Consider the following 56,594-nt stretch of genomic DNA (forward strand, 5'->3'; position numbering starts at 1 on the left):
ACCTACCCGCCAGCCACGCCGCCTTCGTCACCTGGGCCATGATCCACGTCATGGTCACCCGCCTGGCCCGCAACACGAAACCGGCCCAGGCAACCAGCACCTGAACCGGCTTCTCAAACGCTCACTTAACGCCTGGCGTTAAGAAGGGGCCCTTCCTTCGGAGGGTCCGCCTCAGGGGGTGGGGGCGGGCTCGGGGGTGTCCGAGTGCTCGCGACGGGCGAGCCGGTTCTTGCGGTGCCCGTACCCGAAGTAGATGACCGCGCCGATCAGCATCCAGGCGAGGAACCGCAGCCAGGTCTCCACCGACAGGTTCAGGCTCAGGTAGAGGCACGCCACGGCGGTGACGATCGGCAGCACCGGCGAGAACGGCACCTTGAACGGCCGCTCCAGGTCGGGACGGCGCTTGCGCAGGATCGGCACCGCGATCGCGACCAGCGTGAACGCGCAGAGCGCGCCGATGCTGACCAGGTCGGCCAGCGCCGACAGCGGCAGGAAACCGGCGAGCAGCGCCACCGCGACCGTCATGATCCCGGCGATCCGGTACGGGGTGCCCCAGCGCGGGTGCACCTTCGCGATGGCGGGCGGGATGAGCCCGTCGCGGGCGATGGCGAAGCCGATCCGGCCCATCGCCACCAGGTCGACCAGGATCACGCTGGTGAGCCCGGCGACGGCGGCGATGGAGACGAGCACCGCGGCCCAGCCGGCGCCGACCGCCCGGAACGCGGACGCGATCGGCGCGCCCTCGTCGATCTCGGTGTACTTGACCATTCCGACCACGACCAGCGAGACGCCGATGTAGAGCACCGTGGAGATGAGCAGCGTGCCGAGCAGACCCAGCGGCAGGTCCCGCTTGGGCTTGCGGGTCTCCTCACCCAGGTTCGCCACGGCCTCGAACCCGGTGTACGCGAAGAACACCACTGCGGCGGCGGTGAGCACTCCGACGAAGCCGAAGACGGAGGGTTCCAGCCCGAAGATGGCCTGGGTGACGGGTTGCTTGACGCCGTCGTCCCCGGCCCCGGCCGGCTCGGCGGACGGGATGAACGGGCTGAGGTTGGCCGCCTTGACGAAGAACAGCCCGGCGATGATGACGAAGGCACAGATCGCCACCTTGACCAGCACCAGCAGGTTGGTGACCCGGGCCGACTCGCGGATGCCGACGATGGCGACCACGCCGAGCACCAGCACGATGCCGATCGCGCCCAGGTTGACGATGCTGCCCTCCTCGGCGAACCAGGCGCTGGGCAGGCCGAACAGGTCGGCGAGGTAGCCGGACCAGCCGCGGGCCACCACCGCCGCACCGAGCGCGAACTCCAGCAGCAGGTCCCAGCCGATGATCCAGGCGACGATCTCGCCCATCGTCGCGTACGCGTAGGTGTAGGCGCTGCCGGCGGTCGGCACGCTGCTGGCGAGTTCGGCGTAGCAGAGCGCGGCCAGCAGCGCGACCAGGCCGGCGATGCCGAACGAGATCACCACGCCCGGCCCGGCGCTGTTGCGCGCCTCGACACCGGTGAGCGTGAAGATGCCGGTGCCGATCACGATGCCGATGCCGAAGCCCATCAGGTCGACCGCGCCGAGCCGGCGCCGCAGCCCCGGCTTGCCGTCCTCGCCGTCGGCGTCGCCCTGGGCGAGCACGTCCCGGATCGGCTTCGTACGCAGGACCGACATCTGATCACCTCCCCCGCCGTGTGGCCGCCACGGTGGCGGTCCGTGACCGGGCAAGCTACCCAGCCGTTTTCCGCTCCAATCCCGCACCGCAGGTATCGGGATCGTCACGATCCGGCCGATCGGACGTAGCCGGACATCGATCGGCCGTCAGGGTCTTGCGCCGGACACGGATAGATGAAAGTTTTCTACCGGCGGTATGGGCAGCGCGGCGAATCTTGCCGTGACGCCTCGCCGCCGACCGTCCCCCCGGACCCGACGAAGGGACCGCACCGCATGAAGGCAACTCGGCTCGGAGCCGCCGCGCTGGCCGCGGCGCTGCTCGGCACGCTGGTCGCCGGCACGCCGGCGCAGGCCGCCCCCGGCGACACCGGCACGACCACTTCCCCCTCCACCGACTGCGTCACCGACCCGGCCACCCCCAAGCGCCAGTTCCGGGCCATGTGGATCGCCTCGGTGACGAACATCGACTGGCCCAGCAAGGACTCCTGGACCGCGCCGGACCAGGTGGCCAAGCAGAAGGCCGAATACCTGGCCTGGCTCGACCTGGCCCGGAAGCTCAACCACAACGCCGTCGTGGTCCAGGTCCGCCCGACCGCCGACGCGTTCTGGCCCTCGCCGTACGAGCCGTGGTCGGAGTACCTGACCGGCGTACGCGGCAAGAACCCCGGCTGGGATCCGCTGGCCTTCCTGGTCGCCGAGTCGCACAAGCGCAACCTGGAGTTCCACGCCTGGTTCAACCCGTACCGCGTCTCGATGCCCGCCCCCGGCGGCGCCGGCGCCGACCTGTCGCAACTGGCCCCGGACAGCCCGGCCCGCCAGCACCCCGGCTGGGTCTTCGCCTACCCGCCCGCAGGCGTCGCCGGCAGCCGGCTCTACTACAACCCCGGCATCCCCGAGGTCCGCGAGTTCGTCCAGACCGCGATGATGGACGCGGTCAAGCGGTACGACATCGACGGCGTGCACTTCGACGACTACTTCTACCCGTACCCGAGCGGCACCCACCAGGTGCCCGACGACGCCACGTTCGCGGCGTACAACAGGGGCTTCACGGACAAGGCCGACTGGCGGCGGGACAACATCAACCTGCTGATCCAGGAGATGAACGCCAAGATCAAGGCGGTCAAGCCGTATGTGAAGTTCGGCGTCAGCCCGTTCGGCATCTGGCGCAACGCGTCGGCCGACCCGAACGGCTCGGACACCACCGGCTCGCAGTCGTACGACATCATCTCCGCCGACTCCCGCAAGTGGGTCAAGGAGGAGTGGATCGACTACATCGTGCCGCAGCTCTACTGGTACATCGGCCAGTACCCGGCCGCCGACTACGCCCGGCTGGTGCCGTGGTGGGCCGAGCAGGTGCGCGGCACGCGCGTCCAGCTCTACATCGGCCAGGCCGACTACAAGAGCGGCGACCCGGCGTACGGGTCGTTCTGGATGAACCCGCAGGAGCTGTCGAACCACCTGACGCTCAACCGGTCGTATCCGGAGGTGCTCGGCAACGTGCACTTCTCCGCGGTGCAGGTGCGGGCGAACCGGCTCGGCGCCACCGACATCTACGCCGCCGAGCACTACTCCCGCCCGGCGCTGGTGCCCACCATGACGCACCTGCCGCGCAAGCCGCTGCTGTTCCCGGTGGTCACAAAGGCCCAGCGGGAGGCGGACGGGGTTCACCTGAGCTGGCGTCAGCCGGCCGACGGCAAGGGCCCGCTCGGCACCGCCGCGTCGTACGCGATCTACCGGTTCGACGGGTACGGCCTGGCCGGGCGCTGCGACTTCGCGGACGCCTCGCACCTGGTCGGCACCGTCCGGGCCACCGACGGCGCCGTGCAGTCCTGGGTGGACACGACGGCGGCAGACGGCGCCCGGTACACGTACTACGTGACCGCGCTGGACCGGCTCGCGAACGAGAGCCCGGCGAGCCCGCCGCGCTTCGTCCGCTGATTCACCCCGGATGCCCCCGGGCCGCCTCGCCGGCCCGGGGGCATTCGTCTGTTCAGGCGGATGTCAGCGAGCCTTTCCCCGAGGCATCGCCCCAGCTCACCCCTTTGATCGACACTTGTCAACATCCGGAGATCCCGGCCACCACCCCCGTTACCTTTTTGATCGTCCCCAGCCGGGGACCCTCGGTCGCCCGGCCCGGTATGACTTCCTGCCCCTGTCGTACGGATGATCCGGGGGGTGTTGTCGCCGGGTCGGGTGGCGTCGGTGGACCGCTGATAGGGACACGGCCACCCGTGTGGGGGTAGGTCTCTTCGTAACGTGGCTGCCGGCAGTCCGACGCCTGGACCAGCGGCCGAGGCCACGAAGCGATGCGTGGAGGCGGGTCTGGTGAACGACGAATACGGCGTCTACCTCGGCTTGGACGTCGGTAAAGGTGATCACCACGCAGTCGGGCTGGCTCCGGACGGCAAGCGGCTGCACGACGCGGCGCTGCCGAACACCGAGGCCCGGCTGCGGCAGCTGTTCGACAAACTCGCCCGTCATGGTCGGCTGTTGGTGGTGGTCGACCAGCCGGCGTCGATCGGCGCCCTGCCGGTCGCGGTGGCTCGGGCCTGCGGGCATCAGGTGGCCTACCTACCCGGCCTGGCCATGCGCCGCATCGCCGACCTGCACCCCGGCACAGCGAAGACCGACGCCCGCGACGCTTACGTCATCGCTGATGCCGCCCGCACCCTGCCGCACACGCTGCGGCGGGTCGACACCGGCGACGAGACCCTGGCCGAGCTGGAAGTCCTGGTCGGTTTCGACGACGACCTCGCCGGCGAAGCCAACCGCGTGTCCAACCGCATCCGAGGACTGCTCACCCAGATCCACCCCGCCCTGGAACGAGTCCTCGGCCCCAAGGTCCACCACAAGGCGGTCCTGGAACTGCTGTCCCGCTGCGGCGGACCCGTCGGTCTGCGCAAGGCCGGCCGCCGCAAACTCCTGTCCATCGCCGCCGTCCACGCACCCCGCATGGGTGACCGCCTCGTCGAGCAGATCATGGCCGCTCTCGACGAGCAGACCGTCACCGTCCCCGGCACGACAGCGGCGGAGACGATCCTGCCCCGCCTCGCCGACAGCCTCCGCGACGTCCTGAGACAACGCGACCAGGTCGCCACTCAGGTCGAGAGGATGCTTGATGCGCACCCTCTTGCCGGGGTCCTGACCTCGATGCCCGGCATCGGCGTCAGGACCGCAGCCCGGATCCTGCTCGAAGTCGGCGACGGCACCGCCTTCCCCACCCCCGGCCACCTCGCCGCCTACGCAGGCCTGGCCCCCGTCACCCGACGCTCCGGCAGCAGCATCCGCGGCGAACACCCACCCCGAGGCGGCAACAAGAACCTCAAACGCGCCTTCTTCCTCGCCGCCTTCGCGTCTCTGGCAGACCCGGTCAGCCGCGCCTACTACGAGCGCAAACGCGCCGAAGGCAAACGTCACAACGCCGCCCTCATCTGCCTCGCCCGACGCCGCTGCGACGTCCTGTTCGCCATGCTCCGCGACAAGATCCCCTACCAACCACGGCCGAGAGATCAGGCACCCGTCCCCGCTTGACGAAACCCATAGGGACACCCCCCTGTCGCCGTGCGGCACAGCGTAGGCGTCGCACGCCGTCCCCGGTGCCCCGCGCGAGGACGGTCGCCGGGATCCTCGGCCTGCGAACGCGCTTCCTAGTAGTGGTCCTCGATCGGCCGGCGTGCCTCGTCGAACAGCGCCGGCCCGTCGTACCGCACCGGACGCGGCGCGGGCGTCGCAGGCTTGACCTGCTCGAACTGCTCGGTGGACAACGCGTACACGACCCGGCCGAGGCCTGATGCGTTGATCGCGACGGTGCACATCGGGCAGGGCTGGCAACTGGTGTACATGGTGGTGGCGACCGCCGCCTCGGGGGCGAGCTCCCGGGCGGCCCAGCGGGCCAGCTTCAGCTCCGGGTGGGCGGTGACGTCCCGGTCGGAGACCACCGTGTTGTGGTCCTCGATCAGGACGGTGCCGTCGGCGCCGACGAGCAGCGACGCGAACGGCCGCTCGCCGGACGCGCCGGCCCGGTCGGCGAGTTCCACGGCGCGGCGCAGGAACGCCTCGTCGTCGGGTGTCATCGGCCCTCCACGTGTTCAGTCTGCGGCGATCTGCGCGACGGATCGGTCGGCCACGGCGAGCAGGGCCGGGTCGCCGCTGCGGGCGTACGCGTCGCTCAGGGTGTCGACGAATTTGATCGCGTGCGCGTCCCCGGTGTCCAGCGCCCGCGCCATGACCTCGTCGAGTTCCGGCCCGGCGGCCGTCGGGAGGGCACGGGCCCCGGCCGGGGCGTAGGCGGCGGTGACGGCGGCGGTCGCCGCCCAGGCGGCGGCCAGGCTCGGCTGCCAGAGCGCCGGCGGCAGGGCCGGCAGCGTACGCAGGACGGCGTTCGGCGCGGTGGCGGCGTGCACGAGCATCACCGGACTGGCGTACCCGTGCGTGCCGTGCCGGAGCACCGCGGCGTCGACGACAGCGGCGAGCCGGGCAGGCACGTCGGCGGCGGCGTCGCCGGGCACTGCGGCCGCGGCGGCCGGCCACCGGTCCAGGTCGGCGAGCTGCGCCAGGCGGGACCGGATGCCGAACCGCTGATCGGGTACGCGGGGCACGGCGTCGAGCGCGGACCGGGCGTCGGTTCCGGGGTACGGCCCGGTGCCGGGCGGGGCGAGCGGCTGCCAGCGGGCGGCCCAGTAGGCGAGCCCCTGGCCGAGCTCGGTCACACGCGGTGCGGTCTCGGCGTCGAGCAGCGCGCGCACGGCGTGACCGACCCGGATGACGCCGTGGGTGGCCCCGGCGGCGATGCCCGGCAGCAGGCGCGGCCACCAGCGGGCCAGCACGTCGCGCCACGGCTCGCCGGCCAGCTCGCGGTCGAACAGGTCGAGCCAGTCGCCGGTACGCACCGGGTCGCCGAGCGGGTCGCGCCACTCCTCGGGAGCGATGCGCCCGATGCCGCGCGGGCGTTCCTCCAGCCGGTCGGAGTACGCGTCGATCCAGCGGTGCACCGCCCGCGCGTGGCCGTGGCGCACCAGCGCCTCCGCCGCCATCGGCACGTGGTTGGACAGCCACCCGTCGCGCTCGGGACCGGTGTGGCGTACGCGCTCGTACGCCTCGTCGAGTACGGAGTTCAGCACACCGGGAAGCGTCCGACCTGAAGTGTGGTTCAGGTCAAGCGGCGGCGGATCCGCGCCATGTCCTCCTCGGGGAGCGCGTCGGCCACCAGCAGCCGGGGCAGCAGCTCCGTCTCCAGCGTCGTGGCCCGGAACACCAGCGCCACAGTCACGTCGTGGTCCGGCCGGTGCACGACCTCGACCGGGTCTCCGGCGCCGACGCTGCCCGGCGTGATCACCCGCAGGTACGCCCCGGGCCGTACCTCCTCGGTGAACCGCTTGATCCAGCCGCGTTCGCCCAGCCACCCCTGGAACGTGCCGCAGGGGATGCGCGGGCAGGAGACCTCCAGCACCAGGTCCGGCCCGATCCGCCACCGCTCGCCGATCAGCGCGCCGTTGACGTCCAGCCCGGTGGTGGTCAGGTTCTCCCCGAAGCTACCGTCGGCGAGCGGACGGCCCAGCTCGGCCTCCCAGTGGTCCAGATCCTCCCGGGCGTACGCGTAGACCGCCTGGTCGCTGCCGCCGTGGTGGGCCACGTCGTAGACCCGGTCACCGGCGAGCCCGACGTCGCCGTTGCCCTTGGGGCCGGGCGCGGTGACGGCGACCCGGCCGTCCACGGGCCGCTTGTCGATGCCGGTGGCGCCGATCCCCTTCCACGGGTTCGGTTGCGGTCGGCCCACGTTGACGGAGATCACCCTCATGACGGCGACGGTATGCGGCGCAGGGCCGGACGGGCCAGTCCATTCCCCCGGGCCGGGTGAACGGCGCGGCGGCGCGGCCTGCGTACGATGCGGGCCGGACATCCTCGTCGGGTGGTGGAGGTAGCCGCGGATGGCAGGCCAGCAGGACGGTTTCGCCCTCGGCGTGGACCTCGGCACCTCGAACACGGTGGCGGTGCTGCGCTGGCCGGACGGGCGGACCCGGCCGGTCCTCGTCGACGGCCACCCGATCCTGCCGTCCGGCGTGTACGCCGACGCGGACGGCCACCTGCACGTCGGGCGGGACGCGCAGCGCCTCGCCCAGGCCGACCCGGCCCGCTACGAGCCGAACCCGAAGCGCCGGGTCGACGAGGAGACGGTGGAGCTGGGCGGGCGGTACCGGCCGGCGGAGCTGCTGGCGGCGACGCTGCGCGCGGTCGCGGACGCGGCGGTGGCGGCGGTCGGGATGCTGCCCCCGGCGGTGGTCACCCACCCGGCGGCCTGGACGCCGGCCCGCCGTCAGGTGCTGCACGACGCGCTGGAACTCGCCGGCTGGCCGGCGGCGGCCGAGCACACCCTCGCCGGGCCGATCGCGCCCGGCACCCGCCTGCTGCGGGAGCCGGTGGCCGCGGCGCGCTACTTCACGCAGGTGCTGCGCCGGCCGGTGCCGGTGGGCGGCGCGGTGGCGGTGTTCGACTTCGGCGGCGGCACGCTCGACGTGGCGGTGCTGCGCAACGAGGGCGCCGACCCGTGGGGCGACTCCGGCTTCCAGCTCGTCGCCACCGGCGGGATCCCCGACCTCGGCGGCCTCGACCTGGACGCGGCCCTGCTCGGACGGCTCGGCGAACTGGTCGGCCCGGCCCATCCGCGCGAGTGGGCCCGGCTGACCGACCCGTCGACCACCGCCGAGCGGCGGGACCGCCAGCAGTTGTGGGACAACGTGCGCGGCGCGAAGGAGATGCTGTCCCGGGCGATGGTCGCGCCGGTGGCCGTACCGGGGGTGGAGGCGGCGGTGCCGCTGTCCCGGGAGGACTTCGAACGCCTGGCCGCACCGCTGCTGGCCCGGGCGGTGACGGAGACCCGCGAGGTGACCGCCGCCGCCGGGCTGCGCCCCGAGCAGCTCTCCGGCCTGTTCCTGGTCGGCGGGTCGACCCGGGTGCCGCTGGTGGCCCGGCTGCTGCACGCCGAGCTGGGCATCGCGCCGACGGTGCTGGAGCAGCCGGAGATGCCTGTCGCCGAGGGCGCGCTCACCGACCTGCCGTTGCCCCGGCGGTCCGGCCGTCCCGGCGCGCCGGTCCAGGCCGCGCCGGCACCACCCACGCCGACGCAACCCGAGTCGACACGGCCCGCGCCGGCCGCGGGCGGGACCGACGCCGCCACAGCGAACGCCGCCACGGTCCCGGCCGGTGCGACGAGGCCGAACCCGACCTCGCCGCTCGGCGGTCCGGACGCGGCGTCCGCCGGACCGCACGGCACGCTGGTCGCCGACGGCCCCGCCCCGCAGACAGCCGCCACGAGGTACGACGGCACGCCGGCCCCGGTTCCGCCACAGCCCACGAGGTACGACCACATGCCGGCCGCCCACGGGCCGGTTCCGCCCCACCCCACCGGCTACGGCGTACCCGGACCGTCCGCGCCCCCGCCCGGCGGCTGGCAGCCCGGCGTACCCGGGACGCCGTTCTCCCCCGCTCCGGGCGGTGTCCGGCCCGGCGGCGGCCGAGCCCGGCGCGGCCGGTGGATCGCGCTCGGCGCGGGTCTCGTGGTAGTCGCCGTGGCGGCGTCGGTGCTGCTCTGGGTGTTCCGGGACCGGCATCCGGCGCTGGACTTCCACACCGCGGAGCTGGTGAAGACGGTGGCCGCCGGTGACACGCGGCCGGACCAGATGTTCACCGCGACGCTCGGGGAACGCGCCTACCTGGTCCGTTCGCTGCCCGACGGCCATCTCGACGTGACGGCTGTCGAGGCGGCCACCGGGAAGACGGTCTGGGAGAAGCGGACCGACGCGGCCGCGCAGCGATGGGCCGGGATCCGGGCGCTGCCCGACGGGCTGCTCGTCCTCGGCGACGCCACCGGAAGCGACACCCCCCGCGTGCTCGCGGTGCTCGACGAGGACTCCGGCGATCAGCGCTGGCGGACCGACGTCGGCCGCGACGACACCCTGTACCTCGGGCCGGACACGATCGTCCGGCTGGACCGCACCGGCGAACGCCTGGTCGGGCTGCGGCTGAGCGACGGCCGGCGGCGGTGGGAACGGCCCAACCCGCGCACCGAGTACGGCGACGCGCGCACGAAGGTGGTCCCGGTCGGCACCGGCGCGGCACTGGACGGGCCCGGCGACGCCGAGGGCTCGCCGCTCGCCCCGTGGGCCGGGAAGGCGGACCGGCTCGTCCAGGTCGGCGCGGACCGGTCGGTCCGGGTCGTCGACATGCGCAGCGGGAGGATCCTCAAGGACCGGGGCAACGTCGCCGGGCTCGACGATCCGGTGGCCGCCCGCGACGACCGGCTGTACGTCGCGGAGAACGAGCGCGGTCTGCGGCTGCTCGCCTACGACCTGGGCGGTCTCGGCACGCCGAGCGTGCTGTACGAGGCGCCGGAACAGGGCGGCCGGGTGAAGGATCTGGTCACCTGCGGAGAGCGTCGCGTGTGCCTGCTGGAGACGCCGGGCAGCGGCGCCGACGACACCCGGGTGGTGTCGGCGACCGAGGGTGAGGGCACCCGGCAGTGGCCGGCGCCGCGCGCCGAGTCGCTGGTGCCGGTCGGTGAGCACGTGCTGGCCGGGCGGGACTCGCCGGACGCGGTGACGCTGTTCGCGCCGGACGGCACGCCGGTGCTGCGCGACCGGGACGGGACGGCGGTCCGGCTGGACGCCGGCAACCTGCTGATCTTCTCCGAGGCACCGAGCGCGTACGAGGACGACCGCGTCCTCGCCGGCACGGCGGTGGACGGCGAACCGGTCGAGATGGGGCAGCTCAAGCAGATCCGCAGCGAGTCCTGCTCCTGGAACACCGAGATGCTGGTGTGCGGCGCGGAGAAGGAGTTCCGGTTGTACCGGTTCTCCGGCTGACCGGAAGTGAGCTTGACAGTGATCGATGCCTCGGCTGGTGTGAACGGCAGAGAGATCGACGTTCGTCAGGAGGCCCCGTGTTCGTCCGACGACGGTGGACCGCACTCGCCACCACCAGCATCCTGATCGCCGCGGCGCTGGCCCATCCCGGGCCGGGCGCCGCCGCACCACGCTCCCCCGCGATCACGCTCGCCGCCACCGAGACCGCGCTGGTCCGCGTGCGGCTCGCCGACCGGGCGCAGCTCGACCGCCTCGTCGCCGGCGGCGCCGACCTGGCCAACCGCCCCCGCTCCCGCGACGGCGAGTGGACCGCCGACCTGGTCCTCACCGGACGGCAGCTCACCGACCTCACCCGGCAGGGCGCCACCGCCGTGCAGGTGGTGCAGCGCGCCGACGACGGAACCCGGCACCTGGCCGAGAGCCGCCGCGCCGCGCAGGAGCGCACCCGCGCCGGGCTACGGACGAGCGGCGCCGCCACCGCTGTCGACACGCTCCAGTTCCTCCAGGCGTACTGGTGGACCACCGGCGGCCGGACGTTCCTCCAGGCCCAGGTCGCCACCACCGCCACCGACGACCCGGACGTCGAGATCACCGTCACCTGGCGGACCGCCGACGGCACCACCGGCTCGTTCCCGCTGTACCGCTTCGAGGACTCGGGCGAGTACCAGTACCACTACGCGCTGCCGCAGCCGGTGCCGAGCCGGCCGGTGCAGCTCACCGCCACCTCCACGCTGGGCGGCACGAGCCGGCCGGTGACGCCGTCGCTCTGGCCGAACGCGACCCCGCCGCCGCAGCCGGCCGGCTACCAGAAGGACTTCATCGACGCGTACCTGACGCCGGTGGACATCAAGGCGCGCATCGCCCGGCTCGGCCGCCAGTACCGCGACCTGGTCGACGTGATCGACCTGCCGAACAAGACCCAGGGCTACCGGCGGAACGCCGCCGCCTACCTGGGCGACCCGGCGGCCGTCGCCGTGGTGGTGGAGTCGGTCCGCTTCGGCGACCAGGACATGAACGGCGTGCAGGTACGCACCGTCGACCCGGGCCGGCCGAACCGGCCGCTGAGCATGCGCTACCGGGACCGGGTGCTCACCGTCTCGCTGGCCACCGACCGCGCCGGCACTGTGACGAGCACCACCGACGACGTCGCCGCCCTGATCAACGCCCCGCGGGGCGCCCGCTTCCGGGCCACCGTGGAGGACGGCTCGGCCGGGCTGCCGATGCCGGTCACCGGGCCGGTACGCCTCGACGACGGGTTGCAGGGCACCGAGGTGCCGGCCCGGCCGTGGACCGTGCAGGCGCTGCGCATCGGCAAGCACCGCGACGGCTCCCGGATCGGTGTGCTGGCGTACTCGCAGGAGCACGCCCGCGAGTGGGCCACCCCGCTCGTCACGCTGGAGTTCGCCGAGCGGCTGCTGGCGAACGCGCGTACCGACGCGGCGACCCGCAGGCTGCTGGAGCAGGTGGACGTGTTCGTCATCCCGACGGTGAACCCGGACGGCGCGAACTACTCCTTCAACGACTACAACTTCCAGCGCAAGAACCTGGTCAACCACTGCACCGGCGCCTCCCGCGACCCGAAGTACCGCACCATGTGGGGCGTCGACGTCAACCGCAACTACACCGTCGGCTCCCTGTTCGACGGGTACGTGGGCGCCAGCGCGAACTGCCTGTCCGGCAACTACGCGGGCACGGCGGAGCTGTCCGAGCCGGAGAGCCGCAACGTGATCGACCTGGCCAAGGCCCACCCGAACATCAGGTTCGCGATGAACGTCCACTCGTACGGCGGATACTTCATGTGGCCGCCCGGGGCGTACAAGGCCGACGGGCGCGTGACGCTGCCGCGCCCCTCGATCGACGAGTCGACGCTGTTCCTGGGCAGCGCGCGGCGCATCGTCGGCGCGATCGCGGCCGAGCGCGGCACCGTCACCTGGCCGTCGCAGACCGGCCCGGTCGCCGACGTGCTCTACTCGGCGGCCGGCAACTCGGCCGACCAGCTCTACTACGAGCTGGGCATCTTCGCCTGGGACTTCGAGGTCGGAAACGACAGGTGGAACGAGGCCACCGGCCAGTGGGAGGGCGTCGGCTTCCAGCCGCCGTTCGACGAGGCGCACGCCGAGGCGCAGGAGTACGCCGGCGGCCTGGTGGAACTGGTCCGGGTCGCCCGCGACTACGCCGCCGCCAACCCGGTCCGGCGCTGACCGCACGCGGTCCCCGGCCGGTGGAGCCCGGCCGGGGACCGCGTCAGCTCTGCCCGGCTCAGTCCGCGGTGCCGAGGTCGCGGAAGACGGCGAGCGCGCCCGGGTCGTCGATGGTCGCCGGGACCGGCTCGTCGCGCCCCTCCACCAGGCCCCGCATGGTGCGCCGCAGGATCTTCCCGGAGCGGGTCTTCGGCAGCGCCGGCACCACAGTCACCCGGCGGAACGCGGCCACCGGGCCGATCCGCTGCCGGACCAGCGCGACCAGCTCCGCGGCGAGCGCGTCCGGGTCCACCTCGGCGCCGGCCTTGAGCACCACGTACCCGCTGGGCACCTGCCCCTTGAGCGCGTCGGCCACGCCGATCACCGCGCACTCGGCCACCGCCGGGTGCGTCGCCGGGACCTCCTCCATCGCGCCGGTGGACAGGCGGTGCCCGGCCACGTTGATGACGTCGTCGGTGCGGCCCATCACGTACAGGTAGCCGTCCTCGTCGAACCGGCCGCCGTCGCCGGTCAGGTAGTGGCCGGGGAACGTCGACAGGTAGGAGCGGACGAACCGCTCGTCGTCACCCCAGAGCGTGGGCAGGCAACCGGGCGGCAGCGGCAGCCGGATCACGATCGAGCCGTCCGTGCCGGGCGGCACGTCCCGGCCCGCGCCGTCAACCACGCGCACGTCGTAGCCGGGAACCGGCACCGACGGCGACCCCGGCTTGATCGGCAGCGGCTCCAGGCCGCGCGGGTTGGCCGCCACCGGCCAGCCGGTCTCCGTCTGCCACCAGTTGTCGACCACCGGTACGCCGAGCCGCTCCCCCGCCCAGGCCCACGTGTCCGGGTCCAGGCGCTCACCGGCGAGGAAGAGGGTACGCAGCGCACCCAGGTCGTACCGGTCGATGTGGCTGCCCTCGGGGTCCTGGCGGCGGATCGCCCGGATCGCGGTGGGCGCGGTGAACAGCGCGGCCACCCGGTGCTCGGCGGCGACCCGCCAGAACGCCCCGGCGTCCGGGGTGCCGACCGGCTTGCCCTCGTAGAGCACAGTCGTCGCGCCGGTGAGCAGCGGCGCGTACACGATGTAGGAGTGGCCGACCACCCAGCCCACGTCGGAGGCGGCCCAGAAGACCTCGCCCGGCTCGATGCCGTAGACGTTGCGCATCGACCAGCGCAACGCCACCGCGTGCCCGCCGTTGTCCCGCACCACGCCCTTGGGCCGGCCGGTGGTGCCGGAGGTGTAGAGGACGTAGAGCGGGTCGGTGGCGGCCACCGGCTCGCACGCCGCCGGTTCCGCGTCCGCCATCACCTCGGCCCAGGTCAGATCGCGACCCGGCACCAGCGGGGCCGGTTCCTGCGGGCGCTGCACCACCACGCAGCGCTCCGGCGCGTGCGCGGCCTCGTCCAGCGCGGCGGCCAGGATCGGGTGGTACGGCACCACCCGGTCGGCCTCGATGCCGCAGGAGGTCGCCACCACCACCTTCGGCCGCGCGTCGTCGATCCGGACGGCCAGCTCGTGCGCGGCGAAGCCGCCGAAGACCACCGAGTGCACCGCGCCGATCCGGGCGCAGGCCAGCATGGCGATCACCGCCTCCGGGACCATCGCCAGGTAGAGCAGCACCCGGTCGCCCCGGCCGACGCCGAGCCGGCGCAGCGCACCGGCGAACCGGGCCGTCTCGGCGAGCAGTCCGGCGTACGTGAGCGTGCGGACCGTGCCGGTGACCGGGCTGTCGTGGATCAACGCGGGCTGGTCGCCACGCCCGGCGGCGACGTGCCGGTCCAGCGCGTTGTGACAGGTGTTCAGCACCCCGTCGGGGAACCAGCGGTACAGCGGCGCCGCCTCCTCGTCGAGGATGCGCTCCGGCGGGATGACCCAGTCGATGTCGGCCGCCGCGTCCCGCCAGAAGCCGGCCGGGTCGGCGATGCTCCGCTCGTACGCTGATCGATACGCGCCCATACCGCCATGCTGCGCCCCGGCGCCGGGCCGGCACGACGGCCGGACGGGTCCGGTGCGCCGGAAGCACGCCCCGGCTCGCTGAACGGCCGCTCACGGCGCTGGGCGGTGACCGCTCAGCCCAACGGGCGACGGATGAAGGCCGTGAGGCGGGGTAAGGCAACACGGTCCTGGTGGAGAGACGACCGGTGTCGCGGCGTACCGCGGCCGGGCACGCGGGCGGGCGGCGCGAATGCCGCCCGCCCGCGCATCCCGGGGCCGACCCGGTCGAACCGAGTTTGATCGATCACGGCTGTCGACTAGCGTGCGCAGGCGTGAGAACCAATCGGATCTTGCCGATCCTCCTGACCTGCGCCGTGCTGGGGCTCGCCGCGTGCGGCGACGAGAAGCCCTCGGCCACGGCCGGGCCGGCGGCCACCTCGGCCTCCGCCGCCCCCTCCCCGGCTGCACCCTCGCCGTCGGCGGCCGCGATGAGCGACAAGGAACTCTGCACCGCAGCCGAGAAGATCAACAAGGACATGCGGGCGAAGCTCATGACCGCCGTGCAGGCGGGCGGCGACCTGACGAAGCAGACCGGCGCGATCCTGACCGAACTCGGTGACCGGGTGACCCGGCTCGCCCGGACCGCCGGCGACGGCAAGGCGGCCACCGCCCTGAAGGAGTTCGGCGCGGAGGCCGGCGAGGCGGGCTCGGCCGCCGACCCGGGCACCGCCGCCGACAACCCGGCCATGGAGAAGGCCGGCAAGGACATCAACGCGGCCTGCCAGACGGCCGGCGCGCCGACCACCTTCTGACGCCGACGCCCCGGATCGTCCGTCCGGCGCGTACCGGACGGACGACCTGTCGGCTCAGTTGCCTGTCACCCAGTTCCAGGCGGAGACCACCCACTCGGTCTGCTGGAGGTACGCCACACCGACGCCGGCCAGGAACAACGCGGTGATCAGGTGGGCGCCCCGGGCGCTGCGGCGCACCCGGCCGAGCTGCCGTTCCAGGACCAGCCGGCCGAGCAGCCGGGCCAGCGCGAACAGGCCGACCGCGGTGAGCAGGCTGAGCACGAACGTGAGCAGCGGGGCGACCAGGTTGCCGCGGCCGGAGATCGCCCAGATGCCCCAGCACACGAACGCGAACAGGGCACCGGCGGCGCTCAGCTCCCCACCCTTGCGCGCCTGGGCGAGATGCCAGCTCATCGGCCGGCGGGGCGCCGGCTCGGCCGCCCAGTCGCCGTGCTCGACGGTGGGGAACTGCTCGGTGCGGGGCGTACGCGAGGCGCGCGGCCGGCCGACCGCCGCCACCCCGCGCTGGAACGCGTCCCGCTGCGGGGGCACCACCCCCGGCTGGGGCGGCACCTCCACGGTGCGCTCGGCCCACGGCTGTGTCTGGTCCGCCATCTTCGTCCTCCCCCTCGACCGATTCCGGCCTCGGTTCCGAGGGTAGCCAGCCCGCAAATAGGGTGCCGACCCCCATCGCGGTGCGATACACACGTGCCGTGACTGACGTGCTGGTATCCCGGGCCGAGGACTTCGACGACATCGCGGCGCTGCTGGCGCTGGCCTTCCACGGCGATCTCGACCCCGACGTGCAGGCGCTCGAACGCCCGATCTTCGAGCCGGACCGGTCGTTACTGGTCCGCGACGGCGGGACGGCAGTCGCGCACGCCGCCGCGTTCAGCCGCCGTCTCGCGGTCCCCGGCGCGGACGTGCCGGCCGCGCACGTGACGATGGTCGCGGTGGCGCCGACGCACCGGCGACGCGGCCTGCTCACCACGCTGATGCACCGCCAGCTGCGGGAGGTCCGCGACGCCGGCCGGGAACCGATCGCGGTGCTCTGGGCCAGCGAGGGCCGCATCTACCCCCGGTTCGGCTACGGGTCGGCGGCCCCCCGGTACATGCTGTCCGTGGACACCACCGGGCTGCGCCTGCCCGCCCCGGCGCCCACCGAGGGCAGGCTGCGACTGGACCGTCCGGACGCGCACCGGGACGAGCTGGCCCGGCTGTACGAGCGGGTCCGCGCCGGGCGCCCCGGCTGGTCCCGGCGCGACGAGCGCTGGTGGTCGTACGTGCTGGCGGACCTCAAGGCGCACCGGGGCGGCGCAACCGAGCGCCGGGTGCTGCTGCACGAGGCCGCCGACGGCCTCGACGGGTACGCGCTGTACCGGACGAAGGACAACTCGACGGCCGTCGGGCCGCAGGCCGAGGTGCAGGTGGGCGAGGTGGTGGCGGCGACGCCGGAGGCGTACACGGCGCTGTGGCGGTTGCTGCTCTCGGTCGACCTGACCCGTCGGCTGTCGTTCGGAATCGCGGCCCTGGACGAGCCGCTGCTGCGGCTGGTGGACGAGCCCCGCCAGCTCTCCCCGCATCTCGCCGACGCGCTCTGGGTGCGGGTGGTGGACGTGCCGGCCGCGCTCGCCGCCCGGCGTTACGCCACTGACGTGGACGTGGTGATCGAGGTCACCGACGAGCTGCTGAAGGAGAACACCGGCCGCTGGCGGCTGGTCGGCGGCCCCGCCGGGGCGGAGTGCACGCCCACCACCGCACCGGCCGGGCTGGCGTGTGACGTACGCGCTCTCGGTGAGCTGTACCTCGGCGGCGCCAACCCGTACGCGCTGGCCGCCGCCGGCCGCGTCCGGGAGCTGATCCCGGGCACGCTGACCGCGCTGACGCCCGCCTTCACCTCGTACCGCGCCCCGTCCCCCATGGAGGTCTTCTGACCGCCCGCTCGCCCCGCACGGCCCAGCCCGCACACCCTTCGGGAGACCGGCTGTGATCGTCGGCGCGCGCCTCGTCGGCCTTGGAGTTGTGGCACCTCACATACCTCGCTCACGGGGCACTCCGGGCACCACAACTCCATGATCGGCCGAGGACCGGCTGCATCGGGTGTGCCGGTGAGCGTGTGTGGGGTGCGAGCGGCGCGCGAGTGGCCGTGGGGACGGTACGGTCGGGGGATGGGTGAGGCGGAGCGACGGCGACGGCGGCTGCGGCATCACGGCGAAGCCGCCACGCCGACGGCGACCGCCGGAACCGGTGCCGACGGCACGGGCACCGGCGGCACCACCGCCAGCACCGCCCCCGTACACGACGACGTGGTGCCCCGGTCCCCGCGCGGCGGCCGGCCGGGCGAGCCGGAGCCCCGCGGACGCCGCGCCGCCCCGCCCGCCGAGGAGGGCGAGCGCGGGCTTCGTGGACTGGTCGGCTCCGGCTCGTCGCAGGTGAGCGTGACGGCCGCGCTGCGGGCACGCGACGCCGCCCGCCCCACCGAGGACGACCTCGCCGAGGCCGAACAGCGGGTGGTGCTCATCCGCCGCAACTGGGTGCCACGCGAGGACCTGCCCCGCAACGGGCGCTGAGCCCGCCGGGGCCGGTCCGGCGGCGACGGCCCGGGCCCGCTGACCGGCTCGCCGAGAAGCGGTGTCCGCTCAGGCGGGCAGCTCGGGCAGGCGGCGGCTCTGCTCGTAGGCGGCCACCTGCTCGATGCGCCGGCTGTGCCGGGGGTTGCCGGAGAACGGCGTGGTGAGGAACGCCTCGACCAGCGCCGTCGCCTCGTCCAGCGTGTGCTGCCGGGCGCCGATCGCGACGACGTTCGCGTCGTTGTGCTCGCGGGCCAGCTGGGCGGTGTCCACGTTCCAGGCGAGCGCCGCCCGGACGCCCGCGACCTTGTTCGAGGCGATCTGCTCGCCGTTGCCGGAGCCGCCGATCACCACGCCGAGGCTGCCCGGGTCACCGACCACCCGGTCACCGGTGTGCAGGCAGAACGCCGGGTAGTCGTCGTCCGGGTCGAAGACGTGCGGTCCCACGTCCACCACCTCGTAGCCCTGCTTGGCCAGGTGGTTGGCGAGGTGCACCTTCAACTCGAAACCGGCGTGGTCGGATCCCAGGTAGACGCGCATACCGCGCAGTCTGACAGGCCCGCCCCCGGGCCGGCGCGCGGGCGGCGACCCGGAGGCGGATTCGTCACACGGTCAGTGCGGCAGCTCGGCCACGACCAGGCCGGCGCGCGCCTTCGGGGTGAACCAGGTGCTCTTGCGCGGCATCTTCTCCCGGGCCAGGTTCACCGCGACGAAGTCGTCGACAGTCACCGGCGCGACGAGCACCGCCAGCTCGGCCCGGCCGGCGTCGACCTCACCGACGAGCCAGCTCGCCGGGTAGTCGCCGCCCACGTACGTGATGCGCTTGTCGCCCGGGTCGAGGCCCAGCGCGTCGCGCAGCAGCAGACGCTCGACGAGCGCGTGGTCGAGGTTCTCCAGCCGGCCCGCGCCGACGTGCGGCAGCGTCACCGCGTACCCCCGGCCGTCGAGATAGAGGTGCACGACGCCGCCGGTCGCCGGCACGCCGACCGGCCCGTCCACCGGGGTGATCTCCGCGCCCGCCGCGCGCAGCCGGTCGAGCAGCTCGTCCGGGGTGGTGGTCAGCTCGCTGACCAGCCGGTTGTAGGGCTGGATGGCGACCGACGCGGGCGTGGTGACCACCGCGAGGAAACGCGGAAAACCGCCGGTCTGCGCGGCCAGGCTGCGGTGGTTGCCGTCCGCGACCACCAGATCCCCGCCGCCGGCGAGCGCGGTCAGCTCGTCCTGCGCCGGGCCCGGGCCGAGCAGCCAGATCGCGTGCGTGCGGCCGGACTGGTCGACGTCCGTCGCGGCGGGCGCGCCGGCCGCGTCGGTCGCCGCCGCGAGCGCGGCGTGCAGCTCGTCGCCCCTACCGGTCTGGAGCAGGAGTACGGGCGAGAGCAGGTGACCGAGCGCCTCGGCCAGGGCGACGCGCTCGCGCACCTTGGCGATGAACACGTCCTCGTTGCGGATAACCAGACCCGGCTCGTCGGCGCGGGTGGAGATCTGGTCGGTGTCGACCATGGCCCACAGCCCGTACGCGCTCTCCTCGCCCGGCGCGCTGATCCGGTAGAGCACCACCACCTGCTCGGCCGGGGTGTAGCTGCCGTCCGCCTTCGCCTCGGCCAGGCGCGCCACCGCGTCCGGCAACGCGTCGAGGAAGGACTTCCCGAGGCTGCCGGGCGCCCGGTGGGGCATCTCGATGCCCAGGGCGCTGTGCGGATTCGCCTCGACGATGGAGGTGATCTCCGCGTCGTCGGCGAACTCGTCGTAGTTCTGCGCGCCGGTGCCGCCAGTGGTGATCCAGGCCCGGGTGATCGGGTGCACGACCGTCATGTCCGCTGACGCTACCCGGGCCCCGATCACCCTCGCCGCCGGACTCACCCGCTTACCACCAGGTGAAAGGAAGGGCCCCCTATTAACGCCTCCGGTAGAGGAAGGGCCCCTTTTTAGTGAGCGTTTGAGAAGTGGTGGGGTTGGGCGGCGTGTCGTGTTGGAGGTGAGGGAAGGCCCTCGGTAGGTCCGGTGGTGTCGAGCCAACCGTTTCCGTGCCGAGGGCCTTCTGATGTCGTTGTACCCGATCGTCGATGCGCAGTCCGCTTCGCCCCGCCGTTATCCGCCGCAGCGGGTTCGGCGGGAGCGGGAACGGGCGGCGCGGCGGCGGTATCCCGGTGATCTGACCGATTTGACGTGCGCGCCGGTGACCATGGGCCTGCTACTGGCCGTCATGGTCACCGGCGCGCACGTCAATGACCGCAGCATCGCCCGGGACCTGCTCTGGCGCACCCGACTGTTCCACCCCGGCCTGCGCCTGATCTGGGCAGACGGCGGCTACATCGGCCCCCTGAGCACCTGGGCCCGACACGCCCTCGACCTCACCGTGCACCTGGTCCGCAAACTCCCCGGACAACACACCTTCGTCGTGCTGCCCCGCCGCTGGGTCGTCGAACGCACCTTCGCCTGGATCAGCAAGAAACGCCGCTGCGTCCGCGACTACGAACACCTACCCGCCAGCCACGCCGCCTTCGTCACCTGGGCCATGATCCACGTCATGGTCACCCGCCTGGCCCGCAACACGAAACCGGCCCAGGCAACCAGCACCTGAACCGGCTTCTCAAACGCTCACTTAACACCGGGAAGGGCAGATCAGGCGGTGGGGTTGCGGTGCCGGCCCGGGGCGGGGCGGCGCACCGGCGGGGCCGGGCGGGAGCCGGCGTTGAGGCGTACCGTCGTCGCACCCGCGGCGGCGCCGGACCGCGACGGCGCGCGGGCGGGCCGGACGGTCTCGGCCGGCGGTGTCATCCGCGAGGTGGCCACCACCCGGGCCACGCCGACCACGATCGGCGGGGCCAGCAGGTCGGCCACCTCGGCCGGGCCGGCCGGCCAGTCGCTCTCGGTCACCGACCAGTACGTCGCACCGGAGTCCTCGGTCGCCTGCTGCGGCGCGTCGTCGGACATGTGGCGGTGCTTGGCCATGGGAACGCCTCCATGAGCTGCCGTGGTGCGGCCCCGCGGGCCGTCGGCTGGGACACCCGGTGAAACGAGCCCCGCACCGGCCCGGTGACGGGCGGTGCGGGGCTCGGGGCGCGCTGCCGGTGTTAAGAAGGGGCCCTTTCTCTACCGGAGGCGTTAATAGGGGGCCCTTCCTTTCACCTCAGTCGAAGATGGGGCCCTGCTCGCGGGTGCGCTTCAGCTCGTAGAACCCGGGAGTGGCGGCGACCAGCAGGACGCCGTCCCAGAGCCGGCCGGCCGCCTCGCCCTTCGGCGCCGGCGTGATCACCGGGCCGAAGAAGGCGACCTGCTTGCCGTCCGGACCCGGCGCGTGGATCACCGGGGTGCCCACGTCGGTGCCGACCGGCCGCATGCCCGCCTCGTGGCTGGCCCGCAGCGCCTCGTCGTACTGGGTGGACTCGGCCGCGTCGGCGAGCGCCGGGTCCAGCCCGACGTCGGTGAGCGCGCCCGCGAGCATGTCGCGGCCCAGTTCCTCCTTCTTCAGGTGGATCCGGTTGCCCATCGCGGTGTAGAGCTTCGCCAGCGCCTCGGCGCCGTGCGCCTGCTCGACGGCGATGCACACCCGCACCGGGCCCCAGCCCTTGACCATCAGGTCCTGGTACTCCGCCGGCAGTTCCCGGCCCTCGTTGAGCACGGACAGGCTCATCACGTGGAACCGGATGTCCACGTCCCGGACCTGCTCGACCTCCAGCAGCCAACGGGAGGTGATCCACGCCCACGGGCACAGCGGGTCGAACCACATGTCCGCGGTGACACGTTCGGTCACGGTGTCTTCCCTTCACGACATCGTCGCGCCGGGGCTCCGGCGCGGTCACCTCCGATCCTCACCCCGTACCGCATCGACCGGTACCGGAATGAGAGCGTGACCTCGACCACCGAGAGCGGTCCGTGCATGGAAGACTCGGTTCTCGACGGGCCGTCACGAGCGGCCGGGCAGTACCGGCGCCGCGGGGCGCGGCGAGACGAGTGGGATGGAGACGAACAGTGCCGGGAGTGCGCAACCTGACCCAGGTCGAGGCTACCGAGCGGGCCCGCCTGCTCGAGGTGACCGGGTACGACATCAGCCTTGACCTGTCGACCGCGGTGCAGCCCACCGGTCGCACGTTCCGCTCGGTGACCGAGGTCCGGTTCCGCTGCGCCGAACCGGGGGCGACGACGTTCATCGAGACAGCCGCGGAATCGGTGCGGTCGGCCACGCTCAACGGCGAGCCGGTGGACCTGTCCGGCTGGTCCGCCGAGAAGGGACTCACGCTCAGCGGTCTGGCCGCCGAGAACGTGCTGGTGGTCGACGCCGACTTCGGCTACTCCAACAGCGGGCAGGGCCTGCACCGGACGGTCGACCCGGTGGACGGCGAGACCTACCTCTACAGCCAGTTCGAGACCGCTGACGCGCAGAAGGTCTACGCCTGCTTCGACCAGCCCGACCTGAAGAGCGTCTACACCTGGCACGCCACCGTCCCGGACCACTGGCGGGTCGTGTCGAACATGCCGGTGGCCCGTGAGGAGGCGGCCGGTGAGGGCCTGAAGACGGTGCACTTCACCGTCTCGGAGCGGATGAGCACCTACATCACCGCGCTCTGCGCGGGGCCGTACCACGAGGTGCGCCGCAGCCACGACGGCATCGACATGGGCTACTTCTGCCGGGCCAGCATGGCACCGCACATGGACGCCGACGACCTGCACCTGATCACCACGCAGGGCTTCGACTTCTTCCAGGAGAAGTTCGGTGTCCGCTACCCGCTGCCCAAGTACGACCAGCTCTGGGTGCCGGACTTCAACGCCGGTGCGATGGAGAACTTCGGCTGCGTCACGCACGCCGAGTCGCACTACATCTTCCGGTCGCAGGTCACCGACTTCGAGTACGAGCAGCGCGCCAACACGATCCTGCACGAGCTGGCGCACATGTGGTTCGGTGACCTGGTCACCATGCGCTGGTGGAACGACCTGTGGCTGAACGAGTCGTTCGCCGAGTGGGCCAGCCACTGGTGCAACACGCACGCCACCCGCTTCACCGACGCGTGGACCACGTTCCTGTCGATCCGCAAGAACTGGGGTTACCGGCAGGACCAGCTCTCCTCCACCCACCCGGTCTACTGCGAGATGCCGGACCTGGAGGCCGTCGAGGTCAACTTCGACGGCATCACGTACGCCAAGGGCGCGAGCGTGCTCAAGCAACTCGTCGCGTACGTGGGTGAGGAGCCGTTCCTGGCCGGCCTGCGCGCCTACTTCGGCAAGTACGCCTGGGGCAACGCCACGTTCGACGACCTGCTGTCCGAGCTGGAGGCGGCCTCCGGCCGGGAGCTGCGCAAGTTCGCCGCCCAGTGGCTGGAGACCGCGCAGGTCAACACGTTGCGCCCGGAGGTGACCATCGGCGCCGACGGCACGTACGAGCGGGTGGTGGTCCGGCAGGAGGCGCCGTCGGCCTACCCGACGCTGCGTACCCACCGCATCGGCATCGGCCTGTACGACCTGACCGACGGCCGGCTGGTGCGCCGGGAGCTGATCGAGACGGACGTGACCGGCGAGCTGACCGAGCTGTCCGAGCTGCACGGCAGGCGGGCCGCCGACGTGCTGCTGCTCAACGACGAGGACCTGACGTACGCCAAGCTGCGGCTGGACGAGCGGTCGATGGCCACTGTGGTGCAGCACATCGCCGGCTTCGACTCGTCGCTGGCGCGGGCGCTGTGCTGGACCGCCGCGTGGGACATGACCCGTGACGCCGAGCTGTCGGCCCGCGACTACGTGGCTCTGGTGCTGGCCGGGCTGACCGCCGAGACCGACATCAACCTGGTGACTGCGACGCTGCGGCAGGCGAACACGGCGCTCACCTACTACGCCGACCCGGCGTGGGCGCCGACCGGCTGGGCCGACCTGTCCCGTACCGCGCGGACCGCGCTCGCGGCGGCCGAGCCGGGCAGCGGCTTCCAGCTCGCCTGGGCCCGGGCGTACGCCTCGGCGGCCCGCTCCGGCGAGGACCTGGCGACGCTGCGCGGCTGGCTGGACGGCAACGGGGTGCCGGAGGGCCTGACCGTGGACACCGAGCTGCGCTGGACGGTGCTCCAGTCGCTGGTCGCCAACGGCGCGGCGGGTGCCGCCGACGTGGACGCGGAGCTGGCCGCCGACCGTACCGCCAGCGGGGAGCGGGAGGCCGCGTACGCGCACGCGCTGGTGCCGACCGCCGAGAACAAGGCGGCGGTGTGGGCGCTGCTCACCGGCCCGGACGCGCTGCCCAACTGGCGTAACCGGGCGCTGCTGCAGGGCTTCACCCACGCGGCGCAGGTCGAGCTGACCGCGCCCTACCGGGAGCGGTACTTCGCCACCGTGGACCAGGTGTGGGCGCAGCGTGACAGCGAGCCGGCGCAGGAGTTCGTGCAGCTCGCGTACCCGGCGCACCTGGTCGAGGAGGACACGGTCGCGGCGACCGACGCGTGGCTGGCCCAGGACGGGCGGCCGGCGTCGCTGCGGCGGCTGGTGGCCGAGGGCCGCGACGGCGTCGTCCGCGCGCTGAAGGCCCGGGAGCGGGACGCGCGCAACGCCTGAGTGAGGCACGTCGGCCGGGGCCCGGCGCGGGTGGCAGCCCGCGCCGGGCCCCGGCCGCTGTCGTGCGGCCTGCGACTCGGCGCACGAGAAAGCCCGGCCCACGCGTACGCGGGGCCGGGCTTCGTCGTGTGTACGGGCGGGAGGATCAGCCCTTGCCGGCGTGGCTGGCGAGCTGGTCGAGGCCCTGGATGATGCCGCCGGCCAGGTCGCCGCCGCCGAACGAGGCCACCATGGAGAGCGCGGCCAGCTTGGCGTAGGTGTCCGGGATGCGCTTGCGCGCGTACTTGCCGGTGACGATCTCCAGCTGCCGCTGGTTGGGCGACACCGCGATCAGCACCGAGCGGTCCGGGTCGGCGAGCTGGCGGTGCAGCCGCTCGGCGTGTTCCCGGATCGGCTCGTCGAGGCCGCCGACGTAGACCGAGAAGACCAGGCCGGTGCCCTGGTCGGCGAGGCGCAGCGCCTCGTCGATGCGGAGCAGCTGACGGGTCGAGAACGGTCCGTCCAGCACGTCGGGCGGGGTGCCCGTCCCCGTCGTGGGCCGCGCTTCACCAACGGTCACTTGCGCCTCCGGTTCCACCGGCCGGCGCCTCCCGGCCGGCCTGCTCCTGCTTGCGGCTGGTCAACGCCGGCGCCTGCGCCCCGGCGGCCAGCGCCGTGCCGGCCGAGTCGGCCAGCTGCTCCGGACGGCCCAGGAACCAGACCGGAGTGAAGTCGAAGGGCCGGCCCGGCCGGTAGCGCTTGGCGCCGCCACCGTTGCCGCGGCTGCCGACGGCCGCCAGGGCGGCGATCAGCAGCACCGCGGCGGCCGGGATGCCGACGAAGACCACCAACGTCTCGGTAACAGACAATCCCAACGCCCCCAGGCGGAAAGAGAGACCAGGAATGGTGCGGGTCGGCCGGTCAGGACCGGTCGCGTCCCACGTCACTTGTGATGTTCACGTTAGCGGAGTCGGCGGCCCGCCAGATTGCGGGGTGCTGATCCCATCCGTCACTCCGGTGCTCCAGTTGCGCGGCAGTGGCGAGCAGTGTCGCGTCGTCGCCGTACCGGCCGGTGAGGAGCACCCCGACCGGAAGCCCGTCGGTGGTCCGTCCGAGAGGTAACGAAACGGACGGATCGCCCGTGACGTTGAAGACCGCGCAGTACGGCGAGAAGCGCCGCTGCCGGTCGAAGTCCTCTGCCGGTTCGAGGGCGGCGAACGCGCCCACCGGCGCCTGCGGGGCCGCGAGCGTCGGGCAGAGCAGCAGGTCACACCCGGCGGTACGGCGTACGCCACGGCGTACCTGCGCTTGGAGTTCGCCGAGCGCGGCCATCAGCCGGGCCGCGCCGAGCGCCTCGCCGCGCTCACGCAGGTACCGGGTCAGTGGCAGCAGGTCGCCCTCCCGCCCGGCCGGGACGGGGGTGACCGCCAGCGCGTACCAGACGGTCTCGAACAGCGGCCACGCCTCGGGGCCGAGCGGCGCGGGGACGTCGACCACCTCGTGGCCGGCGTCGGTGAGCAGCGCGGTGGCCCGGTCGACGGCGGCCACGCAGTCCGGGTGGACCGGTTCGTCGGCGAGCATCGGCGTGGTGAAGCGGCCGACGCGCAGCCGGCCGGGGCCGGTGGCGTGGGCGGCGCGGGTGACGCCGAGGTAGCCGCCGGCGGGCGCGGCCGGCGGCAGGTACGGCTCGCCGGGCACCGGGCGGGCGAGCACGTCGAGCAGCGCGGCCACGTCGGCGACGGTACGGCCGATCGGCCCGTTCACCGGCAGCCCGAAGCCGCCGAAGCCGAGCGGCCCGCCGGAGACCATGCCCCGGCTGGGTTTGTAGCCGACCAGCCCGCAGAGCGCGGCCGGGATGCGCAGCGAGCCGCCACCGTCGGAGCCCTGCGCTACCGGCACCAGCCCGGCGGCGACCGCTGCGGCCGCGCCGCCGCTGGACCCGCCCGCGGTGTACGCGAGGTCCCACGGGTTGCGGGCCGGCGGCGCCACCAGTCCCTCCGAGTAGAGCGAGCAGCCCAGCTCCGAGGTGGTGGTCTTGCCGAGGCTGACCAGGCCGGCGTCGACCAGGAGGCGGACCACGTCGGCGTCGACCGGCGGGACGAAGTCGGCGAAGGCGGCGGAGCCGAAGGTGGTGCGGACCCCGGCGGTGAGCGTGAGGTCCTTGATCGCGGTCGGCACGCCGTGCAGCGGGCAGCGTTCCTCGGCCGCGACCGCGTCGGCGGCGCGGGCGGCGGCCCGGGCCTGTTCGGCGGTGACGGTGACGAACGCGCCGACGATGTCGCCGAGCGCCTCGACCCGGCGCAGGTGGTGCTCGACCAGTTCCAGGCTGGACAGCTCGCCCCGGCGGATCGCGGCGGCCTGTTCCAGCGCGGTCAGGTCGTGCGGCTCGGCCATGCCGTCCATCCTGCCGGTCCGGCGGCCGGGAGGCCGGGCGACACGTCCGGGCCGGCGGCAGCCGGTCCGTAACCGGGTGATCCGGCCGGCGGCAGCCGGTCCATGTCCGGGTGATCCGGCCGGCGGCAGCCGGTCCATATCCGGGTGACATGACCGGTTCGGGATGGTCCGCCGGGCGGGCGGTGCGCGCAGGATGTACAGATCGACGCAACTCGATGAATGCCGCCCCACTACCCCGAGGAGCACGCCGTGCACCACCCACCCGGCACACCGGCCCGTCCGTCCCGGCTTCCGCGCGCCCTGCGCCCCCTGCTCGCCCTCGCCCTGACCGCCGCCGGCCTCGCCGCCCTGCCGGTGGCACCGGCCGGGGCCGGCGACGGCGGTCCGGCGGCAGCACTGGCCGCGAACCCCTACGAGCGCGGTCCCGCGCCCACCACCGCCTCCATCGAGGCCACCCGAGGGCCGTTCGCAATCGCCCAGACCACCGTCTCCGCGTCGAGCGTCAGCGGCTTCCGCGGCGGCACGATCTACTACCCGACCAGCACCGCCGAGGGCACGTTCGGCGCGGTGGCGATCTCCCCCGGCTTCACCGCCGGCCAGTCCGCCGTCTCCTGGCTCGGGCCACGGCTGGCGTCGCAGGGCTTCGTGGTCATCACCATCGACACCCTCTCCGTCTACGACCAGCCGGCCAGCCGCGGCACCCAGCTCCTGGCCGCCCTGGACTACCTGACCACCACCAGCGCGGTGCGTACCCGGATCGACCGCAACCGGCTCGCGGTGATGGGGCACTCGATGGGCGGCGGCGGCAGCCTGTCGGTGGCGAACGCCCGGCCCGCGCTCCAGGCGGCGATCCCGCTGACCGGCTGGCACTCCACGAAGAACTGGTCGTCGGTACGCGTGCCGACGCTCGTCATCGGCGCGGAGAACGACTCGGTGGCCCCGGTCTCGTCGCACTCGGAGCCGTTCTACACCAGCCTGCCGGCCACCCTGGACAAGGCGTACCTGGAGTTGAACGCGGCCGGCCACTCCGCGCCGACCTCGTCGAACGTGACGGTCGCGAAGTACAGCATCTCGTGGCTCAAGCGGTTCGTCGACGACGACACCCGCTACGAGCAGTTCCTCTGCCCCGCGCCGCGGGGCACCGCGATCGAGGAGTACCGGGACACCTGCCCGCACTCCTGAGCAGCGCCGGGTGCGTCCGTCGGCACTAGGGAGACGACGGACGCACCCGCGCCGGCTTCAGCGGCCGAGGAACCGCAGCGCGTTGCCGCCGAGCAGCGCGTCCCGCTGTGCGCCGGTGAGGAAGTCCGCCCGGTGCACCACGTCGCCGACGGGCCGCTCCCCCAGCGGGTACGGGTAGTCGCTGCCGAGCAGCACCCGCTCGGTGCCCATGGTGTCCACGAGCAGCCGCAGCGCGGCCGGTTCGAAGACCACCGAGTCGACGTGGAACCTGTCGACGTACGAACTGGGCGGTGCGCTCGACGCGCCGCGTACCAGGTCGCCGCGGCGGTGCCAGGCGTTGTCGGCGCGGCCCAGCCAGAACGGGAAGCTGCCGCCGCCGTGCGCGAAGCAGATCCGCAGCGTGTCCGGCACCCGGTCGAACACGCCGCCGAGGATCAGCGCGAGCACCGACAGGTGCGTCTCGGCCGGCATCCCGGTCAGCCAGCGCGCCATCCACCGGTCCAGCCGGGGGCCGCCGGGCATGTCCCACGGGTGCACGAACACCGGCGCGCCGACCTCGGCGCAGTGGGTCAGGAACTGCACGATGCCCTCGTCGTCCAGATCCCGGTCACCGACGTGGTTGCCGATCTCCACCCCGGCGTGCCCGGCCGACAGGCAGCGGTCCAGCTCGGCGCAGGCCGCGTCCGGGTCCTGCAACGGCACCTGGCAGAACGGCACCATCCGGCCGCCACCGCCGGCGGTGACCTCCAGCGTGAGGTCGTTGAAGATCCGGGCCACCTTGACCGCCTGGTCGGCCGGGCGGTCGTAGCTGAAGAACACCGGGGTGGGCGACACGACCTGTACGTCCACGCCGTCGGCGTCCATGTCGGCCAGCCGGGTCGGCGCGTCCCAGCACTGCGCGCCGATCGGGCGGAACTCCGTCTCCCCCACCATGATCATGGCGGCGCGCTCGGAGTCCACCCGCAGCCAGGGCCAGCCGGACCCGCCGCACGCCGCGGCGAGGTCCGGCCACCCCTTCGGTACGACGTGCGTGTGCACGTCCACGACCGGCACGCGTCAGCCCTTGCCCGGGTGCAGCGCGCCGCAGTTGTCGCAGGTACGGGCCTTCTCGTCGGCGTAGAACGCGGCGAAGACCGGGGGCAGGTCGGCGGCGATGTCGCGGACCTGCAACTCCACCTCGTGCACCTTGTGGTGGCACTCGCCGCAGTACCACTGGAACTTCTCCAGCGTGCCCTCCTCGCGGACCCGCTCGATCACCATGCCGATCGAGCCGGCCTCGGGACGCTGCGGCGAGTGCGGGGTGTTGCGCGGCAGCATCCACATCTGCCCCTCGCGCACGTGCACCGTACGCGGGCCCTCGGGCAGCATCAGGTTGATGTGCATGTTGCCCTTGACCTGGTAGAAGAACTCCTCGTACGGGTCGACGTGGAAGTCCGTGCGCTGGTTCGGGCCGCCCACCACCATGACGATGAAGTCGTCGCTGCCGGGCAGCATCTCCTTGTTGCCCACCGGGGGCTTGAGCAGGTGCTGGTTCTCGCCGATCCAGCCGGAGAAGCTGAACGGCTCGGCGATCTCACTCATGGGAACCTCCCGGCGGAAGTAGGGCGACGGCCTGCATCTCGATCAGCAGATGCGGGTGCGGAAGCTGGTGCACGGCGACTGTGGTCCGGGTCGGCCCGGTGGCGTCGAAGAACTCCGCCCACACCTCGTTGTAGCCGCCGAAGTCGTTCATGTTGACCAGGTAGCTGGTGACCTGCACCAGGTCGCTCAGGTCGGCGCCGACCGAACGGAGCAGGTCGCGGATGTTCTCGACCACGGCCCGGGTCTGCTCCCGGATGTCCAGGTCGGTGGTGCCGAACTCGTCCACCGACACCCCGGCGAACGTGTTGTCCGGCCGGCGCGACGACGTACCGGAGACGTAGACGAACCCGCCGGCCACCTTGACGTGCGGGAACGCGCCCCGCGGCACGGCCTTCCCGGCCACCACCCGGGCTGTCATGGCAGTGCCTTCTTCCGTTCGCGACTGCGGGGCTCGCAAACCCGGCTCACTCCTCGCGCTCACAAGAGAGCCTTCATCGAGGCGGAACCCAGCTTCTCCACAGTGGCGCGGACGTGCGCGCCGGGGCGCAGCGGCACCGCGGCGGTGGCCGCGCCGGCCAGGAACACCCAGCCCTTGCGCAGCCGTACGCCGTGCCGGCCGGCCAGTCGCAGCCCCTCGTCCAGCGCGCGGCGCGGGTCGCCGAGGATGGCGGCGGTCGAGCCGACCTGCGCCACCCGCCCGTCGATCTCCAGCAGCACGCCGAGGTTGTCCAGCCCGTCCGGCACCGGCGACCACGGTCCGACCACGAACGCGGCGGCCGACGTGTTGTCGGCGATCACGTCCGGCAGCGAGAAGGTGAAGTTCGCGTACCGGGAGTCGATCAGCTCGATCGCCGGGGCGACAGCGCGTACGGCACGGGTGAACGAGCCGACCGGTTCGCCCGGGTCGGGCAGCCGGTCCAGCAGGAACGCCACCTCCGGCTCGACCCGGGGGTGGATGAAGTCGCCGACGTCGACGCCACCGCCGTCCGGCACCCGCATCACGTCGGTCAGCCGGCCCCAGATCACCTCGTCGACGCCGACCTGCGCCATCTTGGCCTTGCTGGTGAGCCCCATCTTGAGGCCGACCAACCGCTCACCCCGGTCGAGGCGACGCTTGACCAGCGCGGTCTGCACCGCGTACGCGGCGTCGACGTCGAGGCCGGTCTCGGCGGCCAGCTGCGGGATCGCGGTGGCGTCGTCGGCCGCCGCGCCCAGCTTCTCCGCGATGCCGGCGATGTCCGGCCCGATCATGAGTTACTCCCCTTAGCCGCCAGGTCCAGTGCCACGTCCACGATCATGTCCTCCTGGCCGCCGACCATCCGGCGACGGCCCAGCTCGACCAGGATCGAGCGGACGTCCACGCCGTACTTGGCCGAGGCCCGCTCGGCGTGGCGCAGGAAGCTGGAGTAGACGCCCGCGTACCCCAGGGAGAGCGTCTCCCGGTCCACCTGGACCGGCCGGTCCTGCAACGGGCGGACCAGGTCGTCGGCGGCGTCCATCAGCGCGAACACGTCGCAGCCGTGCTTCCAGCCGTGCAGCTCGGCGACCGCGACGAAGACCTCCAGCGGCGCGTTGCCCGCGCCCGCGCCCATGCCGGCCAGCGACGCGTCCACCCGGACGGTCCGCCCGGACGGCGAGCCGGGCGGGCCGTCGCCGAGGATCCGGCCGTGCTCGACCGCGAGCACGCTGTTCGCCACACCCAGCGACAGGTTGTGGTGCGCGTGGATGCCGATCTGCGTCTCGGGTTCCAGCACCTGCCGGTACGCGTCGACGCGCTGCGCCACGTCCGACATCAGCAGCCGGCCGCCCGAGTCGGTGACGTAGACGCAGTGCGCGCCGTACGACTCCATGAGCTTGGCCTGCGCGGCCAGCCCGGCCGGATCGTTGAGGTGCGACATCATGAGGAACCCGGAGACGTCCATGTCGTTCTCCCGGGCCCAGGCGATGTGCTGGGCGGAGATGTCCGCCTCGGTGCAGTGCGTGGCGATCCGGACGCTGGTCACGCCGAGCGCCTTCGCCGCCTTCAGGTCGGCGATGGTGCCGATGCCCGGCAGCAGCAGCGTGGTGAGCCGCGCGGTGGTCAGCACCTCGGCGGCAGCGGCGATCCAGTCCGCGTCGGCGGCGGCGCCGTGCCCGTAGTTGACGCTGGAACCGGCCAGGCCGTCGCCGTGCGCCACCTCGACCGCCGCCACACCTGCGGCGTCGAGCGCGCCGGCGATGGTACGCACCTGGTCGACCGTGTAGCGGTGCCCGATGGCGTGCATGCCGTCGCGCAGCGTCACGTCCTGGATGTAGAGGTCGGTCATCGGGATGCCCCCTCCGGGGAACGCAGCGCCACCAGCCGCTCCGCGGTACGCAGCGCGGCCGACGTCATGATGTCCAGGTTCCCGGCGTACGCGGGCAGGTAGTGCCCGGCGCCGGAGACCTCCAGGAACACCGACACCTGGAGGCCGGTGAAGTGCCGGCCGAGCACCGGCGCGTACGTGTCCACGGCGTCGAACTGCACGTCCTGCTTGAGCCGGTAGCCGGGCACGTACTCCTGCACGGCCTTCACCATGTCGGCCACCGAGGCGGCGATCGCGCCCCGGTCGGCGTCGGCGTCCGGGCACAGGCAGTAGACCGTGTCCCGCATGAGCAGCGGCGGGTCGGCCGGGTTCAGCACGATGATGGCCTTGCCGCGCTCGGCGCCGCCGACCACCTCGATGGCGCGGGCGGTCGTCTCGGTGAACTCGTCGATGTTGGCCCGGGTACCCGGACCGGCCGACTTCGAGGCGATCGAGGCGACGATCTCGCCGTACGCCACGGGCGTGACCCGGCCGACCGCGTGCACGATCGGCACCGTCGCCTGCCCGCCGCAGGTCACCATGTTGACGTTCGGCTCGCCCAGGTGCTCGTCGAGGTTCACCGGCGGCACCACGTACGGGCCGATCGCGGCCGGGGTCAGGTCGACGACGGTGCGGCCGTGCGCCCGCAGCACCTCGTCGTGCCGCTTGTGCGCACCGGCCGAGGTGGCGTCGAAGACGAGCTGGACGTCCGCGAACTCGGGCAGCGCCACGAGGCCGTCGACGCCCTCGGCGGTGGTGGTCACGCCGAGCCGGCGGGCCCGGGCCAGACCGTCCGAGGCCGGGTCGATGCCGGCCATCGCCACCATGCGCAGGCTCTCACTGAGCCGCAGCACCTTGATCATCAGGTCGGTGCCGATGTTGCCCGACCCGAGCACCGCCACTCCGACAGTCATGACGTTCCCTCCGAGGAGAAACAGGTACGCACCGAGCCGAGCCCGGAGATGCGCGCCTCGTACGCAGCGCCGGGCGTGACCGGCACCATCGGGCCGAGCGCGCCGGAGAGCACCACGTCACCGGCCTTGAGCGGGTCGCCCGCCCGGGCCATGGTCGCGGCCAGCCACTGCAGCGCGTGCAGCGGATTGCCGAGGCAGGCCGCGCCCGCGCCGACCGAGACGGGCTCACCGGCGTGCTCCAGCACCATGCCGCACAGCCGCAGGTCCACGTCGGCGAGCCGCCGGGGCGCGGTGCCGAGCACGAACAGTCCGCTGGAGGCGTTGTCCGCCACCGTGTCCACGATGGAGATGTCCCAGTCGGCGATCCGCGAGTCGACGATCTCGATGGCGGGCAGCACGTGGTCCACCGCCCGGATCAGGTCGACAGTGGTGACCCGCTCGTCCGGCAGGTCCGCGCCGAGCACGAAGGCGATCTCCGCCTCCACCCGCGGCTGGAGCAGCCGGTCGATCGGCACCTCGACGCCGTCGCCGACGGCCATGTCGTCGAAGAGCACCCCGAAGTCGGGCTGGAAGACGCCGAAGCTCTCCTGGACGGTCCGCGACGTCAGGCCGATCTTCGCGCCGACGCGACGGTGTCCCTTGCCCAGTCGCTGCCGGGTGTAGACCTGCTGCACCTGGTACGCGGCCTCGATGTCGCCCTCGGGCAGCAGCCGGCCGCGCAGCGGCGGGCAGGGCTTCCCGTCCTGCCGGGCCACTGCCAGTTCCCGGTTGGCGGCCTCGATGTCCACGGTCATGGCGGCTCCTCGCTTACGTCGCTGGGGATTCCGGCCATTCTGCCCACGCGCGCTCATGTGAGGTCCACGCAGACGTTTGTCAGCTCGGAGTAGAAGTCGAGCGAGTGCACACCGCCCTCGCGGCCCACACCCGACGCCTTCACCCCGCCGAACGGGGTGCGCAGGTCGCGCAGGAACCAGGTGTTCACCCAGACGATGCCGGCATCGAGCCGGGCGCCGGCCCGGTGCGCCCGGCCCACGTCCCGCGTCCACACCGTCGCCGCCAGGCCGTAGGCGGTGCCGTTGGCGAGCGCGAACGCCTCGTCCTCGTCGTCGAACGGCGCGACGTGCACCACCGGGCCGAAGATCTCCTCCTGGTTGGTGCGGGCGTCCGCGCCCAGGCCGGTGAGCACCGTCGGCTGCACGTACGCCCCACCGTCGCGGGCGTCGCCGAAGCGCGGCGTGCCGCCACCGGCGCGCACCTCGGCGCCCTCGGTACGGGCCAGCGCGTAATGGCCGAGCACCTTGTCCCGGTGGCCGTGCGAGATGAGCGGCATGTTCGCCGTCGCCTCGTCGTCCGGCCAGCCGTACGCCAGCTCGCCGGCGCGCTCGGCCAGCCGCGCGGTGAACTCCTCGAACACCGGCCGCTGCACGTAGATGCGTTCGGTGCACAGGCACACCTGGCCGCCGTTGGTGAAGCTGGACCGCACCGAACCGGCCACCGCCGCGTCCAGGTCGGCGTCGGCGAACACCAGGCCGGCGTTCTTGCCGCCCAGCTCGAAGCTGACCGCCTTCACGCCGTCGGCGGCGGCGCGCATGATCGCGCTTCCGGTCGCCGACTCGCCGGTGAACGTGATCGCGTCCACGCCCGGGTGCCGGGTCAGGTGCTCGCCGGCCGAGCCGGGGCCGAAGCCGTGCACCAGGTTGAACACGCCGTCCGGCACGCCCGCCGCGGCCATCACCTCGGCCAGCAGCGTGGCCGAGGCCGGGGTCTCCTCGCTGGGCTTGACCACCACGGCGTTGCCGCAGGCCAGGGCCGGGGCGACCTTCCAGGTGAGCAGCAGCAGCGGCAGGTTCCACGGCACGATCACCGCGACCACGCCGACCGGCTTGCGGACCGCGTAGTTCAGCGCCCGGCCCCCGGCCGGGGTGACAGTGGTGAACGACTCGGTGGGCGCGGTCGCCACGATCTCGGCGAACGCCCGGAAGTTCGCCGCGCCGCGCGGGATGTCGAGCGTCCGGGCCTGCGAGATGGCCTTGCCGGTGTCCGCGACCTCGGCGGCGACCAGGTCGTCGAAGCGCCGCTCCAGCTCGTCGGCGACCCGGCGCAGCACCTCGGCGCGTTCCCGCTCCCCCATCCGGCCCCACGGGCCGCGCAGCGCCGCCCGGGCCGCCGCTACCGCGTCGTCCACTGTCGACTGCGACGCCTCGATCACCTCGAACACCGGCTCGCCGGTGACCGGGCTGCGCTTGGTGAACCGGGAACCGGCGTCGACGAACTCGCCGCCGACGAAGTTGCGCAGCAGACCGGGGCCGTGCGGCGCGTGACCGGTCATCAGCCGGGGATCCCAGAGCGTCATCGCCGCCTCCCCAGCGCCGCGCGGACCCCACCGGCCAGCAGCGCGACCGCGCCGGCCGCTACCGCGCCGACCACCGCGTACTGCGCGCGCACCCGGCGGCGCACCTGCGCGTACGGGGTGGTGGAGAACGAGACCAGCTCGTACTGGGAGACGTAGCGGCCGGGCAGCGACCGTTCCAGCGCGTGCTCGACCTGCTTGCGGGTGCGGAACACCGGCGAGGCGACCTTGTCCCGCATCTCCACGAAGTTCGCCAGCGCCATCCGGGCGATCGCCTCGGCGTTGTCTTGGCGGCGGTGCTGAAACAGCGGCAGCGCGGCGGCCCACTCGTCGTCGCACTCGTCGAGGCAGCGGTCCAGCTCGACCACGTCCTCGAACGCGCAGTTCGCGCCCTGGCCGTAGAACGGCACGATGGCGTGCGCGGCGTCGCCGATCAGGCCGACCTTCCCTGCTACCTGCCACGGCGTGCAGCGCACCGTGCCGAGCACACCGACCGGGTTGTGCTGGTAGTCGTCGACCAGGTTCGGCGCGAGCGGGACCAGGTCCGGGTAGTGGGTGGCGAAGAACCGCTCGATCGCCGCCGGGCTGCTCAGCGACGCGAAGCTGCGGGTGCCGTGGGTGGGCCAGAACAGCGTGCAGGTGAAGGAGCGGTCCGGGTTCGGCAGCGCGATCATCATCGAGGTGCCGCGCGGCCAGATGTGCAGCGCGCCCGGGTCGAGCGCGAACTCCCCGCCCAGCGGCGGGATGGTCAGCTCCTTGTAGCCGTAGTCGAGGAAGTCCAGGCTCTCGGTCAGGCCCCCGTACGCGAGCAGTTGCCCGCGCACCGCGGAGCCGGCGCCGTCGGCGCCGAGGATGACCGAGGCGGTGGCGGTGACCTTGCCCTGCGGCGTCTCGAACGTCATCTCACCGCCGAGCGGGTCGAGCCCGACCAGCCGGTGGTCGAACGCGACGCGTACGTTCGGCAGCGCGGCGGCGGCGTCGAGCAGCGCGTTGTTCAACGCGCCCCGGCTGATCGAGTTGATCGCCCGGTCCCCGGAGCCGCTGTAGGACTGGAACTCCGGCTCGCCCTCGACCGGGTGGATCATGCGGCCGCGCATCGGCAGCGCGTCCGCCATGACCTCGTCCTCCAGGCCGATGCGACGCAGCGCGTCCAGGCCGCGCTCGGACAGCGCCAGGTTGATCGACCGGCCCCGCTCGACGGTGCCGGTCCGCGGATCGGGCCGCCGCTCGTAGAGGGCCACCGGGTAGCCGCGCCGGGCCAGGTAGCAGGCCAGCAGGCAGCCGGCCAGCCCGGCGCCGACCACCGCGATCTCGTCGCGCTCACTCCTCGCGCTCACGGCCCCTCCTTCCGTTCGCGACTGCGGGCTCGCAGAACCGGCTCACTCCTCGCGCTCACGAGCCCTCCTTCCGTTCGCGACTGCGGGGCTCGCAGAACCGGCTCACTCCTCGCGCTCACGAGCCCTCCTTCTCGAACGTCGCCGCCAGCGCCTCGGCGACCCGCCAGCAGTCGTGGTACGTGGAATACAGCGGCACCGGCGCGAACCGGACGATGTCCGGCTCCCGGGCGTCGGCGACAACGCCGTGCTCGTGCCGCAGCCGCTTGGTCAGCTCGTTGGCGCTACCGACCCCGATCCGCACGGAGAGCTGGCAGCCGCGGCGGGCCGGGTCGCGCGGGGTGACCACTGTCAGCGGGCGGCCCGGCGTCACCTCGTCGAGCAGCTGCTCCAGGAAGGCGGTGAGCCGCAGGCTGCGCTCGCGCAGCGCCGGCATGCCGACGGAGTCGAACAGCTCCAGCGACGTACGCACCGGGCCCATCGCGAAGATCGGCGGGTTGGAGATCTGCCACGCCTCGACGGTGGCCGGCGGCCGGGACACCGGGGTCATCTCGAACCGGGTGGCCGCCTCGGTGCTCCACCAGCCCTCGAACCGCGGGATCGACGGGTCGCCGAGGTGCCGCTCGTGGACGAAGACACCGCCCAGCGCGCCGGGGCCGGAGTTGAGGTACTTGTACGAGCACCAGGCGGCGAAGTCGACGTCCCAGTCGTGCAGCGCCAGCGGCACGTTGCCGGCGGCGTGCGCCAGGTCCCAGCCGACGACGGCGCCCGCGGCGCGGCCGGCGGCGGTGACGGCGGGGATGTCCATCAGCTCGCCGGTCAGGTAGTTCACGCCGCCGAGCATCAGCAGCGCCACCGTGTGGCCCTCGCGGGCCAGGAAGTCCAGCACGTCCTGCGTGCCGAGCGTGTCCGAGCCGGGGCGCGGCTTGAGGCGTACCACGGTGGTGTCCGGGTCCAGGCCGTGGAAGCGGGCCTGGCTGCGCACGGCGTAGCTGTCCGAGGGGAACGCGCTGTCCTCGATGACGATGCGGGTGCGCTCGCCGGCCGGCCGGTAGAAGCTGACCATCAGCAGGTGCAGGTTCACCGTGAGGGAGTTCATCACCACGGTCTCCGCGGGCAGCGCGCCGACCAGGCGGGCGGCCGGTGCGGTCAGCAGCTCGTGGTACGGCAGCCAGGGCCGCTCCGACTCCAGGTGCCCCTCGACGCCCAGGCGCCTCCAGGCGTCCAGATCGGCGAGGAGTTCGTCCCGGGTGGCCCGCGGCTGGAGGCCGAGCGAGTTGCCCGCCAGGTACGCCGTGTCGGGGTAGCGCCCGCCGTCGGCGGGCGGGATGTGGAACAGGTGCCGGTGGCCGGGGTCGGCGGCGTCGCGGCGGAGGGCTTCGTTCTCGGGGGTGTGCATGCTGTTCTCTCTCGTCACATCGCGGTGCGGGCCGACCACAGCTCCGGGAAGACCACCCGGGCCATGCTGCGCTGCAACCATGCCAGGCCGGCGGAACCGCCGCTGCCGACCTTGGCGCCCATCGTGCGCTGGACGGCCTTGACGTGGTTCCAGCGCCAGTCGCCGAACTCCTCGGCGATCTCGGTCAGCGCGTCGCCGAGCAGGCGCAGGTGGTTGTCCGGCCCGTTGTCGCCGTAGATCCGGACCCAGGCCGCCTCGATCGCCGGGTGTCCCTCGTGCTCTGCGTTCACGTCCCGCGACAGCAGCTCGGCCGGCACGTCGAAGCCCTTGCGGGCCAGCAGCGCCACCACCTCGTCCCAGAGGCTCGGCGTGGCGAGCGCTGCGGTCAGCTCGTCGTACACCTCGGTCTGCCGGCGGAACGGGCGGATCAGCGCCCGGTCGCGCAGGCCGAGCAGGAACTCCAGCTGCCGGTACATGGCGGACTGGAAGCCGGAGCCCTCGCCGAGCCGGTCGCGGAAGCGGTTGAAGTCGGCCGGGCTCATCCAGCGCAGGCCGTGCCAGGCGGCGTTGAGCCCTTCCAGGTGCAGGGCGGCGCGGCGCAGCGGGGGCAGGGCCTCCCAGATCCGGTCCTCGCGCAGCTCGCACTTGGCGTGCCGCAGCTCGTGGCAGGTCAGGCCGAAGTACAGCTCCATGATCTGGCTGACCATCAGGAAGGACATCTCGCCCGGGTCGTCGCTGAGCGGCTCCTGGAGCCGGTGCAGCGTGCTGGCCCGCACGTACGCGTCGTACGGCACGCGGTCGGCGAACTCCAGCGTCGGCTCGCCGCCGTTGCGCGCCGCCCGAGCCGCCCGTTCCTGGGGGGTTACCGGGCGCACCGCCGTCGTCTGTTCCACAGTCAATCTCCGTCCGTGCGCGGGGTAGACGTCATGATCCCGCTGGTGGGCGGCCGAATGGAATGCCTGTTCAACGGCGGTATGGTGGTCTCACTTCGCGAACCGAAACCATCTCGCGTCGCTGTCTTTACGGAAGGAAGGTCCGCGCGTGGACGACATGGACTGGGCGCTGCTGCGCGAGCTCCAGGCCGACGCCCGGCTGTCGTACAGCGAGTTGTCCCGCCGGGTCCACCTGTCGCCGCCCGCTGTGGCCGAGCGGGTACGGCGGCTGGAGGAAGCCGGTGTGATCACCGGCTACCACGCCCACGTCGACCTCACCCGGGCCGGGCGGACGGTGCTCGCGCTGATCCGGATGTCCTGCTACGGCGCGCGCTGCATCCTCAACGACCCCGACGTCGCGGGCTGGCCGGAGATCATGGAGATCCACCGGATCACCGGTGACGCGTGCAGCATGCTCAAGGTCGCCGCCACGAACATGGGCGAGTTCGAGGAGGTCATCGACCGCCTCGCGCCGTACGGGCAGCCGTCCAGCACGATGGTGCTCTCCACCCCGCTGGCCTGGCACCCAGTGGTCAAGGCGCCCCGTTAGCTTCCCCCGCCCTCCGGGAAAGCAGGCGCCGCTGCCCGTCAGTGGTCCGGCGCACCGTCGCGCCGGGAGGGGGGAACCATGCGAGGGCTCCTGTCACATCGTGCGTTGTCGTCCCTGTTGGGCCTGTTCGGCCTGGTGGCGGCGTTCGTCCTGACCACCGCGCCGCCGGCCCGGGCCGGGGAGAGCGTGTTCATCGAGGTGACGCCGAACAGCGTCCAGGCCGGTTCCCGGGTCAACCTGCGGGCCGGCTGCGACAACAGCAACAACCGCCAGGCGCAGGTCACCTCGGACGCCTTCGGGCGGGTGACGCTGCGGCCGGACAACGGCTTCCTCACCGGCTCGGTCACCGTGCCCGGCAACAAGGCGCCCGGCGACTACCCGGTGAACCTGGACTGCTCCAACGGCAACACCGCCTCGACCATGCTCACCGTGCTCAACATGGCGCAGCCGAGCAAGGGACCGGCGACCGGCGGCGGTGGCACCGCGGGTAGCCGGGGCACCGGTTCGCTGCTGCTCGTCGGCGGTCTGGTCGCGGTGGCGGTGGTGGCCGGTGTGAGTGCCCGCCGTAAGACCGGCGGCCGTGCCTGACGAGAGGTGCCGCAATGGCCCGCTCATCGCGCCGCCGGCGCCGTACCGGCCCGGCGGCGGACCGCACCCACCGCCGCACCGCCGCGCGCCGGTCGCCGGAGCGCGCGACACGGCTCCGGGCCGCGCTGCGGCTGACGTCCCGGGCCGCGCGCCGGTTCGCCCACGTCGCCGGGCACGCCTTCTCGGCCAGCGTCGCCACCGCCGACCCGCAGTCCCGGCCGGTCGAGGCCCGCGCCGCCGCGACCACCACCCGCCGGTACGCCCCGAGCCGCAGCCCCGGGGTTCCGGTGCTCGTGGTGGCGAGCGTGATGGCCCTGATCGTCGCCATGCTCGGCGTGGAACGGGTGACCGGGGTCAGCGTGCTGCCGGACCGGATCGTGGCCGGCCTGCGCCCGCCGCCGAAGAAGTTCCCGGTCCTGCCGGCCAGCCCGCCGACGGATCTGAGCATCGGCAAGCTGGACCTGCGCGCGCCGGTGCACCGGGTCGGCATCGCGCCCGACGGCAGCATCGCGGTGCCGGACGTGGAGCGCGCAGGCGAGGTCGGCTGGTACGACCAGGGCCCCACGCCCGGTCAGTACGGCCCGGCCGTGCTCGTCGGGCACGTCGACACCACCAGCGGACCGGCCGTGTTCCACGGGCTGAAGGACCTCGACGACGGCGACCGGATCGAGGTGACCCGCGAGGACCGCTCGGTGGCGGTGTTCGAGGTGACGTCGATCGAGCGGTACGGCAAGGAGAAGCTGCCGGTGGAGGACGTCTACGGCGACTTCAGCCGGCCCAACCTGCGGCTGATCACCTGCGGCGGGCGCTGGGTGGGCGGCGAGACCGGGTACGCGGACAACCTGGTCGTCTACGCCGCGCTGGTCAAGGCGCGCTGAGCGGGCGGGTCAGGCCGCCTCGGGCTCGGGCTCGCGCAGGTCGAGCCAGTCCGCCCAGCGCGGGTCGGGGGCGCGGTGCCCGAGCACCCGCCAGGCGGCTCCTTTGGGCGCGGCCGGCAGGTGGTGCAGCCGCCAGCCCAGCTCGGCGGGCGTCTTGTCGCCTTTGGTGTGGTTGCACCGCGCGCACGCGGCGACCACGTTCTCCCAGGCGTGCCGGCCGCCCCGGCTGCGCGGGAAGACGTGGTCGATGGTCTCGGCCGGCCCTCGGCAGTACGCGCACCGCCACCCGTCGCGGGCGAACACCGCCCGCCGGGACAACCCGACGTGGGTGCGGTACGGCACCCGGACGTAGCGGGTCAGGCGCACCACCGAGGGCACCGGTAACGCGTTGCGCGCGCTGTGCAGGATGCCCTCGCCGTCGGCGACGCAGACCGCCTTGGCGGAGAGGACGAGGATCGCGGCACGACGCACCGACACGACGCACAGGGGCTCGTAGGTGGCGTTGAGAACGAGTGCACCGGAGCCCGCCGTGGGTCGTATGTCAGGCATCGCGCTCACCCTCCCGGTCCAGTCGCTCCCGCCTCGTCTGCGCCGGAACCGCCCCGCGGACAGCGCGGAACGGCTCCGACGCCGGCCGGATCACCGACGTCCGTTGCGCCAATAGTCCCTGATCGCGCCCCGGATTGCACGTACTAATCCGGGCTACCCCCCGCCCGGCGGCCCTTCGCCGAGGTGGCGGTGTCCGTCGCCCGCCCGGCGTGCGGTACGAAAGCAGAGTGAACGTCTCCGACCTGATCTCCGCCGTGCTGGCCGCCGTCTCCGACCGGAAGCCGGACTGCCAGGGCAGCAGCTCCTGCGAGTGGGTGTACCGAGTGACGAACTCCGCCTGGTTCGCCGAGAGCAGCTACTGGATCCTGTTCAAGCCGCTGCGGGTGGCGCTGATCCTGCTGCTCGCGGTGGCTGCCCGGTGGGCGCTGCACCGGACCATCAACCGGCTGGTACGGACCACCACCGACGGCGCGGTGCCGACCATGCTGCGCCCGCTGCGCGAGCGGATCCCCAGCGCCGCGCTCGACCCGGACCAGTTCGTGCCGGAGCGGCGGCGGCAGCGGGCCGAGGCGATCGGGTCGGTGCTGCGCAGCATGGTCACCGCGTTCGTCTTCGGCATCGCGCTGCTGATGGTGCTCAAGGAGTTCAGCTTCGACCTGGCCCCGCTGCTGGCGAGCGCGGGCATCGCCGGCGTGGCGCTCGGCTTCGGCGCGCAGAGCCTGGTCAAGGACCTGATCGCCGGCCTGTTCATGCTGATCGAGGACCAGTACGGCGTCGGCGACACGGTCGACCTGGGCGAGGCGACAGGTGTGGTCGAGGCGGTCGGCCTGCGGGTCACCACGGTCCGGGACGGCCGGGGCGTGCTCTGGTACATCCGCAACGGCGAGATCGTCCGCGTCGGGAACAAGAGCCAGGGCTGGGCGCTGGTCGTGGTCGACCTGCCGATCGGGTTCGCCGGCACCGAGGAGGCCACCGCCGTGCTGCGGACCGCGGCGGCGTCGGTGGCGCTGGACCCGGAGCTGGCACCGAGCATCGTGGAGCAGCCGGAGGTTCTGGGCGTCGAGCAGATGACTGTCGACGGCGCGGTGATCCGTACCGTCGTCAAGACCACCGCGGACGGGCAGTTCGCGGTCGGGCGTGAGCTGCGCCGCCGCCTCGCGGAGGCGTTGGAGAACTCGGGGATCGTCGCGCAGATCGCGGCCGCCCGGCTGTTCCCCGGCCTGCCGGTCCAGCCGCCGGCCCCGCCCGCCGCCGAGGGTACCGGTACCGGCGGACCCACCTGAGCCGCCGGACGAGCCGGACGATTTCCGGGGTTCCGCACCGCGCGGCCCCTCGGGTATCGTCCGTTCGTTCAGTCGGAGATGCGACGATCAATCCGTTCGCCCTAGCCAGTTGTCAGACGATCGGGCAGAATCCGGTGCACACGCTCCACCGGGGGGCGTGCTCGTGTCCTCGCTGATCGATCGATCTGACGACGGTTCCCGGTCGGGCCATCACAAGTGGTCGACCAGGAACGATGGAGGCGACGGTGTCCGACGCGCGACCCGCCCGGGAGGCCCCGGCCACCTTCCGGGACGTCTTCGGTCAGTCGGAGTTCCGCGCCATCTTCGCCGCCAACACCCTCTCCTGGGTGGGCGACTACCTGGCCCGCGCCGCGGTCACCGTGCTCGTGCTGCGCGAGACCGATTCGGTCGCGCTCTCCGCCGCCGCGTTCGCCGCCAGCTACCTCCCCTGGCTGGTCGGCGGCCCGCTGCTCTCCGCGCTCGCCGAGCGGCACCACTACCGCCGGGTCATGGTCGTCTGCGACCTGCTGCGGATGGCGCTGATGGCGCTGGTCGCGATGCCCTGGATGCCGACCTGGTCGATATTCGCGCTGATCTTCCTGGCCACGCTCGCGAACCCGCCGAGCCAGGCGGCGCGGTCCGCGTTGATGCCGCACATCCTGACCGGGGACCGGCTGGTCGTGGGACTGTCGGCGTTCACCAGCGCCGGCCAGGCCGCCCAGATCGTCGGCTACCTGATCGGCGCCACGGTGGCGGCGCTCAACCCGAACACCGCGCTGCTCGTCAACGCCGTGACCTTCGCCGTGTCGGCCGCGATCGTCCGCTTCGGCGTACGCGAGCGGCCACCGGCGATGACCGAGGTGCACCGCAGCCACCTGCTGCGGGAGACCGTCCAGGGCTTCCGGATCGTCTTCGAGCGGCCGGTGCTGCGTGCCATCGCGGTGCTGGTGTTCAGCGCGATGCTCTTCTCGATCGTCCCCGAGGGGCTGGCCGCGGGCTGGGCCGCCGACCGGACCGACGGCCGGATGGACGCCGGCACCGCCCAAGGTCTGATCATGGCCGCCGTCCCGGTCGGATACATCCTCGGCGGGCTGACCATCAGCCGGCTCGTCGGCCCGGACCGGCGGCTGACGCTGATGCGACCGTTGATGATCATCGCTCCGGCGACGCTCGTACCCGCGCTGTTCAACCCGCCGCCGGCGGTGGTGGCGCTGCTGGCCGCCGGGTGCGGCTTCGCCGTCGCCGGGCTCGTCCCGGTCGCCAACGGCCTGTTCGTGCAGGCACTCCCGGACGGCTTCCGGGCCCGGGCGTTCGGCGTCATGGCCAGCGGCACACAGATCATCCAGGGTGCCGCGGTGCTGGCCACGGGCGCACTCGCCGAGCGCTTCTCGGTCCCGTCGGTGGTCGGCGTGTGGAGCGCAGCGGGGGTGCTGATCATGTCGGTGGCGGCGCTCGCCTGGCCCCGGCCGCAGGTGATCCACGAGGCCGTCGCGGCCGCCCGCGCGGAGTCGGCGGCCGGTGGCGGACCGGCGCACGCGCACGCGCCCGGCCCCGCATCCGGTGACCGGAACCGGGAGCACGGCCGACGCCGGCACGCGGTGACGTGATCCGCGCCGCCCGGCGGGCGGGCGCGGGTGCCGGGCCGCACCTGGCAGGATGGAGGCGTGACTTCCCCAGGCGAGTCGATGACCCTCTTCGAGGCGATCGGCGGTGAACCGGCCTTCCGCAAGCTGGTGGACGAGTTCTACGCCGGTGTGGCCGACGACCCGCTGCTGCGGCCGATGTATCCGGAGGAGGACCTGGGCCCGGCGGCGGACCGGCTGACCCTGTTCCTCATCCAGTACTGGGGTGGCCCGCACACCTACTCGGAGCAGCGCGGCCACCCGCGGCTGCGGATGCGGCACGCCCCGTTCCGGATCGGCGCGGCCGAGCGGGACGCCTGGCTGCACCACATGCGCCGGGCGGTGGACGCGCTGGACCTGCCGCCGCAGCTCGCCGCCGCGCTCTGGGACTACCTGGAACGGGCCGCCTACTTCATGGTGAACGTGATGGAGGACCCGGCTGCGGGCTGAGCCCGGCTCAGAGCAGGGCGCCCTCGTCGTGCAGCCAGTCGACGAACGTCACCGCGACGGCGGCGCCGCAGTCGAGCATCTCGACCAGCAGCGCGTCGTGGGCGCCGGCGCCGAGCGGAACCTGCAACTCGGCGTAGATCGGGAGCTGACCGCGCTCGGTCGGGTCACCGATGTACGCCTTGCAGAAGCGCCGGGTGTGGTTCCACTCGTTCACGACGCGGTAGGCCCGGTCGGCCCAGTCCGGCGGGACCGTCGCGTGCGGGCGGGCCCGCATCACGAGGATCTCGTCCTCCGGGCCCTCCAGCGCGACGAGCACGGCGTGCCGCTCCCACATGGCCAGCAGGTTGCCGTCGCCGTCGGCCAGATAGCGCACGTCGAGCAGGTCGAGCGCGTCGCAGACCCGGCTCAGCGTGACCGGCGCGACGGTGGCCGGCATGTCCGCGAGGACCGGCCGCTCGGGCGGCGCCACGTCGTCCCCCGGCTGGCGAGGGGTCGGTGGTCCGACCCGGATGGTGTCATCCACTGTGGTCCCGCTTCGAGTCTCCGGCTCCCCGCCAGCGGCGGGACCAGGGCGCCATGACCACCACGGCATCGCTCGCGCACCTCACTCCCCAGCGGATCCGGACGCCTACGGTGCGTTGGATCCGAGGATGGACGGTACCCGGACAGGCGGCCTGAGGCATCCCCCCAACGACCGCCCCAAACCGGAAGGCCGACGCGGGGTCATCCGTTCGGATGACCCCGCGTCGGCCTGAGTGCAAGATCGGCGACGGTCCGCGACCAGGCAGCCCCGAACGGTCCGACGAGTCCGACCCATCGACCAGCCGTCCGCACCTGAACGTCGTCCGCGCCGGTGCCGAGGAAACCCATCCGGACCAACGCCTGCACCAGTCGCTGCGACACCTCCACGGGCGTCCGCGGCGCCTCGTCCGGGGTCACCACCACGGCCACGTGGTCCAGCAGCGCGTCCCGCAGCACCCGCTGCCCGACCGCGCGGCCCGCCACGCCGTGCGTGGCCGCCTCGCGCAGCGTCCCGGCCGCCGCCTCCGCGATCCGGCGCAGCTCGGCGCCGGGCAGCGCCTCCACCGCCCGGCTCGCCGCCGGTGGGAGCTGCCACCGCCAGCCGTCGTCCCGGCGTACCGGGAGCGCCTCGCCCCCGGCGGAGAGTTCGGCCAGCAGCTCCCCCGCCGCCACCGTGACGTCACCGGGGGCGGTGCCAGGCACGGTACGGACCACGAGCACGCCCCACGGCAGCCTCGCCCAGAGGGCGGTACGGCCCGCGCCCGGCACCGGCCGCAGCCGGACCACAGTGGCCGGGTCGAACCGGACCAGCCGGGCCAGGAAGGCCCCGGCGTCGGCCGTCCCGGTCAACCCGTGCCCGGTCATCCGCTCAGCCCCGGCGCATAGCGGAGCAGGAACGCCCGCTCCTCCGGCGAGATCCGGCGCGGGCGCTGCGCCGTCAGGTCGAACGGCACCAGCAGCGACCGGGCGGTGCCGGCCAGCGTGTCGCCGTCGTACAGCTCGTACGCGACCGAGAAGGAGGCGGCCCTGATCTGGTCCACCCACAGCTCGATCCGTACCGTCGGGGCGGCCTCCGCGCTCGCCCGGCCGAGCGCGTAGTCGACCGGGCGCAGGTAGTCGACCTCGTGCCGGCGGATGACCACCCCGTCGGCGAACGAGCCCACTCCCCACGCCCGGCCGCCGGCGAACATCATCGCCACCCGGGCCTCCTCGTAGAGCGTGAGGAAGCGGGCGTTGTTGACGTGGCCGTACGCGTCCAGGTCGGACCAGCGCAGCGCGCAGTGGTAGACGAAGCGGTCAGTCACGGGTGAGCTTGCGGTAGGTCACCCGGTGCGGACGGGCCGCCTCGGCGCCGAGCCGGTCGACCTTGTTCTTCTCGTACGCCTCGAAGTTGCCCTCGAACCAGAACCACTTGGCCGGGTTCTGGTCGTCGCCCTCCCAGGCCAGGATGTGCGTGGCGACCCGGTCCAGGAACATCCGGTCGTGGGAGATGACCACGGCGCAGCCGGGGAACTCCAGCAGCGCGTTCTCCAGGCTGGACAGCGTCTCCACGTCCAGGTCGTTCGTCGGCTCGTCGAGCAGGATCACGTTGCCGCCGATCTTCAGCGTCAGCGCCAGGTTGAGCCGGTTGCGCTCGCCACCGGAGAGCACCTTCGTCGGCTTCTGCTGGTCCGGCCCCTTGAAGCCGAACGCGGCGATGTACGCCCGGGACGGCATCTCGACCTTGCCCACCATGAGGTGGTCCAGCCCGTCGGAGACGACCTCCCAGACGGTCTTGTCACCGTCGAGGCCCTGCCGGTTCTGGTCGACGTACGACAGCGAGACGGTCTCGCCGACGCGGACCGAGCCGCTAGTCGGCTGCTCCAGCCCGACGATGGTCTTGAACAGCGTGGTCTTGCCGACGCCGTTCGGGCCGATGATGCCGACGATGCCGTTGCGGGGCAGCGAGAACGACAGGTCGTCGATCAGCACCCGGTCACCGAACGCCTTGGTGAGGTTCTGCGCCTCGATGACCGTGTTGCCCAGGCGCGGGCCCGGCGGAATCTGGATCTCCTCGAAGTCCAGCTTCCGGGTCTTCTCCGCCTCGGCGGCCATCTCGTCGTAGCGGTCCAGGCGGGCCTTGGACTTGGTCTGCCGCGCCTTGGCGTTCGAGCGGACCCACTCCAGTTCCTCGGACAGCCGCTTCTTCATCTTGGCGTCGCGGCGTCCCTCGACGGAGAGCCGGGCGGCCTTCTTCTCCAGGTAGGTGGAGTAGTTGCCCTCGTAGGGGTAGGCCCGGCCGCGGTCCAGTTCCAGGATCCAGTTGGCCACGTTGTCCAGGAAGTACCGGTCGTGGGTGATCGCCAGGACGGTGCCGGCGTACTTGGCCAGGTGCTGCTCCAGCCACTGCACGCTCTCCGCGTCCAGGTGGTTGGTGGGCTCGTCGAGCAGCAGCAGGTCCGGCGCCTCCAGCAGCAGCTTGCACAGCGCCACCCGGCGGCGCTCACCACCGGAGAGCTTGGTGACGTCGGCGTCCGGCGGCGGGCAGCGCAGCGCGTCCATCGCGAGTTCGAGCTTGGAGTCGATGTCCCAGGCGTCGGAGGCGTCCAGCTCCTCCTGGAGCTTGCCCATCTCCTCCATCAGCTCGTCGGAGTAGTCCGTGGCCATCTGCTCGGCGATCTTGTTGAACCGCTCCAGCTTGGCCTTGGTCTCGGCGACCGCCTCCTCGACGTTGCCGAGGACCGTCTTGGCGTCGTTGAGCGGCGGCTCCTGCGCGAGCATGCCGACGGAGTAGCCGGGCATGAGCCGGGCCTCGCCGTTGCTCGGCCGGTCCAGCCCTGCCATGATCTTGAGGAGGCTGGACTTACCGGCGCCGTTCGGACCGACCACCCCGATCTTGACACCCGGCAGGAAGTTCAGCGTCACGTTGTCGAGCACGACCTTGTCGCCGTGCGCCTTGCGCGCCTTGTCCAGGACGTAGATGAACTGGGCCACGGTGCGGGCTACCTCCGTCGGTTGCGATCGCGGGCTTGTCGGGTGCGGGGCGCGGGCGTCGATCTCCGCCCGCCGCCGCCGGCCGGGAGCCGGCCGCACGCACGCCGTCGTCAATCCTGACAGGTACGGACCGCCACGCCCACATCACCCCACCCCAGGGGTACGGCGACGCGCCGCGTTGCCGACTCGGGTACTACTCGATACCGTCGACAGTATGACCAAGAAGATCGCCATCAGCGTCCCCGACGACGTGGCCGAACGACTGGCCCAGGAGCCGAACGTCTCCGCGTTCGTCACCGAGAGCGTGCGGCGGCGGATGGCGGGAGAGCGCACAAGGCACACGCTCCGGCAGGTCGGCTTCCGACTGTCCGACGGCGGGCTCGCCGACGCGGGCCACGCGCTCGACGAGGCCCAGGCGAAGATCACCCCGGAGCTGCGCGCCCGGGCCGCCGCACTGCTGAGCGATTCTTCACGTGGACGGCTGACGTGACTGACCCCGGGCTGGTGCTCGACACCGCCTGCCTGCTGGCCTACTCGGAAGGCACCGAGGCGGTCGGGGAGCAGATCGCGTCGGTCGCGGATCGGGGGCAGACGGTGATCGTGCCGGCGCTGTGTCTCGCCGAGGCGTACCGGCAGGTGGCCGTCGACGGCTGGCGCCTGCTGGACATCCTCGGCGATCTCGACCACGTGGTCGTCACGCCGGTGGCGCACGACATGTGCATGTTCCTCGGCGGCTGGTCGCGCACGCTCCTGAGCATGGACCTCGCCCAGGTGGCGCTGGAAGCCGCACGGGCCACCACACCGATCATGAGCGACCGGCGGGAACTGCTCGGTGAGGTGCTGCCCAAGGAGTGGCCGATCATCGACCTCTGAGCCACCGGTGTCGACAAGATCACGTGGTGGGTTCGGCGGTTCTGGGACGGGTAGGTAACTCCGGCACGGGGGATCAGACGCCGCAGCTACGCTCAGTACGCTCATCGCGGTGGACCCGTCAGTACCCGGAGGTGGCCGATCGTGACCGTCCGTAGCTCCTTTGTCGTAGTGGCCAACCGTCTGCCGGTCGACGAGGTGAGCACACCCGAGGGACGGCAGTGGCGGCGCAGCCCTGGCGGGCTGGTGACCGCGCTGCATCCGGTGCTGGCCGAGCACCAGGGCACCTGGGTGGGGTGGGCCGGCGGCACCGGCGCCGCGCCCGAACCGTTCGACCTGGAGGGCATCCGGCTGCACCCGGTGCCGTTGAGCGCCGAGGAGCTGGAGCGCTACTACGAGGGCCAGTCGAACGCGACGATCTGGCCGCTCTACCACGACGCGGTGGAGACGCCCGCCTACAAGCGGCGCTGGCGCGAGGCGTACCGATTGGTCAACGCCCGGTTCGCGGAGGCCGCGGCGGACGTCGCGGCCGAGGGCGCCACGGTCTGGGTCCAGGACTACCAGCTCCAGCTCGTGCCGGCGATGCTCCGCGAGCTGCGGCCGGACCTGCGGATCGGCTTCTTCCTGCACATCCCGTTCCCGCCGATCGAGCTGTTCATGCAGATGCCGTTCCGCACCGAGATCCTGCGTGGACTGCTCGGCGCGGACCTGGTCGGCTTCCAGCAGCGGCTGGCGGCGCAGAACTTCGTCCGCCTGGCCCGGCACCTGCTCGGCCTGCGGTACGAGGGCCAGATGATCCAGGTCGACGGCCGGCAGGTGAAGGCGGGCGCGTTCCCCATCTCGATCGACACCAAGGAGATGGAGCGGCTGGCCGAGGATCCGGCGATCCAGGCCCGGGCCAAGCAGATCCGCGAGGAGCTGGGCAACCCGAAGACGATCATCCTGGGCGTCGACCGGCTCGACTACACCAAGGGCATCGAACTCCGGCTGAAGGCCTTCCGCGAACTCCTCGCTGACGGAAAGTTGACAGTTCCGGACGCGGTTATGGTGCAGGTCGCCACGCCCAGCCGCGAGCGCGTGGAGCACTACCAGGCACTTCGGGTGAAGGTGGAACGCGAGGTTGGCCGGATCAATGGTGAATTCGGCCGGGTCGGCGTGCCTGCAGTGCATTATCTGCATCAGTCGTACAGTCGCTCCGAACTGGCCGCGATGTACGTCGCGGCCGACGTGATGATGGTGACCCCGCTGCGAGACGGAATGAATCTGGTGGCCAAGGAGTACGTCGCATCGCGCGCCGACCAGGGCGGCGCGCTCGTGCTCAGTGAGTTCGCCGGCGCCGCGACAGAGCTGCGCCAGGCGTTCCTGTGTAATCCGCACGACCCGGACGCGGTGAAGGACGCGTTGCTGCGGGCCGTGCATGTCGAAAAGCCCGAAGCCCGCCGCCGGATGCGCGTCATGCAGCGCCATCTGCGCAGCCACGACGTGGGCCACTGGGCCAAGTCGTTCCTCAGCGAGCTCGGCGTCCCCGATACGGAGGCTGCGTGACCTCGCCCGCCCCCGCCGCCGCCCACGGCGGCGTGCTGGATCCCGAACTGCGTGCCGCCATCGGCCGTATCGCCCGGGTTCCGCAACTCCTGGTCGCCTGCGACTACGACGGCACACTGGCGCCGATCGTCGAGGACCCCAGCAAGGCCGTGCCGCTGCCCGAGTCGGTGGCGGCCGTACGCGCGCTCGCCGCACTGCCGCAGACGAGCGTCGCCGTCGTCTCCGGCCGGGCGCTGCGCGACCTGGCCACACTCTCCCGGCTGCCGAGCGAGGTGCACCTGGTCGGCAGCCACGGCTCGGAGTTCGACATCGGTTTCGTCGAGCGGCTCACCCCCGAGCTGATCGCGGTCCGGCACCGGCTCCGCGAGGCGCTGCGCGAGATCGCCGCCGAGCACCCGGGCATCCGCCTGGAACGCAAGCCGGCCAGCGTCGCAGTGCACACCCGCGGCGTCGACCCGCACGTCGCCGCCCGGGCCGTCGAGGCGGTCCGCAACGGCCCCGCGACCTGGGAGGGCGTGACAGTCACCCAGGGCAAGGAGGTCATCGAGCTGTCGGTGGTGGTGACCAACAAGGGCACCGCCGTCGACCAGCTCCGTACCCAGCTCGCCGCGAGCGCGGTGCTGTTCATCGGCGACGACGTCACCGACGAGAACGCCTTCGGTAACCTGACCGGGCCGGACGTCGGCATCAAGATCGGCCCCGGGGAGACCCGCGCCGACTACCGGGTGGCCGAGCCGATCGAGGCGGCCCGCGCGCTGGGTCTGCTGCTGGAGACGCGGCGGCACTGGCTGTTCGGCGAACGGGCGGTGCCGATCGAGCGGCACTCGATGCTCGCGAACGGCCGTACCGTCGCGCTCGTCACGCCGGAAGCCAAGATCACCTGGCTGTGCCACCCGAAGCCGGACTCGGCGGCGATCTTCGCCGACCTGGTCGGCGGCAGCCCGGCCGGGCACTTCACGGTCGGGCCGGAGCGCGGCGGCATCCCGCTGGGCCAGCGCTACCGCAGCAACACGATGACCGTCGAGACCCGCTGGTCCGGCCTAACCGTCACCGACTGGCTCGACCTGCCGGTACGGGAGACCACGCCGGACGACCCGGCAGTGGTCAGCGGCGACTCGACACTGGTCCGGGTGCTCAGCGGCACCGGGCGGGCCCGGGTCGAGTTCGCGCCGCGCCCCGAGTTCGGTCAGGTGGCGGTGCAGCTCCAGCCGCTCGACGACGGGCTGCTGGTGCTCGGCTCCAACGAGCCGGTCGCGCTGCACTCCCCCGGCGTCGAGTGGGAGGTCACGAACGACGCCGGGTACGAGACCGCGAAGGCGGTGGTCGACCTGTCCGCAGCCGGCGGCCAGGTGGTGCTGGAGCTGCGCTTCGGCACGCAGAGCCTGGAGCCGCACCGGCTGCCGCTGCACGAGCGGCAGACCGCCGCCGAGCAGCCCTGGAAGGACTGGGTGGCCTCGCTGCGGCTGCCCGCCACCGCCCGGGACCTGGTCGCCCGCAGCGCGCTGACGCTGCGCGGCCTCTGCCACGAACCGACCGGCTCGATCCTCGCCGCGGCCACCACGTCGCTGCCCGAGGAACTGGGCGGTGTCCGCAACTGGGACTACCGCTACTGCTGGCTGCGGGACGCGGCGATGACCGCCCGCGCGCTTGTCGACCTCGGCTCGACCGAGGAGGCCGAAGGGCTGCTGCGCTGGATCGACGGCGTGGTCGAACGCACCGGCGGGCACCCGGAGCGGCTGCACCCGCTCTACACGGTGGACGGCTTCGAGCTGGGCGCCGAGGCGGTCATCGACACGCTGCCCGGCTACGCCGGCTCCCGGCCGGTACGCGTCGGCAACCTCGCCAACCACCAGCTCCAGCTCGACGTCTTCGGCCCGGTGGCGGACCTGATCGCGGCGGTCGCCGACGCCCGGGGCTCGATCCGCGACGACGAGTGGCGGGTGCTGGAGAACATGGTCGAGGCGGTACGCCGCCGCTGGCACGAACCCGACCACGGCATCTGGGAGGCCCGCCTCCCCCCGCGGCACCACGTCTTCTCCAAGGTCATGCTCTGGATGACTGTGGACCGGGCGCTGCACGTCGTCCGCCGGCACGGCGGCGAGGACCGGCCCGAGTGGGTCGAGCTGCGCGACCGGATCGCCTCGAACGTGCTGGAGCACGGCTGGCACCCGGAGGCCGAGGCGTACAGCGTCGCCTACGGGTACGAGGAGATGGACGCCTCGTCGCTGTGGATCGGCATCTCCGGGCTGCTCGCCGGCGACGACCCGCGCTTCCTCTCCACCGTGCTCAAGATCGAGGCGGAGCTGCGCAGCGGGCCGGTCGTCTACCGGTACCACTGGGACGACGGCCTGCCCGGTCGCGAGGGCGGCTTCCACATCTGCACGTCGTGGCTGATCGAGGCGTACCTGCGCACCGGTCGCCGCAGCGACGCCGAGGAGCTGTTCACCCAGATGGTCGACACGGCCGGGCCGACCGGGCTGCTACCGGAGCAGTACGACCCGCTGGCCGAGCGCGGGCTGGGCAACCACCCGCAGGCGTACAGCCACCTCGGCCTGATCCGCTGCGCCCTGCTGCTGGACAACATGCTCAAGCAGTGACCTGACCGAAGCACGTGGACGGCGGCGGGAACCCTACGGTCCCCGCCGCCGCCCCCGTCCCACCCGTCCTTGTCCCCGCCCTGCCCCAGACCAGCCCGGCCCGGCCCAGCCCAGCCCAGCCCGGCGATCTTGCACTTTCCGCCCCGACGAATGGGCCGTAAAGGGCACCTGGCGGGCGCCAAGTGCAAGATCGGCGTTTCCGGCGGGGCGACGTCGGGCGAGGGGGCGCTCCGGCGGGTCAGGCGGAGGCGTCGGGGGTCAGGGCGTGGACCACGTCGCCGAGCACCACGATCGCGGGCGGGCGCAGCGCGGCGGCCTCCACGTCGGCGGCGACCGCGCCCAGCGTGGAGCGCAGGATCCGCTGGGCGGCTGTGGTGCCCTCCTGGATCACCGCCGCGGGAGTCTCCGCCGGCTTGCCGTACGCGATCAGCGTGGCGCTGATCGCCGCGAGGTTCTTCAGGCCCATCAGGATCACGAGCGTGCCGCGCAGCCCGGCCAGGGCGTCCCAGCGCACCAGCGACGCGGGTGCGTCGGGCGCGAGGTGCCCGGACACCACTGTGAACTCGTGCGCCACGCCCCGGTGCGTCACCGGCACACCGGCCACCTCGGGCACCGCGATCGCGCTCGTCACGCCGGGCACCACAGTCACCGGCACGCCCGCCTCGGCGCAGGCCAGCAGCTCCTCGCCGCCACGCCCGAAGACGTACGGGTCGCCGCCCTTGAGCCGTACCACCACCTTGCCGGCCCGCGCCCGATCCACCAGGATCCGGTTGATCTCCTCCTGGGCACGCGACGGCCCGTACGGGATCTTCGAAGCGTCGACCAGCTCGACGTCCGGGCGCAGTTCGTCCAGGAGCAGGCCGGGCACGAGCCGGTCGGCGACGACCACCTCCGCCTCGGTGAGCAGCCGCCACCCCTTCACGGTGATCAGTTCCGGGTCGCCCGGCCCGGATCCGACGAGTGCGACGCGCCCGCCGGTGTTAAGAGGGGGCCCTTCCTCTACCGCAGGCGTTAAGAGGGGGCCCTTCCTTCCGAGCAGGGCGCGGATGGCGTCGCGGGTCGCCATCGCTCGGCGCGGGTCGCCACCGCCGAGGACCGCCACGGTGACCGGGCCGTGCCGGGTCACCGCCGGGGTCCACGCGCTCGCCGCCGTCCGGTCGTCGGCGCGTACGCAGAAGATCCGCCGCTCGGCCGCTGCGGCGCTGACCGCGGCGGCGGCGGCCCGGTCGTCCACAGCCACCTGGACCAGCCACGCGCCGTCCAGGTCGCCGGGGACGAACCGGCGCGGCTCCCAGTGCAGCCGCCCGGCGTCGACGTGCGCGCGCAGCGCCGGGGTCAGCTCGGGCGACACCAGCAGCACGTCCGCGTCGGCGTCGAGCAGCGCGGGAACCCGCCGGGTGGCGACCGCTCCCCCGCCCACGACCACCACGCGCCGCCCGTCCAGCCGCAACCCCAGAGGGTACGGGCTGGGCGGCGTCGGCCCGGCCGGCTCGGTCACTTCTCCGCCACGCCGGCGGAGTCGAACGTGGCGACCTCGTGCAGTACCCGGACCGCGCCGGTGACCACCGGCAGGGCGAGCAGCGCCCCGGTGCCCTCGCCGAGCCGCAGGCCCAGGTCGATCAGCGGTTCCAGGCCGAGGTGCCGCAGCGCCGCCGTGGCGCCCGGCTCGGCGCTGCGGTGCCCGGCGACCATGGCACCCACGGCGTCCGGCGCGAACGCGGCGGCGGCGACCGCGGCGCTCACCGCGATCACGCCGTCGAGCAGCACCGGCACCCGGCGCGCGGCGGCGCCGAGGATCAGGCCGGTCAGCGCGGCGTGCTCCAGCCCGCCGACGGTCGCCAGCACGCCCAGCGGGTCGGCCGGGTCGGGCTCGTGCCGGGCCAGCGCGGCCCGCACCACAGCCACCTTGCGGGCGTACGTCTCGTCGTCGACCCCGGTGCCCCGGCCGGTGGCGGCCTCGGCGTCCACGCCGGAGAACGCGGCGATGAGCGTGGCGGACGGGGTGGTGTTGCCGATGCCCATGTCGCCGGTGAGCAGGATGCCCGCCCCGGCGTCGATCAGCCCGCCGGCGACCCGGATGCCGGTCTCGACGGCCGTACGGGCCTCGTCCCGGGTCAGCGCCGCGGTGACAGTCATGTCGCGGGTGCCGGGGCGGACGTTCGCGGACACCAGACGCGGCCCGGCCGGGTCGGCGGATTCGGCGCCGGGGATCGGGGTGGCCACGCCGACGTCCACCACCGTGACCGAGGCGCCGGCCTGGCGGGCGAACGCGTTGACCACAGCGCCGCCGGCCAGGAAGTTGGCGATCATCTGGGCGGTGACCTCCTGCGGCCACGGGGTCACGCCCTGGGCGTGCACGCCGTGGTCACCGGCGAAGATCGCCACCGCGGCCGGCTCGGGCAGCGGCGGCGGGCAGGCGCCGGCCAGCCCGGCGAGGCGTACCGAGAGCGGCTCCAGGGCGCCGAGCGAGCCGGCCGGCTTGGTCAGCCGTCCCTGCATCTCGCGGGCCGCCGCCATGGCGGCCTCGTCCAGCGGCCGGATCGCCGCGACTGTGGACTCCAGCATCATGCCTCCAGGATCCGTGCCAGCGTCTCGATGAACGCGTCGGTGGTGCCCCGGTCGCGTACGGCGATCCGGAGCCAGTCCGGGCCGAGCCCGGGGAACGTGTCGCCCCGGCGTACCGCCCAGCCGTGCGCGCGCAGCCGCTCGCGTACGTCGGCGGCGCCGGCCACGTGGATCAGGACGAAGGCGGCGGCCGGGCGGCCCGCCACGCGTACCCCCGGCAGGCCGGCCAGGCGGGCCACCAGGTGGTCGCGGTCGGCGGCGAGTTCGGCGGCGATGGCGCGTTCGGCGGCGACGGCGGCCGGCGCGGCGCAGGCGGTGGCGGCGGCGAGCGCCGGGGTGGAGACCGCCCAGAGCGGCTGCGCGGCGGCGAACCGGGCCAGCAGCGCGGCGTCGCCGAGCAGGTAGCCGATCCGCAGTCCGGCCAGGCCCCAGGTCTTGGTGAGGCTGCGTACCACCACGAGGCCGGGGAGGTCACGGCGGGCGGCGAGCGACTCGGGCTCGCCGTCGACGCCGGGTGCGGCGGTGGTGTCGGCGAACGCCTCGTCGACCACGAGCACCCGGCCGGGGCGGGCCAGCGCGGCGATGGTGCCGGCCTGGTGCAGCACCGAGGTCGGGTTCGTGGGGTTGCCGATCATGACGAGGTCGGCGTCGCCGGGGACGCGGGCCGGGTCGAGGCGGAAGC

Annotated in this window: 52 protein-coding genes (1 of these 52 running past the window's edge); 20 read left to right on the forward strand and 32 right to left on the reverse strand. The window is 73.0% G+C overall.

Going from position 1 to position 56,594, the window contains the following annotated elements; genetic code table 11:
• Positions 1-171 precede the first annotated feature (171 nt).
• A complete protein-coding gene (locus NMK34_RS24395) occupies positions 172-1,665 on the reverse strand; it encodes an amino acid permease (RefSeq protein WP_318335367.1) in 1,494 nt (497 codons plus the stop codon).
• A 273-nt stretch (positions 1,666-1,938) separates the two neighbouring features.
• On the opposite strand from NMK34_RS24395, the gene NMK34_RS24400 reads away from it, so the two are divergent.
• Both NMK34_RS24400 and NMK34_RS24405 read left to right on the forward strand, forming a co-directional pair.
• Positions 1,939-3,603 (forward strand): glycoside hydrolase family 10 protein, encoded by a 1,665-nt coding sequence (locus NMK34_RS24400; protein ID WP_318335368.1) that lies wholly within the window; start codon positions 1,939-1,941, stop codon positions 3,601-3,603.
• A 387-nt stretch (positions 3,604-3,990) separates the two neighbouring features.
• Positions 3,991-5,196: an IS110 family transposase gene (locus NMK34_RS24405; protein WP_318335369.1), complete on the forward strand. Its 1,206-nt coding sequence runs from the start codon at positions 3,991-3,993 to the stop codon at positions 5,194-5,196.
• A 116-nt stretch (positions 5,197-5,312) separates the two neighbouring features.
• Here the strand turns inward: NMK34_RS24405 and NMK34_RS24410 are convergent, their stop codons facing one another.
• Genes NMK34_RS24410 through NMK34_RS24420 form a run of 3 tightly spaced genes read right to left on the reverse strand, consistent with a single transcriptional unit; the run spans position 5,313 to position 7,462 of the window.
• Entirely contained in the window at positions 5,313-5,738 is a 426-nt protein-coding gene (locus NMK34_RS24410) for a nucleoside deaminase (protein ID WP_318335370.1), read from the reverse strand.
• Between the two features lie 15 nt (positions 5,739-5,753).
• The gene (locus NMK34_RS24415; RefSeq protein ID WP_318335371.1) at positions 5,754-6,785 is read right to left on the reverse strand and encodes a questin oxidase family protein; all 1,032 of its coding nucleotides are present in this window, start codon (positions 6,783-6,785) and stop codon (positions 5,754-5,756) included.
• 29 nt (positions 6,786-6,814) lie between these two features.
• Positions 6,815-7,462, reverse strand: a complete 648-nt coding sequence (locus NMK34_RS24420; RefSeq protein ID WP_318335372.1) for an MOSC domain-containing protein — start codon at positions 7,460-7,462, stop codon at positions 6,815-6,817.
• Between the two features lie 130 nt (positions 7,463-7,592).
• Here NMK34_RS24420 and NMK34_RS24425 point away from each other — a divergent pair, with 130 nt between their 5' ends.
• Together NMK34_RS24425 and NMK34_RS24430 are read left to right on the forward strand one after the other, a co-directional pair.
• Complete coding sequence (locus NMK34_RS24425) at positions 7,593-10,523, forward strand: Hsp70 family protein (protein ID WP_318335373.1); 2,931 nt, start codon at positions 7,593-7,595, stop codon at positions 10,521-10,523.
• Positions 10,524-10,600: 77 nt separating this feature from the next.
• Complete coding sequence (locus NMK34_RS24430; RefSeq protein WP_318335374.1) at positions 10,601-12,724, forward strand: M14 family zinc carboxypeptidase; 2,124 nt, start codon at positions 10,601-10,603, stop codon at positions 12,722-12,724.
• Between the two features lie 58 nt (positions 12,725-12,782).
• Here NMK34_RS24430 and NMK34_RS24435 read toward each other — a convergent pair whose 3' ends face one another.
• Positions 12,783-14,663: a propionyl-CoA synthetase gene (locus tag NMK34_RS24435; protein WP_318335375.1), complete on the reverse strand. Its 1,881-nt coding sequence runs from the start codon at positions 14,661-14,663 to the stop codon at positions 12,783-12,785.
• A 311-nt stretch (positions 14,664-14,974) separates the two neighbouring features.
• Here NMK34_RS24435 and NMK34_RS24440 point away from each other — a divergent pair, with 311 nt between their 5' ends.
• Entirely contained in the window at positions 14,975-15,454 is a 480-nt protein-coding gene (locus tag NMK34_RS24440) for a hypothetical protein (RefSeq protein WP_318335376.1), read from the forward strand.
• Between the two features lie 54 nt (positions 15,455-15,508).
• Here NMK34_RS24440 and NMK34_RS24445 read toward each other — a convergent pair whose 3' ends face one another.
• Positions 15,509-16,048 (reverse strand): hypothetical protein, encoded by a 540-nt coding sequence (locus tag NMK34_RS24445; protein ID WP_318335377.1) that lies wholly within the window; start codon positions 16,046-16,048, stop codon positions 15,509-15,511.
• Between the two features lie 98 nt (positions 16,049-16,146).
• Here NMK34_RS24445 and NMK34_RS24450 point away from each other — a divergent pair, with 98 nt between their 5' ends.
• Positions 16,147-17,367 carry a GNAT family N-acetyltransferase gene (locus NMK34_RS24450; RefSeq protein ID WP_318335378.1) on the forward strand — a complete coding sequence of 407 codons (1,221 nt, stop codon included), beginning with the start codon at positions 16,147-16,149 and terminating at the stop codon, positions 17,365-17,367.
• A gap of 234 nt (positions 17,368-17,601) precedes the next feature.
• A complete protein-coding gene (locus NMK34_RS24455) occupies positions 17,602-18,003 on the forward strand; it encodes a hypothetical protein (RefSeq protein WP_318335379.1) in 402 nt (133 codons plus the stop codon).
• A gap of 69 nt (positions 18,004-18,072) precedes the next feature.
• On the opposite strand, the gene NMK34_RS24460 is transcribed toward NMK34_RS24455, so the two are convergent.
• Both NMK34_RS24460 and NMK34_RS24465 read right to left on the reverse strand, forming a co-directional pair.
• Positions 18,073-18,543 carry a ribose-5-phosphate isomerase gene (locus tag NMK34_RS24460; protein ID WP_013288048.1) on the reverse strand — a complete coding sequence of 157 codons (471 nt, stop codon included), beginning with the start codon at positions 18,541-18,543 and terminating at the stop codon, positions 18,073-18,075.
• A 72-nt stretch (positions 18,544-18,615) separates the two neighbouring features.
• Positions 18,616-19,815 carry a DUF1015 family protein gene (locus tag NMK34_RS24465; RefSeq protein WP_318335380.1) on the reverse strand — a complete coding sequence of 400 codons (1,200 nt, stop codon included), beginning with the start codon at positions 19,813-19,815 and terminating at the stop codon, positions 18,616-18,618.
• A 370-nt stretch (positions 19,816-20,185) separates the two neighbouring features.
• Between NMK34_RS24465 and NMK34_RS24470 the strand changes: the two genes are divergently transcribed.
• Positions 20,186-20,584 (forward strand): transposase, encoded by a 399-nt coding sequence (locus NMK34_RS24470; protein ID WP_318336413.1) that lies wholly within the window; start codon positions 20,186-20,188, stop codon positions 20,582-20,584.
• 41 nt (positions 20,585-20,625) lie between these two features.
• On the opposite strand, the gene NMK34_RS24475 is transcribed toward NMK34_RS24470, so the two are convergent.
• Together NMK34_RS24475 and NMK34_RS24480 are read right to left on the reverse strand one after the other, a co-directional pair.
• Positions 20,626-20,955, reverse strand: a complete 330-nt coding sequence (locus tag NMK34_RS24475) for a hypothetical protein (RefSeq protein WP_318335381.1) — start codon at positions 20,953-20,955, stop codon at positions 20,626-20,628.
• A gap of 178 nt (positions 20,956-21,133) precedes the next feature.
• Complete coding sequence (locus NMK34_RS24480; RefSeq protein WP_318335382.1) at positions 21,134-21,757, reverse strand: disulfide bond formation protein DsbA; 624 nt, start codon at positions 21,755-21,757, stop codon at positions 21,134-21,136.
• A 227-nt stretch (positions 21,758-21,984) separates the two neighbouring features.
• On the opposite strand from NMK34_RS24480, the gene pepN reads away from it, so the two are divergent.
• Positions 21,985-24,531, forward strand: coding sequence for an aminopeptidase N (gene pepN, locus NMK34_RS24485; RefSeq protein ID WP_318335383.1), 2,547 nt, complete (start codon positions 21,985-21,987; stop codon positions 24,529-24,531).
• Between the two features lie 145 nt (positions 24,532-24,676).
• Here the strand turns inward: pepN and NMK34_RS24490 are convergent, their stop codons facing one another.
• The 3 genes from NMK34_RS24490 to NMK34_RS24500 all read right to left on the reverse strand — a co-directional run bounded on the left by NMK34_RS24490 (position 24,677) and on the right by NMK34_RS24500 (position 26,904).
• Positions 24,677-25,090 (reverse strand): DUF5130 family protein, encoded by a 414-nt coding sequence (locus NMK34_RS24490; RefSeq protein WP_091423148.1) that lies wholly within the window; start codon positions 25,088-25,090, stop codon positions 24,677-24,679.
• Positions 25,077-25,361 carry a hypothetical protein gene (locus NMK34_RS24495; protein ID WP_026268244.1) on the reverse strand — a complete coding sequence of 95 codons (285 nt, stop codon included), beginning with the start codon at positions 25,359-25,361 and terminating at the stop codon, positions 25,077-25,079. Before NMK34_RS24495 ends, NMK34_RS24490 begins: the two co-directional genes overlap by 14 nt.
• Positions 25,362-25,431: 70 nt before the next feature.
• A complete protein-coding gene (locus NMK34_RS24500; protein ID WP_318335384.1) occupies positions 25,432-26,904 on the reverse strand; it encodes an amidase in 1,473 nt (490 codons plus the stop codon).
• Between the two features lie 249 nt (positions 26,905-27,153).
• On the opposite strand from NMK34_RS24500, the gene NMK34_RS24505 reads away from it, so the two are divergent.
• Positions 27,154-28,086, forward strand: coding sequence for an alpha/beta hydrolase (locus tag NMK34_RS24505; protein WP_318335385.1), 933 nt, complete (start codon positions 27,154-27,156; stop codon positions 28,084-28,086).
• A 57-nt stretch (positions 28,087-28,143) separates the two neighbouring features.
• On the opposite strand, the gene NMK34_RS24510 is transcribed toward NMK34_RS24505, so the two are convergent.
• From NMK34_RS24510 to NMK34_RS24560, 11 genes are all read right to left on the reverse strand, one after another.
• Positions 28,144-29,139 (reverse strand): amidohydrolase family protein, encoded by a 996-nt coding sequence (locus NMK34_RS24510; protein WP_318335386.1) that lies wholly within the window; start codon positions 29,137-29,139, stop codon positions 28,144-28,146.
• A gap of 3 nt (positions 29,140-29,142) precedes the next feature.
• Complete coding sequence (locus NMK34_RS24515; RefSeq protein ID WP_013288058.1) at positions 29,143-29,667, reverse strand: 3-hydroxyanthranilate 3,4-dioxygenase; 525 nt, start codon at positions 29,665-29,667, stop codon at positions 29,143-29,145.
• A complete protein-coding gene (locus NMK34_RS24520) occupies positions 29,660-30,085 on the reverse strand; it encodes a RidA family protein (protein WP_318335387.1) in 426 nt (141 codons plus the stop codon). Before NMK34_RS24520 ends, NMK34_RS24515 begins: the two co-directional genes overlap by 8 nt.
• A gap of 59 nt (positions 30,086-30,144) precedes the next feature.
• Positions 30,145-30,918 (reverse strand): 4-oxalocrotonate decarboxylase, encoded by a 774-nt coding sequence (locus NMK34_RS24525; protein ID WP_318335388.1) that lies wholly within the window; start codon positions 30,916-30,918, stop codon positions 30,145-30,147.
• The gene (gene dmpG, locus NMK34_RS24530; RefSeq protein ID WP_318335389.1) at positions 30,915-31,973 is read right to left on the reverse strand and encodes a 4-hydroxy-2-oxovalerate aldolase; all 1,059 of its coding nucleotides are present in this window, start codon (positions 31,971-31,973) and stop codon (positions 30,915-30,917) included. Before dmpG ends, NMK34_RS24525 begins: the two co-directional genes overlap by 4 nt.
• Positions 31,970-32,905 carry an acetaldehyde dehydrogenase (acetylating) gene (locus tag NMK34_RS24535; RefSeq protein ID WP_318335390.1) on the reverse strand — a complete coding sequence of 312 codons (936 nt, stop codon included), beginning with the start codon at positions 32,903-32,905 and terminating at the stop codon, positions 31,970-31,972. The genes dmpG and NMK34_RS24535 overlap by 4 nt, the downstream gene beginning before the upstream one ends.
• Positions 32,902-33,699 carry a 2-keto-4-pentenoate hydratase gene (locus NMK34_RS24540; RefSeq protein WP_318335391.1) on the reverse strand — a complete coding sequence of 266 codons (798 nt, stop codon included), beginning with the start codon at positions 33,697-33,699 and terminating at the stop codon, positions 32,902-32,904. Before NMK34_RS24540 ends, NMK34_RS24535 begins: the two co-directional genes overlap by 4 nt.
• A gap of 53 nt (positions 33,700-33,752) precedes the next feature.
• Positions 33,753-35,234 carry a 2-hydroxymuconic semialdehyde dehydrogenase gene (locus tag NMK34_RS24545; RefSeq protein WP_318336414.1) on the reverse strand — a complete coding sequence of 494 codons (1,482 nt, stop codon included), beginning with the start codon at positions 35,232-35,234 and terminating at the stop codon, positions 33,753-33,755.
• Positions 35,235-35,254: 20 nt separating this feature from the next.
• Positions 35,255-36,592 (reverse strand): NAD(P)/FAD-dependent oxidoreductase, encoded by a 1,338-nt coding sequence (locus NMK34_RS24550; RefSeq protein WP_318335392.1) that lies wholly within the window; start codon positions 36,590-36,592, stop codon positions 35,255-35,257.
• A gap of 115 nt (positions 36,593-36,707) precedes the next feature.
• Positions 36,708-37,988, reverse strand: a complete 1,281-nt coding sequence (gene kynU / locus NMK34_RS24555) for a kynureninase (protein WP_318335393.1) — start codon at positions 37,986-37,988, stop codon at positions 36,708-36,710.
• A 14-nt stretch (positions 37,989-38,002) separates the two neighbouring features.
• Positions 38,003-38,887: a tryptophan 2,3-dioxygenase gene (locus tag NMK34_RS24560; RefSeq protein ID WP_318335394.1), complete on the reverse strand. Its 885-nt coding sequence runs from the start codon at positions 38,885-38,887 to the stop codon at positions 38,003-38,005.
• Between the two features lie 142 nt (positions 38,888-39,029).
• Between NMK34_RS24560 and NMK34_RS24565 the strand changes: the two genes are divergently transcribed.
• The 3 genes from NMK34_RS24565 (at position 39,030) to NMK34_RS24575 (ending at position 40,936) form a co-directional block, all read left to right on the forward strand.
• The gene (locus NMK34_RS24565; RefSeq protein WP_013288068.1) at positions 39,030-39,470 is read left to right on the forward strand and encodes an Lrp/AsnC family transcriptional regulator; all 441 of its coding nucleotides are present in this window, start codon (positions 39,030-39,032) and stop codon (positions 39,468-39,470) included.
• Between the two features lie 78 nt (positions 39,471-39,548).
• A complete protein-coding gene (locus NMK34_RS24570) occupies positions 39,549-40,058 on the forward strand; it encodes a hypothetical protein (RefSeq protein ID WP_135241659.1) in 510 nt (169 codons plus the stop codon).
• Positions 40,059-40,072: 14 nt separating this feature from the next.
• Complete coding sequence (locus tag NMK34_RS24575; protein WP_318335395.1) at positions 40,073-40,936, forward strand: class F sortase; 864 nt, start codon at positions 40,073-40,075, stop codon at positions 40,934-40,936.
• Between the two features lie 9 nt (positions 40,937-40,945).
• Here the strand turns inward: NMK34_RS24575 and NMK34_RS24580 are convergent, their stop codons facing one another.
• Positions 40,946-41,485, reverse strand: a complete 540-nt coding sequence (locus NMK34_RS24580; RefSeq protein WP_013288071.1) for an HNH endonuclease — start codon at positions 41,483-41,485, stop codon at positions 40,946-40,948.
• Between the two features lie 227 nt (positions 41,486-41,712).
• Between NMK34_RS24580 and NMK34_RS24585 the strand changes: the two genes are divergently transcribed.
• From NMK34_RS24585 to NMK34_RS24595, 3 genes are all read left to right on the forward strand, one after another.
• Positions 41,713-42,768 carry a mechanosensitive ion channel family protein gene (locus NMK34_RS24585; protein WP_370585037.1) on the forward strand — a complete coding sequence of 352 codons (1,056 nt, stop codon included), beginning with the start codon at positions 41,713-41,715 and terminating at the stop codon, positions 42,766-42,768.
• Between the two features lie 233 nt (positions 42,769-43,001).
• Positions 43,002-44,375 carry an MFS transporter gene (locus tag NMK34_RS24590; protein WP_318335396.1) on the forward strand — a complete coding sequence of 458 codons (1,374 nt, stop codon included), beginning with the start codon at positions 43,002-43,004 and terminating at the stop codon, positions 44,373-44,375.
• A 78-nt stretch (positions 44,376-44,453) separates the two neighbouring features.
• On the forward strand, positions 44,454-44,840 hold the full coding sequence (locus NMK34_RS24595) for a globin (protein WP_209310467.1): 387 nt from the start codon (positions 44,454-44,456) through the stop codon (positions 44,838-44,840).
• 7 nt (positions 44,841-44,847) lie between these two features.
• On the opposite strand, the gene NMK34_RS24600 is transcribed toward NMK34_RS24595, so the two are convergent.
• The 4 genes from NMK34_RS24600 to ettA all read right to left on the reverse strand — a co-directional run bounded on the left by NMK34_RS24600 (position 44,848) and on the right by ettA (position 48,335).
• The gene (locus tag NMK34_RS24600; RefSeq protein WP_120573571.1) at positions 44,848-45,432 is read right to left on the reverse strand and encodes a YbjN domain-containing protein; all 585 of its coding nucleotides are present in this window, start codon (positions 45,430-45,432) and stop codon (positions 44,848-44,850) included.
• Between the two features lie 131 nt (positions 45,433-45,563).
• The gene (locus NMK34_RS24605) at positions 45,564-46,226 is read right to left on the reverse strand and encodes a hypothetical protein (RefSeq protein WP_318335397.1); all 663 of its coding nucleotides are present in this window, start codon (positions 46,224-46,226) and stop codon (positions 45,564-45,566) included.
• Entirely contained in the window at positions 46,223-46,666 is a 444-nt protein-coding gene (locus NMK34_RS24610; protein WP_135241665.1) for an acyl-CoA thioesterase, read from the reverse strand. Before NMK34_RS24610 ends, NMK34_RS24605 begins: the two co-directional genes overlap by 4 nt.
• On the reverse strand, positions 46,659-48,335 hold the full coding sequence (gene ettA, locus NMK34_RS24615; RefSeq protein WP_262014130.1) for an energy-dependent translational throttle protein EttA: 1,677 nt from the start codon (positions 48,333-48,335) through the stop codon (positions 46,659-46,661). The genes NMK34_RS24610 and ettA overlap by 8 nt, the downstream gene beginning before the upstream one ends.
• Before the next feature lie 214 nt (positions 48,336-48,549).
• Here ettA and NMK34_RS24620 point away from each other — a divergent pair, with 214 nt between their 5' ends.
• The 4 genes from NMK34_RS24620 to otsB all read left to right on the forward strand — a co-directional run bounded on the left by NMK34_RS24620 (position 48,550) and on the right by otsB (position 53,347).
• Entirely contained in the window at positions 48,550-48,825 is a 276-nt protein-coding gene (locus NMK34_RS24620; protein ID WP_318335398.1) for a hypothetical protein, read from the forward strand.
• A complete protein-coding gene (locus tag NMK34_RS24625) occupies positions 48,822-49,208 on the forward strand; it encodes a hypothetical protein (RefSeq protein WP_318335399.1) in 387 nt (128 codons plus the stop codon). The genes NMK34_RS24620 and NMK34_RS24625 overlap by 4 nt, the downstream gene beginning before the upstream one ends.
• 141 nt (positions 49,209-49,349) lie before the next feature.
• Positions 49,350-50,750, forward strand: coding sequence for an alpha,alpha-trehalose-phosphate synthase (UDP-forming) (locus NMK34_RS24630; RefSeq protein WP_013288079.1), 1,401 nt, complete (start codon positions 49,350-49,352; stop codon positions 50,748-50,750).
• A complete protein-coding gene (gene otsB, locus NMK34_RS24635) occupies positions 50,747-53,347 on the forward strand; it encodes a trehalose-phosphatase (protein ID WP_318335400.1) in 2,601 nt (866 codons plus the stop codon). The genes NMK34_RS24630 and otsB overlap by 4 nt, the downstream gene beginning before the upstream one ends.
• Before the next feature lie 238 nt (positions 53,348-53,585).
• Here otsB and cobA read toward each other — a convergent pair whose 3' ends face one another.
• The 3 genes in view from cobA to cobC are tightly spaced (each overlapping or abutting the next) and all read right to left on the reverse strand, a layout consistent with a single transcriptional unit that may run on beyond the window.
• A complete protein-coding gene (gene cobA, locus NMK34_RS24640; protein WP_318335401.1) occupies positions 53,586-54,845 on the reverse strand; it encodes a uroporphyrinogen-III C-methyltransferase in 1,260 nt (419 codons plus the stop codon).
• Complete coding sequence (gene cobT / locus NMK34_RS24645) at positions 54,842-55,912, reverse strand: nicotinate-nucleotide--dimethylbenzimidazole phosphoribosyltransferase (protein WP_318336415.1); 1,071 nt, start codon at positions 55,910-55,912, stop codon at positions 54,842-54,844. Before cobT ends, cobA begins: the two co-directional genes overlap by 4 nt.
• Positions 55,912-56,594, reverse strand: the 3' portion of a protein-coding gene (gene cobC, locus NMK34_RS24650) for an Rv2231c family pyridoxal phosphate-dependent protein CobC (protein WP_318335402.1). Its footprint extends 400 nt past the window's final position; 683 of the gene's 1,083 nt are visible here — the last part of the coding sequence; its start codon lies off the right edge, out of view — the gene reads right to left on this strand; it ends in the stop codon at positions 55,912-55,914. Before cobC ends, cobT begins: the two co-directional genes overlap by 1 nt.

This window comes from Micromonospora sp. BRA006-A (genome assembly GCF_033433935.1).
GTDB classification, from domain to species: domain Bacteria; phylum Actinomycetota; class Actinomycetes; order Mycobacteriales; family Micromonosporaceae; genus Micromonospora; species Micromonospora aurantiaca.

Bases quoted from the DNA above. Each gene is read 5' to 3' on its own strand.
- NMK34_RS24395 (WP_318335367.1), bottom strand. From the start codon at position 1,665: ATGTCGGTCCTGCGTACGAAGCCGATCCGGGACGTGCTCGCCCAGGGC.
- NMK34_RS24400 (WP_318335368.1), top strand. From the start codon at position 1,939: ATGAAGGCAACTCGGCTCGGAGCCGCCGCGCTGGCCGCGGCGCTGCTC.
- NMK34_RS24410 (WP_318335370.1), bottom strand. From the start codon at position 5,738: ATGACACCCGACGACGAGGCGTTCCTGCGCCGCGCCGTGGAACTCGCC.
- NMK34_RS24420 (WP_318335372.1), bottom strand. From the start codon at position 7,462: ATGAGGGTGATCTCCGTCAACGTGGGCCGACCGCAACCGAACCCGTGG.
- NMK34_RS24425 (WP_318335373.1), top strand. From the start codon at position 7,593: ATGGCAGGCCAGCAGGACGGTTTCGCCCTCGGCGTGGACCTCGGCACC.
- NMK34_RS24435 (WP_318335375.1), bottom strand. From the start codon at position 14,663: ATGGGCGCGTATCGATCAGCGTACGAGCGGAGCATCGCCGACCCGGCC.
- NMK34_RS24445 (WP_318335377.1), bottom strand. From the start codon at position 16,048: ATGGCGGACCAGACACAGCCGTGGGCCGAGCGCACCGTGGAGGTGCCG.
- NMK34_RS24455 (WP_318335379.1), top strand. From the start codon at position 17,602: ATGGGTGAGGCGGAGCGACGGCGACGGCGGCTGCGGCATCACGGCGAA.
- NMK34_RS24460 (WP_013288048.1), bottom strand. From the start codon at position 18,543: ATGCGCGTCTACCTGGGATCCGACCACGCCGGTTTCGAGTTGAAGGTG.
- NMK34_RS24465 (WP_318335380.1), bottom strand. From the start codon at position 19,815: ATGACGGTCGTGCACCCGATCACCCGGGCCTGGATCACCACTGGCGGC.
- NMK34_RS24470 (WP_318336413.1), top strand. From the start codon at position 20,186: ATGGGCCTGCTACTGGCCGTCATGGTCACCGGCGCGCACGTCAATGAC.
- NMK34_RS24475 (WP_318335381.1), bottom strand. From the start codon at position 20,955: ATGGCCAAGCACCGCCACATGTCCGACGACGCGCCGCAGCAGGCGACC.
- NMK34_RS24500 (WP_318335384.1), bottom strand. From the start codon at position 26,904: ATGGCCGAGCCGCACGACCTGACCGCGCTGGAACAGGCCGCCGCGATC.
- NMK34_RS24515 (WP_013288058.1), bottom strand. From the start codon at position 29,667: ATGAGTGAGATCGCCGAGCCGTTCAGCTTCTCCGGCTGGATCGGCGAG.
- NMK34_RS24520 (WP_318335387.1), bottom strand. From the start codon at position 30,085: ATGACAGCCCGGGTGGTGGCCGGGAAGGCCGTGCCGCGGGGCGCGTTC.
- NMK34_RS24525 (WP_318335388.1), bottom strand. From the start codon at position 30,918: ATGATCGGGCCGGACATCGCCGGCATCGCGGAGAAGCTGGGCGCGGCG.
- dmpG (WP_318335389.1), bottom strand. From the start codon at position 31,973: ATGACCGACCTCTACATCCAGGACGTGACGCTGCGCGACGGCATGCAC.
- NMK34_RS24535 (WP_318335390.1), bottom strand. From the start codon at position 32,905: ATGACTGTCGGAGTGGCGGTGCTCGGGTCGGGCAACATCGGCACCGAC.
- NMK34_RS24540 (WP_318335391.1), bottom strand. From the start codon at position 33,699: ATGACCGTGGACATCGAGGCCGCCAACCGGGAACTGGCAGTGGCCCGG.
- NMK34_RS24545 (WP_318336414.1), bottom strand. From the start codon at position 35,234: ATGACCGGTCACGCGCCGCACGGCCCCGGTCTGCTGCGCAACTTCGTC.
- kynU (WP_318335393.1), bottom strand. From the start codon at position 37,988: ATGCACACCCCCGAGAACGAAGCCCTCCGCCGCGACGCCGCCGACCCC.
- NMK34_RS24570 (WP_135241659.1), top strand. From the start codon at position 39,549: ATGCGAGGGCTCCTGTCACATCGTGCGTTGTCGTCCCTGTTGGGCCTG.
- NMK34_RS24575 (WP_318335395.1), top strand. From the start codon at position 40,073: ATGGCCCGCTCATCGCGCCGCCGGCGCCGTACCGGCCCGGCGGCGGAC.
- NMK34_RS24580 (WP_013288071.1), bottom strand. From the start codon at position 41,485: ATGCCTGACATACGACCCACGGCGGGCTCCGGTGCACTCGTTCTCAAC.
- NMK34_RS24590 (WP_318335396.1), top strand. From the start codon at position 43,002: ATGGAGGCGACGGTGTCCGACGCGCGACCCGCCCGGGAGGCCCCGGCC.
- NMK34_RS24595 (WP_209310467.1), top strand. From the start codon at position 44,454: ATGACCCTCTTCGAGGCGATCGGCGGTGAACCGGCCTTCCGCAAGCTG.
- NMK34_RS24600 (WP_120573571.1), bottom strand. From the start codon at position 45,432: ATGCCGTGGTGGTCATGGCGCCCTGGTCCCGCCGCTGGCGGGGAGCCG.
- NMK34_RS24605 (WP_318335397.1), bottom strand. From the start codon at position 46,226: ATGACCGGGCACGGGTTGACCGGGACGGCCGACGCCGGGGCCTTCCTG.
- NMK34_RS24620 (WP_318335398.1), top strand. From the start codon at position 48,550: ATGACCAAGAAGATCGCCATCAGCGTCCCCGACGACGTGGCCGAACGA.
- cobT (WP_318336415.1), bottom strand. From the start codon at position 55,912: ATGCTGGAGTCCACAGTCGCGGCGATCCGGCCGCTGGACGAGGCCGCC.